This is a genomic window from Kitasatospora sp. NPDC057904, assembly GCF_042887925.1.
In the GTDB taxonomy this organism is placed as follows: Bacteria; Actinomycetota; Actinomycetes; order Streptomycetales; family Streptomycetaceae; genus Kitasatospora.
The window spans coordinates 1-57,671 of sequence record NZ_JBHVOL010000033.1 but is presented as its reverse complement, the minus strand read 5'-3'; the positions used below and the strand labels follow the sequence as shown (position 1 = coordinate 57,671).

47 protein-coding genes and 1 pseudogene (1 of these 48 running past the window's edge) are annotated in these 57,671 nt (G+C 73.5%); 31 read left to right on the top strand and 17 right to left on the bottom strand.

Going from position 1 to position 57,671, the window contains the following annotated elements; all coding sequences use genetic code 11:
- The 4 genes from ACFVSN_RS41360 to ACFVSN_RS41345 all read left to right on the top strand — a co-directional run.
- Positions 1-68: the final stretch of a nitroreductase family deazaflavin-dependent oxidoreductase gene (locus tag ACFVSN_RS41360; RefSeq protein ID WP_387958669.1), read on the top strand. 379 nt of this gene lie to the left of the window's left edge; only the last 68 of its 447 coding nucleotides appear in the window; the start codon falls outside the window, past its left edge; its stop codon occupies positions 66-68.
- Positions 69-318: 250 nt separating this feature from the next.
- On the top strand, positions 319-1,560 hold the full coding sequence (locus ACFVSN_RS41355; RefSeq protein ID WP_387958667.1) for a glycosyltransferase: 1,242 nt from the start codon (positions 319-321) through the stop codon (positions 1,558-1,560).
- A gap of 300 nt (positions 1,561-1,860) precedes the next feature.
- Complete coding sequence (locus ACFVSN_RS41350; protein WP_387958665.1) at positions 1,861-2,373, top strand: hypothetical protein; 513 nt, start codon at positions 1,861-1,863, stop codon at positions 2,371-2,373.
- A 37-nt stretch (positions 2,374-2,410) separates the two neighbouring features.
- Complete coding sequence (locus tag ACFVSN_RS41345) at positions 2,411-3,103, top strand: class I SAM-dependent methyltransferase (protein WP_387958663.1); 693 nt, start codon at positions 2,411-2,413, stop codon at positions 3,101-3,103.
- A gap of 97 nt (positions 3,104-3,200) precedes the next feature.
- Here ACFVSN_RS41345 and ACFVSN_RS41340 read toward each other — a convergent pair whose 3' ends face one another.
- Positions 3,201-4,220, bottom strand: coding sequence for an LD-carboxypeptidase (locus tag ACFVSN_RS41340; protein ID WP_387958707.1), 1,020 nt, complete (start codon positions 4,218-4,220; stop codon positions 3,201-3,203).
- Positions 4,221-4,333: 113 nt separating this feature from the next.
- On the opposite strand from ACFVSN_RS41340, the gene ACFVSN_RS41335 reads away from it, so the two are divergent.
- Together ACFVSN_RS41335 and ACFVSN_RS41330 are read left to right on the top strand one after the other, a co-directional pair.
- Complete coding sequence (locus ACFVSN_RS41335) at positions 4,334-4,903, top strand: hypothetical protein (RefSeq protein WP_387958661.1); 570 nt, start codon at positions 4,334-4,336, stop codon at positions 4,901-4,903.
- Between the two features lie 199 nt (positions 4,904-5,102).
- Positions 5,103-5,936 carry a hypothetical protein gene (locus ACFVSN_RS41330; RefSeq protein ID WP_387958659.1) on the top strand — a complete coding sequence of 278 codons (834 nt, stop codon included), beginning with the start codon at positions 5,103-5,105 and terminating at the stop codon, positions 5,934-5,936.
- Between the two features lie 70 nt (positions 5,937-6,006).
- Here the strand turns inward: ACFVSN_RS41330 and ACFVSN_RS41325 are convergent, their stop codons facing one another.
- A complete protein-coding gene (locus ACFVSN_RS41325; RefSeq protein WP_387958657.1) occupies positions 6,007-6,195 on the bottom strand; it encodes a DUF397 domain-containing protein in 189 nt (62 codons plus the stop codon).
- Positions 6,192-7,061, bottom strand: a complete 870-nt coding sequence (locus ACFVSN_RS41320) for a Scr1 family TA system antitoxin-like transcriptional regulator (RefSeq protein WP_387958705.1) — start codon at positions 7,059-7,061, stop codon at positions 6,192-6,194. The genes ACFVSN_RS41325 and ACFVSN_RS41320 overlap by 4 nt, the downstream gene beginning before the upstream one ends.
- A gap of 127 nt (positions 7,062-7,188) precedes the next feature.
- Between ACFVSN_RS41320 and ACFVSN_RS41315 the strand changes: the two genes are divergently transcribed.
- The 8 genes from ACFVSN_RS41315 (at position 7,189) to gntA (ending at position 20,213) form a co-directional block, all read left to right on the top strand.
- A complete protein-coding gene (locus tag ACFVSN_RS41315; protein ID WP_387958655.1) occupies positions 7,189-7,656 on the top strand; it encodes an ATP-binding protein in 468 nt (155 codons plus the stop codon).
- Positions 7,657-7,953: 297 nt separating this feature from the next.
- Positions 7,954-9,276, top strand: coding sequence for an ATP-grasp domain-containing protein (locus ACFVSN_RS41310; RefSeq protein WP_387958653.1), 1,323 nt, complete (start codon positions 7,954-7,956; stop codon positions 9,274-9,276).
- 185 nt (positions 9,277-9,461) lie between these two features.
- Positions 9,462-10,616, top strand: a complete 1,155-nt coding sequence (locus ACFVSN_RS41305) for a condensation domain-containing protein (RefSeq protein WP_387958651.1) — start codon at positions 9,462-9,464, stop codon at positions 10,614-10,616.
- Complete coding sequence (locus ACFVSN_RS41300; protein WP_387958649.1) at positions 10,616-15,565, top strand: amino acid adenylation domain-containing protein; 4,950 nt, start codon at positions 10,616-10,618, stop codon at positions 15,563-15,565. Before ACFVSN_RS41305 ends, ACFVSN_RS41300 begins: the two co-directional genes overlap by 1 nt.
- A gap of 14 nt (positions 15,566-15,579) precedes the next feature.
- Positions 15,580-16,473, top strand: a complete 894-nt coding sequence (locus ACFVSN_RS41295; RefSeq protein WP_387958647.1) for an alpha/beta fold hydrolase — start codon at positions 15,580-15,582, stop codon at positions 16,471-16,473.
- On the top strand, positions 16,470-17,717 hold the full coding sequence (locus ACFVSN_RS41290) for an MFS transporter (protein ID WP_387958645.1): 1,248 nt from the start codon (positions 16,470-16,472) through the stop codon (positions 17,715-17,717). Before ACFVSN_RS41295 ends, ACFVSN_RS41290 begins: the two co-directional genes overlap by 4 nt.
- Complete coding sequence (locus ACFVSN_RS41285; RefSeq protein WP_387958643.1) at positions 17,714-19,495, top strand: non-ribosomal peptide synthetase; 1,782 nt, start codon at positions 17,714-17,716, stop codon at positions 19,493-19,495. The genes ACFVSN_RS41290 and ACFVSN_RS41285 overlap by 4 nt, the downstream gene beginning before the upstream one ends.
- A gap of 43 nt (positions 19,496-19,538) precedes the next feature.
- Positions 19,539-20,213 (top strand): guanitoxin biosynthesis heme-dependent pre-guanitoxin N-hydroxylase GntA, encoded by a 675-nt coding sequence (gene gntA, locus ACFVSN_RS41280; RefSeq protein ID WP_387588767.1) that lies wholly within the window; start codon positions 19,539-19,541, stop codon positions 20,211-20,213.
- Between the two features lie 205 nt (positions 20,214-20,418).
- Here the strand turns inward: gntA and ACFVSN_RS41275 are convergent, their stop codons facing one another.
- A complete protein-coding gene (locus ACFVSN_RS41275) occupies positions 20,419-21,168 on the bottom strand; it encodes a hypothetical protein (protein WP_387958641.1) in 750 nt (249 codons plus the stop codon).
- Positions 21,169-21,555: 387 nt separating this feature from the next.
- On the opposite strand from ACFVSN_RS41275, the gene ACFVSN_RS41270 reads away from it, so the two are divergent.
- Both ACFVSN_RS41270 and ACFVSN_RS41265 read left to right on the top strand, forming a co-directional pair.
- The gene (locus ACFVSN_RS41270; RefSeq protein ID WP_387958640.1) at positions 21,556-22,092 is read left to right on the top strand and encodes a DUF2716 domain-containing protein; all 537 of its coding nucleotides are present in this window, start codon (positions 21,556-21,558) and stop codon (positions 22,090-22,092) included.
- A gap of 45 nt (positions 22,093-22,137) precedes the next feature.
- Positions 22,138-23,403, top strand: a complete 1,266-nt coding sequence (locus ACFVSN_RS41265) for an APC family permease (protein ID WP_387958638.1) — start codon at positions 22,138-22,140, stop codon at positions 23,401-23,403.
- Here ACFVSN_RS41265 and ACFVSN_RS41260 read toward each other — a convergent pair.
- Entirely contained in the window at positions 23,384-23,890 is a 507-nt protein-coding gene (locus ACFVSN_RS41260) for an FBP domain-containing protein (protein WP_380445822.1), read from the bottom strand. The two genes, ACFVSN_RS41265 and ACFVSN_RS41260, sit on opposite strands and share 20 nt — an antisense overlap.
- Before the next feature lie 187 nt (positions 23,891-24,077).
- Here ACFVSN_RS41260 and ACFVSN_RS41255 point away from each other — a divergent pair, with 187 nt between their 5' ends.
- The 3 genes from ACFVSN_RS41255 (at position 24,078) to ACFVSN_RS41245 (ending at position 28,007) form a co-directional block, all read left to right on the top strand.
- Complete coding sequence (locus ACFVSN_RS41255; RefSeq protein WP_387958703.1) at positions 24,078-25,289, top strand: glycosyltransferase; 1,212 nt, start codon at positions 24,078-24,080, stop codon at positions 25,287-25,289.
- 182 nt (positions 25,290-25,471) lie between these two features.
- Positions 25,472-25,969: a hypothetical protein gene (locus ACFVSN_RS41250; RefSeq protein WP_387958636.1), complete on the top strand. Its 498-nt coding sequence runs from the start codon at positions 25,472-25,474 to the stop codon at positions 25,967-25,969.
- A 97-nt stretch (positions 25,970-26,066) separates the two neighbouring features.
- Positions 26,067-28,007 (top strand): PIG-L family deacetylase, encoded by a 1,941-nt coding sequence (locus ACFVSN_RS41245; RefSeq protein ID WP_387958634.1) that lies wholly within the window; start codon positions 26,067-26,069, stop codon positions 28,005-28,007.
- Positions 28,008-28,072: 65 nt separating this feature from the next.
- Here the strand turns inward: ACFVSN_RS41245 and ACFVSN_RS41240 are convergent, their stop codons facing one another.
- Together ACFVSN_RS41240 and ACFVSN_RS41235 are read right to left on the bottom strand one after the other, a co-directional pair.
- Positions 28,073-28,609, bottom strand: a complete 537-nt coding sequence (locus ACFVSN_RS41240) for a kinase (RefSeq protein WP_387958632.1) — start codon at positions 28,607-28,609, stop codon at positions 28,073-28,075.
- Positions 28,610-28,649: 40 nt separating this feature from the next.
- Positions 28,650-29,588 (bottom strand): LysR family transcriptional regulator, encoded by a 939-nt coding sequence (locus ACFVSN_RS41235; protein WP_387958630.1) that lies wholly within the window; start codon positions 29,586-29,588, stop codon positions 28,650-28,652.
- A gap of 80 nt (positions 29,589-29,668) precedes the next feature.
- Here ACFVSN_RS41235 and ACFVSN_RS41230 point away from each other — a divergent pair, with 80 nt between their 5' ends.
- From ACFVSN_RS41230 to ACFVSN_RS41190, 9 genes are all read left to right on the top strand, one after another.
- Positions 29,669-30,307: a maleylpyruvate isomerase family mycothiol-dependent enzyme gene (locus ACFVSN_RS41230; RefSeq protein ID WP_387958628.1), complete on the top strand. Its 639-nt coding sequence runs from the start codon at positions 29,669-29,671 to the stop codon at positions 30,305-30,307.
- Positions 30,308-30,452: 145 nt separating this feature from the next.
- On the top strand, positions 30,453-31,973 hold the full coding sequence (locus ACFVSN_RS41225) for an AMP-binding protein (protein ID WP_387958626.1): 1,521 nt from the start codon (positions 30,453-30,455) through the stop codon (positions 31,971-31,973).
- Positions 31,974-32,313: 340 nt separating this feature from the next.
- A complete protein-coding gene (locus tag ACFVSN_RS41220; RefSeq protein ID WP_387958624.1) occupies positions 32,314-33,630 on the top strand; it encodes an MFS transporter in 1,317 nt (438 codons plus the stop codon).
- 41 nt (positions 33,631-33,671) lie between these two features.
- Complete coding sequence (locus ACFVSN_RS41215; RefSeq protein ID WP_387958622.1) at positions 33,672-35,015, top strand: non-ribosomal peptide synthetase; 1,344 nt, start codon at positions 33,672-33,674, stop codon at positions 35,013-35,015.
- 198 nt (positions 35,016-35,213) lie between these two features.
- Positions 35,214-38,297, top strand: coding sequence for an amino acid adenylation domain-containing protein (locus tag ACFVSN_RS41210; protein ID WP_387958620.1), 3,084 nt, complete (start codon positions 35,214-35,216; stop codon positions 38,295-38,297).
- Positions 38,294-39,466, top strand: coding sequence for an acyl-CoA dehydrogenase family protein (locus ACFVSN_RS41205; RefSeq protein ID WP_380445809.1), 1,173 nt, complete (start codon positions 38,294-38,296; stop codon positions 39,464-39,466). The genes ACFVSN_RS41210 and ACFVSN_RS41205 overlap by 4 nt, the downstream gene beginning before the upstream one ends.
- A gap of 6 nt (positions 39,467-39,472) precedes the next feature.
- A complete protein-coding gene (locus ACFVSN_RS41200; protein ID WP_387958618.1) occupies positions 39,473-41,320 on the top strand; it encodes an amino acid adenylation domain-containing protein in 1,848 nt (615 codons plus the stop codon).
- Positions 41,321-41,389: 69 nt separating this feature from the next.
- The gene (locus tag ACFVSN_RS41195) at positions 41,390-43,243 is read left to right on the top strand and encodes a non-ribosomal peptide synthetase (protein WP_387958616.1); all 1,854 of its coding nucleotides are present in this window, start codon (positions 41,390-41,392) and stop codon (positions 43,241-43,243) included.
- Entirely contained in the window at positions 43,240-46,038 is a 2,799-nt protein-coding gene (locus tag ACFVSN_RS41190; protein ID WP_387958614.1) for a condensation domain-containing protein, read from the top strand. The genes ACFVSN_RS41195 and ACFVSN_RS41190 overlap by 4 nt, the downstream gene beginning before the upstream one ends.
- Positions 46,039-46,106: 68 nt before the next feature.
- Here the strand turns inward: ACFVSN_RS41190 and ACFVSN_RS41185 are convergent, their stop codons facing one another.
- Positions 46,107-46,880 (bottom strand): hypothetical protein, encoded by a 774-nt coding sequence (locus tag ACFVSN_RS41185; protein WP_387958612.1) that lies wholly within the window; start codon positions 46,878-46,880, stop codon positions 46,107-46,109.
- A 301-nt stretch (positions 46,881-47,181) separates the two neighbouring features.
- On the opposite strand from ACFVSN_RS41185, the gene ACFVSN_RS41180 reads away from it, so the two are divergent.
- Positions 47,182-47,832 (top strand): hemerythrin domain-containing protein, encoded by a 651-nt coding sequence (locus ACFVSN_RS41180; RefSeq protein ID WP_387958610.1) that lies wholly within the window; start codon positions 47,182-47,184, stop codon positions 47,830-47,832.
- A 37-nt stretch (positions 47,833-47,869) separates the two neighbouring features.
- Positions 47,870-48,445: a DUF1772 domain-containing protein gene (locus ACFVSN_RS41175; RefSeq protein WP_387958608.1), complete on the top strand. Its 576-nt coding sequence runs from the start codon at positions 47,870-47,872 to the stop codon at positions 48,443-48,445.
- A gap of 58 nt (positions 48,446-48,503) precedes the next feature.
- On the opposite strand, the pseudogene ACFVSN_RS41170 reads toward ACFVSN_RS41175, so the two are convergent.
- Positions 48,504-50,276: pseudogene (locus ACFVSN_RS41170) on the bottom strand (oleate hydratase).
- A 186-nt stretch (positions 50,277-50,462) separates the two neighbouring features.
- On the opposite strand from ACFVSN_RS41170, the gene ACFVSN_RS41165 reads away from it, so the two are divergent.
- Positions 50,463-51,128, top strand: coding sequence for a LuxR C-terminal-related transcriptional regulator (locus ACFVSN_RS41165; RefSeq protein WP_387958606.1), 666 nt, complete (start codon positions 50,463-50,465; stop codon positions 51,126-51,128).
- Here ACFVSN_RS41165 and ACFVSN_RS41160 read toward each other — a convergent pair.
- The 8 genes from ACFVSN_RS41160 to ACFVSN_RS41125 all read right to left on the bottom strand — a co-directional run bounded on the left by ACFVSN_RS41160 (position 51,100) and on the right by ACFVSN_RS41125 (position 57,458).
- Positions 51,100-51,492, bottom strand: a complete 393-nt coding sequence (locus tag ACFVSN_RS41160; RefSeq protein ID WP_387958604.1) for a S26 family signal peptidase — start codon at positions 51,490-51,492, stop codon at positions 51,100-51,102. The genes ACFVSN_RS41165 and ACFVSN_RS41160 overlap by 29 nt on opposite strands.
- Before the next feature lie 127 nt (positions 51,493-51,619).
- Positions 51,620-52,879, bottom strand: a complete 1,260-nt coding sequence (locus ACFVSN_RS41155; RefSeq protein WP_387958602.1) for a sensor histidine kinase — start codon at positions 52,877-52,879, stop codon at positions 51,620-51,622.
- Complete coding sequence (locus ACFVSN_RS41150) at positions 52,872-54,242, bottom strand: FtsX-like permease family protein (RefSeq protein WP_387958600.1); 1,371 nt, start codon at positions 54,240-54,242, stop codon at positions 52,872-52,874. The genes ACFVSN_RS41155 and ACFVSN_RS41150 overlap by 8 nt, the downstream gene beginning before the upstream one ends.
- Positions 54,243-54,247: 5 nt before the next feature.
- Positions 54,248-55,003 (bottom strand): ABC transporter ATP-binding protein, encoded by a 756-nt coding sequence (locus tag ACFVSN_RS41145; protein WP_387958598.1) that lies wholly within the window; start codon positions 55,001-55,003, stop codon positions 54,248-54,250.
- Between the two features lie 184 nt (positions 55,004-55,187).
- Positions 55,188-55,874, bottom strand: a complete 687-nt coding sequence (locus ACFVSN_RS41140) for a DUF1963 domain-containing protein (RefSeq protein ID WP_387958595.1) — start codon at positions 55,872-55,874, stop codon at positions 55,188-55,190.
- Positions 55,875-55,882: 8 nt separating this feature from the next.
- Positions 55,883-56,290 carry a hypothetical protein gene (locus ACFVSN_RS41135; RefSeq protein WP_387958593.1) on the bottom strand — a complete coding sequence of 136 codons (408 nt, stop codon included), beginning with the start codon at positions 56,288-56,290 and terminating at the stop codon, positions 55,883-55,885.
- A gap of 20 nt (positions 56,291-56,310) precedes the next feature.
- Positions 56,311-56,955 carry a 4'-phosphopantetheinyl transferase gene (locus ACFVSN_RS41130; RefSeq protein WP_387958591.1) on the bottom strand — a complete coding sequence of 215 codons (645 nt, stop codon included), beginning with the start codon at positions 56,953-56,955 and terminating at the stop codon, positions 56,311-56,313.
- The gene (locus ACFVSN_RS41125) at positions 56,952-57,458 is read right to left on the bottom strand and encodes an SRPBCC domain-containing protein (RefSeq protein WP_387588727.1); all 507 of its coding nucleotides are present in this window, start codon (positions 57,456-57,458) and stop codon (positions 56,952-56,954) included. Before ACFVSN_RS41125 ends, ACFVSN_RS41130 begins: the two co-directional genes overlap by 4 nt.
- Positions 57,459-57,671 lie beyond the last annotated feature (213 nt).

The window sequence follows — 57,671 nt, the reverse complement described above, 5'->3', positions numbered from 1 at the left end:
ACGCCGAATACCAGGAGAAGACCGACCGCGTGATCCCCGTCTTCGTGCTGGAGCCCCCGCGCGGGTAGGACCGGAGGCTAGCCGTACAGCCCCGCACCGATCCCGATCAGCTTCCGTCGCTCCACGGCGATCCCCCCTCGCGCCCGCCCCCTGCGGGAAACCCTATCCGGAGGTCCAGTGGGCACGGAAAAGGCGAGAAGAAATATTCTCCTCGCCACTATCAAGATATAACGCACCGGGGGGCTTGCCGCAAGGCCCCCGGTGTGCCGCACAATCGTCGGTCTCAAGGCCATGACCTGCGGAAACGGGAGCCGGGAAATGCGCGTTTTGTTGACGAGCTGGGGATCACGCGGAGACGTCGAACCGCTGGCGGCGCTGGCGGTGGAATTGCAGCGGCTCGGGGCGGAGGCGGCGGTCTGCGCGCCCGCGGACGACGATTTCGTCGCCCTGCTGGCACGGGTCGGCGTGCCGCTCGTGCCGCTCGGGCCGACGGTGAAGTCGATCGTCGCCAACCCGAAGCCGCCGACGGGCGAGGACGCCTTCCGGCTGGCGCCGGCGCTGGTGGAGGCGCGGTTCGAGACGCTCGCCGCGGCGGCGAAGGACGGGTGCGATGCGATCCTCGCGACCGGGCTGATGCCGGCGGGCGCGCGGGACGTGGCGGAGAAGCTCGGCGTCCCGTACGTGTTCGCGTGCTTCCACATCGCCGGGATCCCGTCGCCGCACTTCCGGCCCGGCCGGCGCCCGGGGCCGCCGCTGTCGGAGGGTGAGACCGACCTCCGGGTGCTGTGGCGGGAGGACGGCGAGCGCGTGAACGGCCTGTACGGCGAGGCGCTCAACCGTGGGCGGGCCGGGATTGGGCTGCCGCCGGTGGACAACGTCCGCGATCACGTCTTCGGGGACCGGCCCTGGCTGGCGGCGGACGCGGTGCTCTGCCCGTCGGAGGGGATGACGGACCTGGAGCTGTTGCAGACCGGGGCGTGGATCCTGCCGGACGAGCGTCCGCTGCCGGACGAGCTGGAGGCGTTCCTGGCCGCGGGGGAGCCGCCGGTGTACGTGGGCTTCGGGAGCATGGCGTCGTACGCGCCGAAGGACGTGGCGGGAGCGGTCATCGAGGCGAGCCGCGCGTACGGGCGTCGGGTCGTCGTCGGGAGCGGGTGGGCCGGGCTGGGGGCGGTCGACGACGGCGACGACTGCTTCGTGGTCGGGGAGGTCAACCAGCAGGCGCTGTTCCGGCGGGTGGCGGCGGTCGTGCACCACGGCGGCGCGGGCACGACGACGACGGCCTCGCGGGCGGGAGCGCCGCAGGTGATCGTGCCGCTGATCGCGGACCAGCCGTACTGGGCGGCGCGGGTGGCCGAGTTGGGGATCGGCGCGGCACACCAGGGGCCGGCGCCGACGGTTGAGTCGCTGACGGCGGCGTTGGGGGTGGTGCTGACGCCCGAGGTCGCCGAGCGGGCGAAGGCCGTGGCGGGCACGATCCGGGCGGACGGGGCGACGGTGGCGGCGAAGCTGCTGCTGGAGGCGGCCGGCCGGCCCGTACAAGGCCCGGCTGTCGGGTGATTGTCGGGCGCCTGCGAGGTCGTGGGTGCCGGATCGGCTCGCGCAATGGTGGCACCGCCCGAGGAGTTCCAACCCCTCGGGCGGTGCCACCGGCGTGCTCACGGTCGGCTCGATGTCGCGAGACGCTGGAGAAGCCGTTCCATACGGAGATCGTATTCAGTGGCGTCGGCTCTGCGCGTCGCCCCGGGGATGTACGCCGGATACGCTCCCGGGCCGACGGCCTGGGAAGAGGTGACATCCGCCGGCCGACGCGGTGGATCGTGGTCCGTTCCTAGGTTCATGGTCATGAGGAATGCACCGATGATCGATCTTCGCGGCACGACAAAGAAGTACAGCGTCATCGAGCGATCAACGGCGAAGGTGCTGCCCGATTCGACCCGCGACCGCGCCGCCGCGGGCAAGCAGCCCGCGCAGCATCGGCGCCGTAGCCCTTGCCGGTGGCCTGAGTCGGCACTCATCGCCTGTGGAGTCGCCGTTCTCGCCTGGGCGTTCGTGCTCTGCACCACCCTGCCGTCAACAGCGACTGCTGTGCACTGGTCGGCCGCCTGGGCCGGGTTGGATGCCATGGAGGCACTCGGCTTCATCGCCACCGGGGTCCTGGCCGCTCGTGGCGATCCCCGCCGGGCCCTGCCTGCTGCGGCCACGTCGATGCTGTTGCTGGTCGACTCCTGGTTCGACCCGATGACAGCGGGGCCCGGCAGCGATTTCGCCGTCGCGCTGGCCATGGCGTGCTTCGCCGAACTACCGCTTGCGGTGGTCTGTGCCCTCGTCGCCTGGCGGGCGCTCCGCGTTCCGACACCACAGCCTGCCTGACCAGCCGTCACTTACTCAAGACAGAGGACTCTTGATCATGAACCTTCGCACTGCACTCGGTCGCCCCGGAGCGCGATGGGGGTTGACCGCGGCGGCGGCCGGCGCCGCGGCCCTGTCCTGGTGGGCGTTCGACTCCGCCCCCTACCCGTACGCGCAGCGCCGGCTCCTCGACCTGCCCTTGCCGCTGCTCAGCCAGGAGCGGCTCGATTCGATGCTGGAGTTGCGTCAGGGCGAGCGGGTCCTGGAGGTCGGACCGGGCACAGGCCTGCAGGCTCTGCAGACCGCCCCGCAGCTGGGCACTGACGGTCGACTCGACATCGTCGACGTCCAGCAGGAGATGCTCGACCACGTGATGAGCCGGGCCGCACAGCGCGGTCTCACCAACATCGCGCCGACCCGGGCGGACGCCCACCACCTGCCGTTCGAGGACTCCGTGTTCGACGCCGCCTACCTGGTGACGGCCTTGGGTGAGATCCCGCAGCCGGAGGTGACGCTGACGGAGCTGAGCCGGGTGGTGAAGCCGAACGGACGGATCGTGGTGGGCGAGTTCTTCGACCGGCACCAGGTGCGGCGCGCCACCCTGGCTCGCCATGCCAATGCTGCGGGACTCCACGTGACCCGGCTGATCGGCCCGCCGTTCTCCTACTACGCCCGGCTGGCGCCATGCCGACCGGACGGGTCACGGGCGCCGCTGACAGCCGCCGGCACCCGTCACCGCACCGCGGCATAGGGAACGAGCAGCGGCAAGCGCCATCTTCGGGTGTGAGTGGACGTCACGTGCGAAACCGGGTGGACGCTCAACGCGTCGGCTTGGTGATCCGTGGCGCTCAGCTGGCCGGTCCCGTCGTCGCGGGCGGCCCTACCGCCGGTTCGAGTAGCGACAGCGTCCGCTGCTGCGCGTCGAGGCCGACGCGGATGCCGACCGGCATCGGCAGGTTCGGGCCGGCGTGCCCGAAGTCGACGTTGCCCAGGACCGGGATGTCGCGGTCGCCGAGGACGTCGAGGACGATCTCGGGCAGGGTCGGGGACGCGTCGGGCTCCAGTCCGACGATCTCGCGCGGAACGCCCACGACCATGCCCGAGATCCGGTCGAGGATGCCGGAGTGCCGCATCACCTGCAGGTAGCTCCACACGTGGGAGGCCAGGCCGCCCATCTCCTCCCAGAACAGCACCGCACCGTCGAACCGTTCGAGCGGGAGGGAGAATCGCGTCGCCTGCGCCAGCACGATGCGATTGATCACCCCGCCGATCAGCCGGCCCTCGGTACGACCGGGACGCCAGCACTCCCACGACGGGCTCGCCGGCAGCGCGCCGATCGCTTCGGTACCGGTCAGCAGCCTGGAATAGAGACTCTCAAGTTCCGCTCGGCGCGCCACGGGTGCGGACTGCCAGTGCCCGCCGAAGCCGGGAACGGTCATGTCGGCGTGGAACCCGACCAGACCCGTGCGCGCGTAGAGCACCAGGTGCAGCAGCGAGATGTCGCTGTAGCCGAGGATCGGCTTGGGGTCGGCCCGGATCGCCTCGACGTCGATCAGGTCGAGGTAGCCGAGCACGGCCTGACCGCCGTCACTCGCGACGATCGCGCGCACCTCGGGATCACGTAGGAGGCCGTTGAGCTCACGGGCGATCTCCGCCGGCGTGGCCGCGCTCCACCAATGGCTGCGTCCGGCTTCGAGCAGCGGAGCCCGGCGCACGCGGAAGCCCATCCGCTGGAGCACGACCACCGTCTGCTCGACGTTGGGCTCGTAAGCGGCGGGCAGGGGACCGGAGAGTGAGGCGATGACAACCAGGTCTCCGGGCCTCAGGGCACGCGGTCGGAGCAGTCGAGGCGGTGCGGAACCAGTCATGGCGTCAGTGTCTCCGGTGCCGTCGGTGGGGTCACGCGACTTTCGCCGGCCCGCCGCCCCGGGATCCTGCCTGGCCATGGTGCCGGCCCGGTCGGCGGGTCTACCTTGGCGCGGTGAATGCTTCGACCGACGCCGCTCGACGGCGGCGCCTGTTCTTCGCCGTCGGGTGGTCCGTAGTGGTGCTGGGAATCGCCGTGCCGCCGCTGGTGGTCGGGCCGGCCTTCGTGCGCTCGGGGGCGATGCTGGTGCCCGGGCTGATGGCCGTGTTCGGGCCCGCGACCCTGCTGGAGGCGGTCATCGCGCGGCCGAAGAGCGTGCGGGTGGCCGGTGGGACAGCCCGGGCCCGCAGCTGGACGGGCGAGCGGCAGGTGAACCTGCACGACCTCGCCACCGTGCGTGCCTGGGAGGGGATGGCGAGGGGGGCCCAACCGGTCTTCGTGTCCCTGGTGGACCGCTCGGCCGGGCGGATGATCCTGCGGGTCGACGACCAGGTCCGGCACCTGATCGCCGACGCGGTGCGCCGCCACGGCGCGGGGTACGTCTCACTGTGGGCCACGGAGCTCCTGGGCCTCAAGCCGACCCGCTGGTACGTCGCGGGCGCGCGGATCCTGGCTCTCTCGCTGGCCGTCCTCGCGCTGTTGGCCGGTGGGATGCTGGTGGCCGCGGCCCTCGCCCAACGCTGACGACCCTGACCGGCGCTGGGCGGCAGCCCGGTCACACCAAGCTCGCCCCGTTCGACGGTGACGGGCGGTCGGGCGAGGCGCCGGAGTGATCTGTTCGAATCATCCGAGTGAGGGACCACGGCCCGACGACCGGAGACAGGAGCAGAGGGGATACGGGAGAGCACTCCTGCCCGTCCCGTCCCCGTCCCCGGAGGAAGCGTTGAAAAGAACGCGGGCCCTGACCGTACTGATCGCATTGATCCTCTCCCTCGCCGCGCCGCCCGCGGTCGCCCGGGAGCCCGGCCCTCCGCCGGCGAGCCCGTCCGCCGCGCCGGCGGAGGCGCTCACGCAGGTGATCGGCGATCCCGTGGCCGTGCCCAAGAGCAACGTCCACGTCTTCTACGAAGCGACCGTGACCTGTCCGGCCGGCCAGACGCCGACCGGTGGCGGACCGAAGGTCTCTCCCTACGACAACCCCCTGCAGTTGATCAGCTCCTACCCGCGTGGCAACGGCTGGGTCGTCACGGTGGACGGCGAATCGGACGTCGACGCGACCCTGTGGGCGACGGTGATCTGTTCCACGGAGCCGCACACCCAGATCTCCAACGGCCCCGTCACGGTTGCACCTCGGAACGAGGGCGGTCTCTCGGCGACCTGTCCGGCCGGCCAGTACGCCACCGGCGGCGGCGGGCTCGTCGACCTCGGGGTCATCGATGTCGAAGGGTCCTTCGCCGATGGGAACGAGGCGAACAACACCTGGAATTACAACATCAACAACCCGTCCGGGAGGCCCCTGGAGTTGCGGCCCTTCGTGATCTGCTCGACCTCGCCCCATCACCACTACTGGGGCGACGGCACCAAACTCCCGTTCAGCCACGGGACCGCCCACGACCTGAAGTACTGCCCCACCGGCATGGTCACCGGCGGAGGCGCCATCGCCGTCGGGACGGCGATCTACGAGTCCAGCTTCTGGGGCAACGGCTGGCTGGCCCAGTCCGTGAACTATTCGGGGGACCACCCGGAAGTGCGCGCGAACGTGGTCTGCAAGGACTGAGCCGAAGGGATCGATACGGAGTGGGAAGTCGGCGGATCCGACTTCCCACGTACCGGCTCGGATTACGCTCTCAGGCCTCGGCGGTCGCGGCGAAGTCGACGAACGCCTTCCATGCGGCCGGCTCGAAGGCCAGCTGCGGGCCGCTCTTGTCCTTGGAGTCGCGCACGTGGACGACGCCGGGGGTCTCGGCGACCTCGATGCACTCGCCGCCCTCATTGCCGCTGTAGCTGCTCTTGAACCATGCCAGGTCGGTGCTCATCGTTCTCCCAGGATCTTCTCGATCAAGGCCATGGACGCCTCAGGGCCAAGGGCCTGCGCCCTGAGGGTGCTGTATCGCGCGTTCATGATCCGGACCTCGTCCGGGTCGGTGATCAGCCTACTGCTCGTCTGCACCTCGATGTAGGCGTGCTGAGGACGCCCTTTGGGGGTGATCAGGATGAACGGGCCACCCATGCCCGCGTGTTCTGTCCTGTCCAGCGGCAGCACCTGGATCACCATGCCTCGGGTCCGTCCGACCTCAAGGATGCGATGTAGCTGGGCTGTGTGTACATCCCAGCCGCCCAGGGGCCTGCGCAGCACGCCCTCGTCGATCACCCAGCTGAACATCCCCCGTGGCCATCGGGTGAGCACAGCCTGGCGCTCCATTCGTGCAGCCACCCGCATCTCGATCACCTCCTCGGACAGAAGCGGCTGCCTCATTGCGTAGACAGCACGGGCATGTTCCTCGGTCTGGAGCAGGCCAGGTACGTCGAGCGTGGCGTAGTTGTGATTCTCGACCGAGTCCACCTCCAAGGCCGCGTAGCCCCGGAACCAGTGCGGGTGCCGCATCCGTGCCTTGGCCCGCGCCTTGACCACGTCCTCCGCCGCGACGGCCAACAGGCCACCGGCGTTGAGGAGTTTGTCGAGCGCGACCAGCAACTCGGGCTGCGGGGTGCGCTTTCCGCGCTCCACGGCGCCGATCAGGTGCTCGCCGTAGCCGACCTTCTCGCCGAGTTCCTTCTGGGTCAAGCCGGCCCGCTCGCGCAGCAGCTTGATCTGCTTCCCGATGGCGCGGAAGAAGTCGGAGACCTCGCCCTCCTCCTCCGGCATCGTCGTCGTCGAGTCCTCGTCCCGGACTCCACCCATGGTGACCACCCCTATGATCCGATCACGCCCGCCAGAGGTGACAGGCGACAATCCGCTGCCGTACAAGCACTCTCCGTGCCTGCTCCGGCCATGGTCAGCGTACGTCTCTGCCGTCACGCTTTTGCTCATGAAGTCCGAAACCCCCCTCGACAATCCCCGCTCCCACACCTCCGTCCTCACCGCCACCCCCAAGGGCGCGGCGATCGGACGCCGGATCGCCCGCCGTCAACTCGCCGCCTGGCGCCTCAACTTGACGGCCACCGAGGCGTACTACGCCGCCCTCCTCGTCGTCGGCGAGCTCGCGGCCAACGCGATCACGCACGGCCGCGTTCCGGGGCGCGGGTTCGAGCTCCACCTCTGCCTCACCACCACCGTGCGCCGGGGCACCACCCTCCGTATCGAGGTGTCCGACTGCCGAGGGGACCGCCTCCTCCCCGTCCTCCCGGTCAGACTCACGCCCAACTCCCAGTCCGGGCGCGGCCTCGCGCTCGTCGACGCGCTCGCCGACCGCTGGGGTACGATCCCGCGCCACCCCAACGGCAAGACCGTCTGGGTCGAACTCGACCTCCCCGCCGGCGGCGCCGATGCGGCCTGACGTCACCCCCGCCACCGCGACCGCCTGCACGGTCCTGCCGATCGCCCTCGTCCTCGCTCTCCTCATCTGGCTCTCCCCTCTCGCCCGTCACCACCCGCACCATTCGCCCCAGCGGAATCCGACTGCGACCCTTACTCCCGTTCGGTGATCAATTCGGTCCGGTTCCCCGAGCCGGACCATTGACCAGCGGAAATGATGAAGTACCAGCCGGTAAGTACGGTGACGAGTAAAGAAACGTCAATCGCCAAGTCCGTCCCTACCAGCCCCCGTTGCCCCTGTGCTAGTGTCGCCAGCGGCATGAGTGAGCGCGGTCAGACCGGGGGAAAGCTCGTGGCAAAGCCTCGTGTCCTCATCATCGGGGACAGCATTCGAATTGTTCCGAAGGCCACGTCGGCCGATGTCGACGTCGTTTACCTCCAGAAGCCTTCGCAATTCGACCAGGCGGTTATTCCGTTCTGTCGTCAGCTCGTTCTGGTGGACTATCAGCACGTGCCCTCCGCCGTCGCCATGACGCGGGCCCTGCACGAGCTCGGCCCGATCGACCGGATCGTCACCCAGACCGAGGCGGCCCAGCTCGTCGCGGGTCACCTGACCTCGCTGCTTGGCATCGCCGGCACCACGGAACGCACCGCCCGGCTGCTGCACGACAAGTCGGCCATGCGTGCGCTCCTCAACGAGCGCGGCATCGGCCCGGTGCCCTTCGAGCTGAACCCCACCCACGCGCAGCTGCGCGCGTTCGTCGCGGCGCACGGTGCCGCGATCGTCAAGCCGACGATGGGGTCCGGCAGTCTCGGGGTGCGGCGGATCGCATCGCTCGACGAGGTCGACGACGTGTGGGCCTGGTGCCAGGAGTTCGGGCTCGGTGAATTCCAGGTCGAGCAGCTCCTGGTCGGCCCGGAACTGAGTGTCGAGGCCTTTTCCGAGGCCGGGCGGCACACCGTCGTCGCGGTCACCGCGAAGGACACCGACGGCGGGACCGTCGAAGTCGGGCACGTCATTCCCGCGCCCATTTCCGACATCGAACTCTCGGAGATCAGTGATGTGACGATTCGCCTGCTCGACGCGGTCGGATTGCAGGACGGTCCCTCGCACACAGAGGTGATCGTGACCGCCGACGGACCGCGCATCATCGAATCGCACACCCGGCGCGGCGGCGACCGCATCAACGATCTCGTGAAATTGGTGTACGGGATCGACATGGAGGAAGCCGCTTTCCGGCTGGCCGGCCGGGGCTCTCCGCTCGACGGCCTCCACCCGGCGCGCGGTGCGGCGGCGGTCCGCTTCCTCACTGCCGACCCGGGTGTCGTCACGTCCGTGACCGGTGTCGACGCGGCGAAGGCCGTCGAAGGCGTCGTGGACGTGGTTGTGAGCGTCCGGCCGGGTGGGGTGGTGTCGGAGCTGCGCTGGTCGGACGACCGCTGCGGGCTCGTCGTCGTCCACGCCGAGGACGTCGACACGGCCGTGGCCCTGGCCCGCAAGGCGGCCGCCCACGTGGTGATCACCACCGAGCCCGTCGCCGAAGGCCCGGACGCGGCGGCGACGCCCGAGACGCTGGACGCCATCCTCCGCCCCTACGACGAGGTGTTCGACCCGTTCCACGGGTCCGTCGACGCCTCGTAGGCAGCGGCGGGACCCGTCCGAACGTCGACCTGGTGCGGCGTGGGAGTGGCCTGCCCCGGTTCCGGCCGGTGGCGGCAACTCCGCTGCGGCACGCCGTGATTGTGCACAACAGCAAATTCACGCCTACGGGCTGAAGCCCTGCCCCGACTTTGGAGTGCGGTATGGCCGCGATCCCTCAATCTGGCATGCGCATGCTCTCCCACACCCAGGAAAGCCTCTGGCTCTTCCACGAGCTCGCCGGTTTCGACGAACCGGCCTACAACGAATCGGTGGCCTTCGACATACGCGGCCCGCTCGATCCGGAGGCGTTACGCGGGGCCGTCCACGCGACGGTCCTCCGGCACGACGCCCTCCGCACCACGTTCCTCGAAACCCCGGACGGCCCGCGGGCCAGGGTGCACGAATCCGCTCCGGACCGCATGACCTTCGCCGACCTCCGCACAACCGCCCCAGCCGAGGCCCGCGTTCAGGCGGACGAGCTGCTCGCCGAGCACCACCGGCACCCGTTCGACCTCGCTGTGGCCCCGCTGCTGCGCACCCTCCTCGTGGCGCTGCCGGGTGACCTCTGGCTCCTCGCCCTGACGGCTCACCACATCGTCATCGACGACTGGAGCATCCATCTCGTCCTGGACGAGATCGGGGAGAACTACCGCGCGCTCACGGCGAACGGCCGGATCCCGGAACGGCCCGCCGTCGGCGCCGCGTTCCGTGAGTTCGTGGCGGCGAGCCGCACGGCCGATGCCACCGCCGACCAGGCCGAGAAGGTCGAGCGCTGGCGCCGATCCCTGGCCCACTGCCCTGAGTTGCTGGGCATGCCGCTCGACCGCCCGCGACCCGCCGTGCAGACCTTCCGCGGCGACAGCCTGACGGTGACCGTCCCGCGCGCGGACGTCGAGCCGCTGCTGAAGGAGTGCGCGCGCGAGTGCCGCAGTACCGCGTTCCCGGTGTTCCTCGCCGCGTACGCCGTGCTGCTGAACCGGTACACGCGGCAGGACGGGATCGCCGTCGGCACCACGGTGCTCAACCGGCCGGGCGCCGAGGACCTGGACGAGGTCGGCTGCTACGTCAACACGCTGCCCCTCTTCGTCCCCGTGGACCCGGACGACAGCTTCCGTACGGTGCTGGGCAGCGCGCAGGAGGCGGCCGAGCGGCTGCTGGACGACGGTGACACCCCGTATCCGAAGGTGGTCGAGGCGCTCGGGGTCGAGCGGCCGCGCGACCACAACCCGGTGTTCCAGACCATGCTCACGCTGCTCGGCGGCCGGCCCGCGCTCGACCTCGGGCCCGGCCGGTCGCCGAGTACCGCCCGGTCCGCCGCACGGCCGCCAAATTCGACCTGATGCTGTACGTCGAGGCGGCCGACGACGCGTACGCGTTCGAGCTGGAGTTCAACACCGACCTTTTTGCGCGCGAGACCGCCGGGCGGATCCTGCGGAATTACGCGCAGCTCCTGGCCTCGCTGGCCGCCGCCGGCGTCGACGCCCCGGTGGGCGCGGCGTCGATGACGCGCGAGGCGGACCGGCGGCTGATCCTCGACGACTGGAACGACACGCGGGCCGAATACCCGGCCGGGACGGTCGTCGACGTCATCGAGGAGCAGGTCCGGCGGACCCCGGACGCGCTCGCCGTCGCGTTCGACGGTGAGCGCCTCACGTACGACGAGCTCAACCGGCGGGCGAACCGGCTGGCGCACCGGATCCGTCGGGAGCTCGCGGCGCGCGGGAAGGGCCCGTTCGTCGGCGTCTTCATGGAACGGTCCGTGGAGATGGTCGTCGCGCTGCTCGCGATCGTGAAGGCGGGCTGCGCGTACGTCCCGATCGACCCCGAGTATCCGGCCGCCCGGATCGCCTTCATGGTGCAGGACGCGGACCTGCCGCTGATCCTCACCCAGGAGCGGCAGCGCGAGGCGCTCGGTGAGGTGACGGCTGACGTCCTCGTCCTGTCGGGTCCGGAATCGTGGCACGAGGACGACGCCGACCCCGTACGGGAGTCGAGCCCCGCCGACCCCGTCTACATGATCTACACCTCCGGCTCCACCGGGCAGCCCAAGGGCGTCGTCAACCGGCACGACGCGCTCGCGAACCGGCTGCACTGGATGCAGTCCGCCTTTCCCCTCACAGGCGAGGATCGCGTCCTGCAGAAGACCCCGTACAGCTTCGACGTGTCGGTGTGGGAGTTCTTCTGGCCGCTGATGACCGGCGCGGCCATCGTCGTGGCCAAGCCCGGCGGGCACCGGGACCCGGACCACCTGAAGGAGCTTATCCGCTCCGCCGCCGTCACGACCGTGCACTTCGTGCCCTCCATGCTCAACGTGTTCCTGGAGGCGGACGGCCTCGCCGGCCACTGCGGCTCGCTCAAGCGCGTCGTCTGCAGCGGGGAGGCGCTGCCGCGCAAGACCATCGAGGTGTTCGACGCCGCGCTCCCGGGCTGCGAGTTGCACAACCTGTACGGCCCCACCGAGGCCGCGATCGACGTCTCGCACTGGCCCTGCACGACCGACTACCCGGGCGAGATCGTCCCCATCGGCACGCCGATCGCCAACGTGCGGCTGTATGTCCTTGACAAGGATCTGCGGCTCCAACCAGTGGGCGTGCCAGGCGAGTTGTGCATCGGTGGCGTGGCCGTCGCCACCGGCTACCACGGGCGCGACGAGCTCACCGCCCGGATGTTCGTCGCCGACCCGTACGGCACCGCACCCGGCGCCCGTCTCTACCGGACCGGTGACCTGGCGCGCTTCCTGCCGGACGGGCAGATCCAGTACCTGGGCCGCATCGACAACCAGGTCAAGCTGCGCGGACTGCGCGTGGAGCCCGACGAGATCGCCGCCGTGCTGCGGGACCTGCCCGGTGTCCAGGACGCGGCCGTCGTCGTGGACTCGTCGGGGCCCGCGCAGGCGCTGGCCGCGTACGTCGTCAGCCAGGCCTTCGACGCCGACGACTTGCGGGCCCGGCTGCGCAAGCTGCTGCCGGAGTTCCTCGTGCCGCAGTACCTCGTGGGGCTCGACGCCCTGCCCACGACGCCGAACGGCAAGCTCGACCGCCGGGCGCTGCCCGCGCCGACGGCGGGTGCCGCCGGGACCACGAGCCCCGGCCCCGCACCCGCCACGGACGCCGAGCGTGCTGTGGCCCGCGCCTGGCAGGAGGTGCTCGGCCTGGCCGAACCGGTCGGTCTGGACAGCAACTTCTTCGCGCTCGGCGGCGACTCGATCCTCGCCCTGCGCGTCTCCTCCCGCCTGCGCGCGGCCGGCTACCCGGCAGGCCTGCGCGATGTGTTCGCCCACGCGACGCTCGGGGAGCTCGCCGCCTCGCTCACCCGGGGCGGCGCCGCTGAGGCGGCCGTCACGCCCGCGTTCGCACTCGTGTCGGACGAGGACCGGGCCCTGCTCCCCGCCGACGTGGTCGACGCGTGGCCGCTCACGAAGCTCCAGTCCGGCATGATCTACCACTCGCTGCTGGACGAGGACTCGCCCGTCTACCACGACATCTTCGACTACGAGCTCGCGGGCGTGACCGACCCGCACCAACTGGCCCGTGCTGTCCGTGAGACCGTGGCCAGGCACGCCCAACTCCGCTCGTACTTCGACCTGGAGAACTACGAGGAGACGCTCCAGATCGTCCTCGCGGAGGCGTTGCCGGCCGTAGAGTTCGTGGATGTCTCCCAGCTGTCCTCCGGCGCACAGGACAAGGCCGTCGAGGACTGGATCGAGGCCGAGAAGCACCGCCCGCTCGATCTCGCCCGGCCGCCCATCCGCTTCTGCGTTCACGTGCGGGGCGCGGACCGCGTGAACCTGGCGGTCTCGTTCCACCACCTGATCCTGGACGGGTGGAGCGTCGCACTCGTCGTCGAGGAGATCCGGCGGCGGTGCGGCGAACTCCCCGGCGGGCGGGTGACGGCTCCGGCGCCGAGCTACGGCACGTACGTGGCGCTGGAACGCGAGAGCGCGCAGCGGCCCGAGGACCGGGCCGCCTGGCGGCGCCTGCTCGGCGGCCACGCCGCGACGCTCGTCGCGGGCCGTCCGTCGCCCGGCCAGGAGATCGAGACCGCGGCGGTCGAGCGGATCGTCCCGGCCGACCTCGAAGCCCGGCTGCGCCGGCGCGCCGCCGCCCTCGGACTGCCGCTCAAGTCGCTCTACCTGGCCGCGCACTGCGCCGCGCTCGCGGAGCTCAGCGGCGCCTCCCGGGTGATCGCCGGCCTGGTCGGCAACGGCCGTCCGGAGATCCCGGGCGGGAGCGAGATGGTCGGCCTGTTCCTCAACACCCTGCCGTTCCCCGTCGAGGTGGGCGAGGCGGACGACCCGGCGCTGCCGACCACGGTCTTCGCGCGCGAGCGCGAGCTGATCCCGCTCCAGCGGTACCCGCTCGCCGACATCGAGCGGCAGCACGGGGGAGCGCTCTTCGACGTCGTCTTCAACTACACCGACTTCCACGCGTACGCGGCGGGAGCGGGTGGAGTCGGGGTAGCGGGTGGAGCGGGTGGAGCGGGTGGAGCGGGCGGAGTAGGGGGAGTCGGCGAGGTCGCGGCGCAGGAGGGCCCGGTGACGATCGCGAGCGCCCGGTACTTCGAGCTCACCAGCTTCCCGGTGCTGGTCCACGTCCACCGGGACCACTTCGCGCACGCCACGGAGATCGCCGTGTGCCACGACCCGTCCCGGATCAAGACCGCCACGGCGGAGGCGTTCGTCGACGACTTCCTCGCGGCCCTCGGGCGCTACGCGGCCGACGGGGCGGCGGGCGGCGACGAGGACGAGACGGAGCTCGCCGTCGCCGGGATCATCGCGAAGGCGGTCGGCCGGGAGACGGTCGGGGCGAACGAGAACTACCTCGACGCAGGGGTCGACTCGATCACCTCGATCCGCATCCTCGTCAAGCTCCGCAAGGTGTTCCCCGGCGCGGCGATGCGCGACGTGATGGAGGCGCGGACGGTCCGGGCCCTCGTCCGTCGCCTGGCGGGGCAGACGCCCGTCACCGAGGCGGTGCAGGCGACGGAAAGTGTCGCCGCGGCCGGGCCACTGCCGGAGGGCGTCGTCGACGCGTACCCGCTCACGGCCACGCAGCTGCGGATGCTCGAAGCGACGCGGCGCGACCCGGCGCAGTCCGCGTACCACGACGTCTTCGCGTACACCGTCGCCCTGCCGCTGGACGAGCCGCTGCTCCGGGCCTCGCTGCGGCGGATGATCGAGGCGTGCGAGACCCTGCGGACCTCGTTCGACCTGGACGCGCGGCGGCAGCTGGTCCACGCCTCGGCCGAGCCCGACCTCACCGTGTACGACGACGGCCCGGCCGACGCCTGGTTCGAGCGCGAGCGCGGCTCCGGCTTCGCCTGGGACCGGCCGCCGCTGCGGTTCGCCGCCCACCGGCTCGCGGAGGATCGTTTCGTCCTCTCGCTCGGTTTCCACCACGCGATCGTCGACGGCTGGAGCCTGTCGCTGCTCGTCCGGGACCTCCTGCTCGCGTACACGGGCACGCCGGTGGAGTGGCCGCAGCCCGGTTCCTTCCGCGCCTACGTGGAGGCGGAGGCTTCGGCCCGCGCATCGGAGGAGTCGCAGGGGTTCTGGCGGGACGTCCTCGCCGGACATCCCGGGACGGCGCTGCCCGGCTATCCGTCCGACGGCCGCGGCGCTCGTTGGGCGGAGGCCACCGTCGTCGTCCCGGCTGAGCAGGAGGCCGAGCTGCGCGAGGTCGCTCGGAGCACCGGGCACCCGCTCAAGCACGTGCTGCTGGCGGCCCACCTGCGGGTCCTGGCGCTCGTCACCGGTGAGCAGGACGTCGTCAGCGGGGTGTTCACGCACGGCCGCCCCGAGACGGACGGCGCCGAGGCGCTGGTCGGGATGTTCCTCAACTTCCAGCCGCACCGGGTGCGCGTCGACGGGCAGACGTGGCCCGAGCTGATCGACGAGGTGTTCGCGTTCGAGATGCGGGCGCTCGCCCACCGGCGGTGCGCGGCGCCCGAACAGCCCCGCTACGCAGCGCTGTTCAACTACACGGACTTCCCGGCCTACTCCGACGTGGCCGCCGATCGCGCGTACCTCACCGACGTCCGGTGGTTCGAGCACACCGACGCCCCGCTCCTCGCCACCGTGGGCCGCGACCCGGCCCGCGCCGCGCTGGAGATCACCCTCGACGCCGACGGCCGGCGGCTCCCGCAGGCGGTGCTGGACGACCTGGCCCGCCTGTACTCCGCCGTCCTCGCCCAGATCGCCGCCCGCCCGACCGGCCGGGTCCACGACATCACCGACGAGATCCGCACCCGCACGGACGACCTCCGCGCGCGGCAGAACCCGTCCGCCTGAGAGAGGAAAAACTCGTGACAACGATCGACCAGAGCGCCCAGGAAGGCGTGCGCACCTTCGAGCAGCCGGACGGCTACCTCACCCACTACCGGGTGTGGGGCGCCGAGACCGCCCCCGACCTCGTCGTCATGCTGCACGGCGGCATGAGCCACTCCGGCTGGCAGGCGCCCCTCGGCACCCGGCTCGCCGAACTCGGCGCCGGCGTGGCCTTCCTCGCCGTCGACCTGCGCGGCTCCGGGCTCAACGCCGTGCGCGGACACATCCCCGCCGGGGACCTGGCTGTCGAGGACGTCGCCCGCCTCCTCGACAGCATCCGGGCGGCCCGCCCCGGGACCAGGATCCACCTGGCCGGCTGGTGCTTCGGCGCCCAGGTGGCGACCGTCGTCGCGGCCCGCCTCGCCGAGCGCACCGTTCTCGCGAGCCTGCTGATGGTCTGCCCCGGCTTCTTCTTCAACGAGCGGTACAACGACGTCCTCGACCGCTCCATCGACGCCGCCCTCGACGTCGTCGAGGTGCTCGACCTCGGCGTCGAACCGAGCCGCCCGTTCATCAAGATCCCGCTGCGCCCCGGCGACTTCACCGACGACGCGGACTGGCTCGCCGCCATCGACGCCGACCGGCTCAAGCTCGGGCACGTCACCGTCGGCACGGTCGACTCCTGGGAGGAGATCGCCGTCGCCTCCGAGAAGGACTACGCCCGGATCGGGCGGCTGCCGGTGCGGGCCGTCTTCGGCCGGCGCGACAAGCTCGTCGACAACGCCCGCGTGCGCGCCTTCCTCGAAGCGCACCCGGACCTGGAGGTGCACGAGCTCGACACCGGCCACGCCGTCCAGTTCGAGGAGCCGGACGCGCTCACCCGGCTGATCGCGGCGTTCGTCACCGGCGTCGCCGCCGGGCCGACGCCGTGACGCTCGGGATCGACCGCTACCGGAAGGCGCTGTCCACGCCCGGCGCGTGGGGGTTCTTCATCCCCGGGATGCTCGCCAGGTTCCCGATCGGGATGACCGGGATCAGCATCCTGCTCTTCGTCTCCGAGACGCGGCACGACTACGGCACCGCGGGCGCCCTGTCGGCCCTCGCCGCGATCGGGTACGCCGTCGCCGCACCGCAGCTGGCGCGCCTGGCCGACCGGGTGGGGCAGCGGAGGGTCCTGCTGTCCTGCGCGGCGGTGTGTGGCGTCAGCGGCAGTGCGTTCGTCGTGAGCGCGCTGCACACCGGCATGCCGCTGTGGACGCTGTTCGTGACGGCGGCCGTGATGGGCGCGGCCACGCCCGCGATCGGCTCGATGGTGCGGGCGCGGTGGAGCGGACTGCTGGAGAGCTCGCCGCTCAAGGGGACGGCGTTCGCGCTCGAATCGCTGGTCGACGAGGTCATCTTCATCGCCGGCCCGGTCGTCGCGACCTCCCTCGCCGTCGGTGTGAACCCGACCGCGGGCATCATCGGCTCCCTCGTCCTCGTGTGCGGCGGCAGCGTCCTGCTGTCGCTCAGCGGCCGGACCGAGCCCCGGCGGCGGCCCGGCAACCGTGTCACGGGCAGCGCCCTGTTCCTCGGGCCGGTCGCCGTCGTCGCGGGCGTGAACCTGTGCTTCGGCGGCATGTGGGGCTCGGTCGACATGGCCACCGTCGCCTTCTCCGGCGCCGAGGAACAGAACTTCATGGCGGGCGTGCTGCTCGGGATCTACGCGATCGGGAGCTCCGTGGCCGGCGTCGTGTACGGCGCGCGGGAATGGCCGGCGCCGCTGGCGCAGATCCTCCGCGTCTCGACCGTCATCATGGCCGTCGGCATCCTGCCGATGCTCCTCGTGCACAGCTTCCTCGCCGCCGGGATCGTGCTGCTGGTGGCCGGGGCGAGCTCCTGCCCGGCGATGATCGCCGCGATGATGCTGGTCGGGGAGGGCGTTCCCGCCTCCCGCCGGACCGAGGCGATGGCCTGGCAGTCCACGGCCCTCTGGCTCGGGGTGGCGGTCGGCTCCTCGGCCAGCGGCCACCTCGCCGACTCCTTCGGCGCGCACGCGGCGTACGCCTTCGCGGCGCTGTGCGGCGGCGTGGGCTTCGTGGTCGTCATGGCGGGGCGACGGCGCCTCGAACCGCAGCCCGCCCTGCCTGCCACACCCCCGTCGAACCTCCAGACTTCCGAGCCGGGTACCCGATGACTTCCTTTCCCTCCCCACCGTGGATCGCCGACCGGATCCGAGCGCGGGCCGAGTCCGCCGACCCCGCCGTCCGTTCCTGCGTTGCCCTCCGCACCACCCGCGCCGACACGACCTACGCCGAACTCTGGGAGCGCGCACAGAAGACGGGCGCCGAGCTGTCGGCCCTGGGCATCGGACCCGGCGACCTCGTCGGCATCCGGCTGCCCTCCGGCCCCGGCGTCGTCGTCGCCATGCTCGCGAGCTGGCTCGCCGGAGCGGCCTTCCTGCCGATGGCCGCGGCCGTGCCCGACGAGTACCGGGACCGGCTGCTGAGCAGATCCGGGGCCCGGGCCCTCGTCGACGCCGACGGCCCGCGCGCGCTCGCCGGAGCGGACGCGGGCACGGCGGCGCAGCTGAACGTCGGACGCCTCGCCGACCGGGCGGCGTACGCCATCTACACCTCCGGCTCGACCGGCACCCCGAAGGGCGTGCTCGTCGGGCAGGACGCGCTCGCCGCGCACGCGCAGGGCGTCGCGGACCTGCTCGGGCTCCAACCCGCCGACACCGTACTGCAGTTCGCGGGGCTCGGGTTCGACGTCGCGCAGGAGGAGATCTGGCCCACGCTCGCCGTCGGCGGGACCGTGGCGTTCCTGGACTCCGCTGATCGGGCGCTACCGTCCGTCGAACTGGCTTCCCGTGCTCGCGAGTTGGACGTCTCGATGCTGCAACTCCCCACGGCCTACTGGCGTCTGCTGTGCGCGGAGATGCAGGGCTCGGACGTGTCCTTCGCCGGTGTCCGTACCGTCGTCATCGGCGGGGAGAGCGCCGGCACCAGCGACGTCCACGCCCACCGCGCCGGACCGCTCGGCCACTGCACGCTCGTCAACGGCTACGGGCCGACCGAGACCGTCATCACCTGCACCGCCCTCGTCCTGCGCCCCAACGACCCGCTGCCGACCACCACCGGCCTGCCCATCGGCGGCCCCGTCGGCGACCGGCGGCTCCACATCCTCGACGCCGACCGGCGCCCGGCCGAGCCCGGCGCGCCCGGCGAACTCTGGATCGGCGGCACCCCGCTCGCCGACGGCTACCTCGACGACCCTTCGCGCACCGCCGAGAACTTCCGCCCCGACCCGTTCTCGGCCGTCGACGACGCCCGCATGTACCGCACCGGCGACCTCGTGCTGCGCCACCCGGACGGCGCCGTCGAGTTCCTCGGCCGCCTCGACAACCAGGTCAAGGTGCGCGGCCACCGCATCGAGCTCGACGAGGTGGACCGGCACCTGCTCGACACGCCCGGCGTCACGGCCGCCGCCGCCGTGGCGATCGACGACGGGACGGGGACGGGTGGACGGACGCTCGCCGCCGCCGTCTCGGTCGGTCCGGACGGCCCGACGGCCGACGGGATCCGCGACCACCTGCGGGCGCGCCTGCCCCGGCACATGGTGCCCGGCCTGATCCTCGTCCGGGACCGGCTGCCGCTCACCCCCTCGGGCAAGATCGACCGCCGGGCCGTCGCGGCCGCTGCGACAGCTACGACGGTCGCCGGTCCGGAGCCCGACGTCGTCGCACACACCGCCCAGGCCTCCGAACTCTCGCTCCTGCTGGACCTCGTCCGCACGCTACTCCGCGCGCCCGACTTCGGCCCCGACGACGACTTCCTCGCCCGCGGCGGCGACTCGCTGGTCGCCCTGCGCGTCAGCGGGGCGATGAAGCGGCACGGCTGGCGCCTGCGCGCCTCCGACCTGGTGGCGGCGGGCAGCGCGCGTGCGGTGGCGGCCCGGATGGAGCGGTTCTGAGCCCCGGCCCCCATGATCCATCATTCGTTATGAGGAGATACCGATGACCACCACATCCATCCACCGGCAACTGACCGCCTGGATCGAGAGCGAGGACTTCTCCTGCCTGGGGGCCAAGGCGGCGCTGCGCCGCGAGAGCCTGCGCCCCATCCAGGTGGGACCCATGGGCGAGGCCGCGACCACCGAGGCGCTGCACGACGCCCTGGTCGACTTCGTCACCCACGACCTGGGCCCCGACCAGAACTTCGCGTCGATCGTCGCCGTCTTCGACGGCCCGTCAGGCCTCCCCGAGCCCGAATTCCACGCCCTGCTGTGGCGCCAGCTCGCCGACCTCCACGCCCTCGACGCCGACAGCGGCTACCCCTGGGCGGAGGGAGCCAATCCGGACCCGGAATCCCCGTCGTTCGGCTTCAGCATCGCCGGCCACCCCTTCTTCATCGTCGGCCTGCACGAGAACGCGTCGCGGATCACCCGGCGGTTCGCCTTCCCCGCGCTGGCGTTCAACTCGCACCACCAGTTCAAGCGCCTCGTGGAGAACGGCGTCTACGGCGGCCTCCAGCGCCGCATCCGCGAGCGCGAACTGCGCCTCCAGGACTCGATCAACCCGAACCTCGCCGAGTTCGGCGAGTCCTCCGAGGCGCGCCAGTACTCCGGGATGGCGACGGACGGGGAGTGGCGCTGCCCGTTCCAGGCCCGCTCGGAGCAGCCCGGGGCATGATCCGGACGGGAGCTGCGCCGCCGACGTGAGGCCGGGCCCGGCCACTGGGCCCGGCTGTCGGCGCGGGCCGATAGGGCGTGGACGAACTGCACTCCTCCGACTCCGGTGGGACCGTGGAGTGGCAGGTGGGGGAAGGCAAAGGCGGTCCTCCAGACCCACGTCGACGGCTACGGCGACATCGAGCTCCACCTCCGGCTCCCGGCCGTCACCGACCAGGGCGGCGGGTGAGTCGGTCGGCCGGGCGCATCAGCCGCAGGTCCTCGCCCCACGCGTCGAGCGTCGGGCCGTGTCCGGCGGCCCGGGCCACCGCCTCCACGCGGGCGAAGAGGTGCTGCTGCGAGGGCACATCGCCGGTTCGCTGGATGCGCCCGATGGCGCTCAGGAGCTCGTCGGTGTCCCAGCCGGGCAGCGGGTGCCTCGCCAGCTCCCACGCGAGGTACTTGTTGTACGGGCGGGGGCGGCGGTCGAGCACGAAGAGCAGCTCCAGGAGGTGCCCGACGCTCTCGGCGGCGTCCAGGTGCGCGGCGAGGTCCAGGCCGTCGCGGGCGTTCTTGACCGAGCGGTAGAGCCAGTTGGCGTAGGCGTCCAGCCGGTCGGCGGCGGCCGCACGGGCCTCGCCGGCGTCGAGTCGGCCCATCGCGGCGATGATCGCGGTGATCGTGCGGCCGGCGGTCCGGTCGAGCAGGACGCGGGCCCGCGCGAGGGCGTAGCGCTCGAAGGGGTGCCGGTGGCGCAGGCCGTCGACCGTCGTGACGACGACGTCCAGGGCGGCGGAGCGGTGACCGTCGAGGTCGGCCAGGCCGGTGGTGGCGTCGTCGGCGAGGACGAGGTACACGTCGTGGTCGGAGCGTTCGGTGGCCGTGCTCTCATGGGCGTGGGAGCCCTTGAGGACGAGGCCGACGACGTCCGGATCGGCGGTGGCCCGGTCGACGAACGCTTCATATTCCAGCGACATGTGAGGACACTCCCGGTCAGTCGAGCACGTCGTGCGAATGGTCCGTGCCCTGGAGGAACGGCGGCAGGCGGTTGAGCGAGTGGTCGGGCGTCCGGGACCAGGTGGCCAACTACCCATTGATGGAACGATGTTGATGGTCGTGGGCTCAGCAGGCAGTATCCATGGCCGTCACCATGCCAGCCCGCAGGGCCCGTCGCGACCGGATTTGCCGTCAGGCGGGCCGCAGGGGAGCGGCCGTCGGCAGACCGCGGGCGCGGCCACCGTACCGTGAAGTGCCGCAGGCGTACACACGTTCGCTGACCAGGTTCTATGAGAGAAATCCGGGACGGGTTGCGGACACATGCAGGGGTGGCAACAGGGGGGTCGGTCCTTGATAAGTTCACCCCCATGACCACCGAGGCCCTGCGGCGACTCAACGACTCCGAGCACGGCGAGATCTGGAACCGATTCCAGGCCGCGTTCGACTTCCGACCCGACACGTCCGTCATTCCCGGCATCTCGGAGCCCGCGTCCTCGGTGACGTGGAGCCTCGACGCGCTGGACGACGACCCGGGGTACCGGAAGCTCGACCGGCTCGTCGGCGTGGTGCAGGACGGGCTCGCGCGATGTTGCCGGCCCGGCGAGGCGCTCTGGCTCCTCGACCAGCCGCACGCGTCCTACCGGCTGCGCCCGGACCTCGTGCCGGACGGCGCGGCCACGCCTCGCGTCGTCGAGGGGCAGCCGTGGCAGGGGTGGCCGCTGAGCCCGTACCCGGACGGGAACCACTCCGTCCAGCTCGCCGAGGACTTCCGCTTCGGCGTCTTCGGGCACCCGTCGGAGAAGTCCCTCTGCGTGTTCGGCACCGATCTGCTCGACGCGATCGCCGGCGAGGTCGACGGCCTGCTCCCGCAGGTCATCCGCCGGGACGGCAAGCCCGTCGGCTGACGCTCGCCCCCCGGAGCCGGAGCCGGGGGCGGACAGGGGAGCACCGTGGGACAACCGTCGACAGATCACGCCCCGGACGGGCTCGGGCGGCGGCTCGGCACGTTCGACGCCGTCGTGATCGGCCTCGGCTCGATGATCGGGGCGGGCATCTTCGCCGCCCTCGCCCCGGCTGCCGGTGCCGCGGGGTCCGGACTGCTTCCCGGGCTCGTGCTCGCGGCCGTGGTGGCGTACTGCAACGCGACGTCGTCCGCCCGGCTCGCGGCCCGATACCCGCAGTCCGGCGGGACGTACGTGTACGGGCGGGAGCGGCTGGGCGAGTTCTGGGGCTACCTGGCCGGGTGGGGGTTCGTCGTCGGCAAGACCGCGTCGTGCGCGGCGATGGCGCTGACGGTGGGCGGCTACGTCTGGCCGGGGCAGGAGCACGCCGTGGCGGTGGCGGCCGTCGTGGCGCTCACGGCGGTGAACTACGGCGGTGTGCAGAAGTCCGCGTGGTTCACCCGGGCGGTCGTCGCCGTGGTGCTCGCGGTGCTCGCGGCCGTTGTCGTGGCGGCCCTGACGTCCGGTGGCGCGGACGCGGCCCGGCTCGGCCTCGGTGCGGACGCGTCGTTCCACGGGGTGGTGCAGGCCGCGGGACTGTTGTTCTTCGCGTTCGCCGGCTACGCCCGGATCGCCACCCTCGGGGAGGAGGTCCGCGACCCGGCCCGCACGATCCCCCGGGCGATCCCGCTGGCCCTCGGCATCACGCTCGTCGTGTACGCGCTGGTCGCGGCCGCCGTCCTGGCGGTGCTCGGGCCCGAACGGCTGGCCGCCGCGGGTGCGCCGCTCTCGGAGGCGGTACGGGCGGCCGGTGCCGCGTGGCTGGCCCCGGTGGTGCGGGCGGGCGCGGCCGTGGCGGCGCTCGGCTCGCTGCTGGCGCTGATCCTCGGGGTCTCCCGGACGACGCTCGCGATGGCGCGCGACCGCCACCTGCCGCACGCGCTGGCGGCGGTCCACCCGCGCTTCCGGGTGCCGCACCGGGCGGAGCTCGCGGTGGGGGCCGTGGTGGCGGCCGTCGCGGCGACGGCGGACCTGCGCGGGGCGATCGGCTTCTCGTCCTTCGGCGTGCTCGCCTACTACGCGATCGCCAATGCCTCCGCCTGGACGCTGACCAGGGCCGAAGGCCGCCCGCCGCGGGCCGTCCCGGTGGTCGGCCTCGCGGGCTGCCTGGTGCTGGCGTTCGCGCTGCCGCCGTCATCGGTGGCCGCCGGCGCCGCCGTTCTCGCGGTCGGCGCCGGGGCCTACGCCGTGGGTACTACGCGACGGAGTCGGTGAGCACCTTCGCGAGGAAGGCGTCGAGATTGCCCACCGTGCGGACGATCTGCTCCTCCACCGGCAGCGACTCGTTGGGACGCGTCACCAGCGTCGACTTCTTGAGTCCGCGCACGTACAGCGAGCAGGCCAGGTCGGCGCAGATGTAGCTGCCGACGGAGTTGCCCTCGCGCCCGGCGGCGCCGGCCCGGCGGGCGGCCAGCAGCGCGACGCCGGAACCGGCGTGGGCGGTGACGCACAACGAGCACACGTTGCTCTTGGTGAGGCTGCGGCGCACCGACGGCACCCGCAGGGTGACGCCGACGAGCTCGCCGCCGTGGTGGGCCACCAGGTAGGCGCGGTCGGGCGCGCCCGGATCCCGCCAGCCGAGGAAGTCCAGCTGCTCCCACGGGAGTTCGGCCAGCCCCCGGGGGAGGTTGAGCCGGCGGGCCTCGCCCTTGGAGCAGTTGACGAAGGATTCGCGGATCTCGGTCTCGTTCAGGGGTTGCATGGGGCGGAAGCTAACACCCGTACGCGCACGATGTCGCGGGAATTTCCGGCGCGCAGGCGTGGGGTCGCCCGTTTCCCCTCCCGTTCCACGGTATACCGCACGGGGGATCTTGCCGCAAGGCCCCCATATCGGGCGAAGATGGACCTCCGCGTGACGGGACGCGGCGGACGGACGGGAAGTGACGAACATGCGGGTGCTGTTGTCCACGATCGGCTCGCGGGGCGAGGCGCAACCGGTGGTCGCACTGGCGCTGCGGTTGCTGGAGCTGGGTCAAGAGGCCGTGGTGTGCGCGCCGCCCGACTTCGAGGAGTGGGCGCGGTCGCTGGGGATCGAGTACGTACCGGTGGGCCCGCTGCTGCACGGGACGGCGAAGCGGCCGGCCGGGCAGGTGCCCACGCCCGAGCAGCGGCGGCGGATGATCGAGAGCACGGTGGCCGACCAGTTCAAGGCCGTGGGCACGGCGGCCGAGGGGTGCGACGTGATCGTGGGCGGCGGCGCGCTGGCCGTCGCGGCGCGCTCGGTCGCCGAACAGCGGGGCGCCGGCTACGTCTACGCCGCGTTCGCGCCCATCACGCTGCCGTCGCCGCACCACGCGCCGCCCGTCTTCGGGATGCTCGGCGAGAAGCCGGCGGACGGGAGCGTCGACAACCGGACGCTGTGGGACCGCGACGCCCACCGCTGGAACGTCATGTGGGGTGCGGCGCTCAACGTCCAGCGGGAGGCCGTCGGCCTCGGCCCGATCGGCGACGTCAGCCGGCACGTCTTCACCGGCACCCCGTGGCTCGCCGCCGATCCGACGCTGGCGCCGTGGCCCGGGCGGTCGGAGCTGGACGTCCGGCAGACCGGGGCGTGGACCCTGGCGGACGACCGCCCGCTCCCGGCCGAGCTGACGGCGTTCCTCGACGCCGGTGAACCTCCCGTCTACGTCGGCTTCGGCAGCGTCCGGGCGCCCGAGGACGCGGCCCGGACCATGCTCGCCGCCGCCCGCGTCCTCGGCCGTCGCGTGATCCTCGCCCGGGGCTGGGCCGACCTGGCCGCGGACCTGGCCGCGCCCGACTGCCTGGTGATCGGCGAGGTGAACCAGCAGGCGCTGTTCCGGCGGGTCGCCGCGGTCGTGCACCACGGCGGGGCGGGCACGACGACCGCGGCCGCCGGGGCCGGCGCGCCGCAGGTCGTCGTGCCGCAGATGTTCGATCAGTTCTACTTCGCCCAGCGCGTCGAGCAGCTCCACATCGGCGCCGCGCACCCGGGCGGCGAGCTGACGGCCGACTCCCTGACGGCGGAGCTGCGGCGGGCCCTGGCTCCGCGGACCATCGAGAAGGCCCGGGAACTGGCCGGCCGGGTCCGGACGGACGGGGCGCTGGTCGCGGCCCGGCGGCTGATCGAAAAGCAGTACTGATCCAGGCAGTAATGAAGGGAGGAGTGCCGAATCGCGGGGGCGTGACACGTCGACAGCAGTCCGCCTCCGCGTGCCCCTCTGCGCCCTGGGGAAGGGGGCGGACGGCGTTGACGGCGGGCGGCGCCGGGGCGGAGCGTGAACCGTGCACCACGCGCCCTCCGTCGATGAAGAGGAGCCCCACCATGCGCCGAAGAACCTCCGCCCTCGTTTCCTGCGCGGCCGCCCTCGCCGCCCTCCTCGGGTCCGCCACCGTTGCCGGAGCCGCCCCCGCCACCGTCGCGGCCCCGGCCGCCCGCGTCGTGAACCCGCCGTTCGGGACGCAGATGCGCATCCCCCAGTACAACCCGGTCCCGGCCGGCTGGGCGGTGGTCGGCATCAACACGGCCGTCCACGACAAGCTCATCGAGTACCTCGGCGGCGCCCCCTACCGAGCCCGGGTGGCCGTCCTCGCCAACACCACCGTCCCGGCCGGCTGGGTCCTCGTCGGGGCCTCGCTCGACGGCCAGACCGCCCAGGTCTCCTACCTCGGCGGCGCCGCGCACGGCGCCGGGGCCACCGCCTACGTCGTGTGCTGGATGCCCGGCGGGCGCGTCTACGGCTACCCCGTCCCTGCAGGGTGGACGATCACGGGCACCGTCACCCAGGGCGCCTGCACCTACCAGTACCTCCGCTACCCCTGAGGCAAAACCGCCTCGCCGTTGACGTCCCGTCAACCCTCTGTGCGCTAGCCTCCCCCCTGGCATGACCGCATGCCGATCTCGATCCTGGGGGGATCACATGGCAATCGGACGACGGCAACTCCTGTCCTCCATAGCACTCACCGCCCTGGCCGTGCCCGTGCTGGCCAAGGGCACCGCGACCCGCGCGGCCGCGGCGGCGGGCAGCACGGCCGCCCCGGCCGCCGGCTCCGGGCCGCTGTTCATGCAGGTCGTCGCGCACGAGGACGACGACATCCTGTTCATGAACCCGGACCTGTCCAACTCGCTCGCCAACGGCACGCCGTCGGTCACGGTGTTCGTCACCGCCGGCAACGGGACCGGCGACCCGTGCCCCACCGTCTGCTGGGACCCGGCCGGCGAGCCGCTGCGCACCTGGAACCGGCAGATGGGCGCGATCAACGCCTACTCGCGGATGACCGGCGTCGGCGACACCGACCCGTCGACCGACGAGGTGGGGCACTGGACGGCCGAGGCGTGGACGGTCGCGGGCAAGCAGGTCGAGCGGTACGTCCTCAAGGACCGGCCGGTGCACCTCGTCTTCATGAACCTGCACGACGCCCAGCTCGCCGGTGTCCTGGGCGGCGCCACGGACACCACGGTCGTCCCCGTCGGCAGCCCGATGACCGGTCCTTCCACCTTCACGGCCGCGGACGTGGTCGAGGTGCTGCGGCAGATCATGGTGACGTACCAGCCCACCGTGCTCCGGGCCCAGGACGACCTCCCGGACAACCGCTACTCCGCCGACCACGGGGACCACGTGGCCGCCGCGCGGTTCGCGGGGCTCGCGGCCGCCAAGTACGGCGGTCAGCTGATCCAGGTGAACTACCGGGACTACAACATCGGCGACGGCCCGGTGAACCTCGACCCGGCGACGGTCGGCGACAAGGGCGTGTTCGTCTCCGAGTACGCCAGCCACGACCACTCGGGGAACTACTCGCAGTCCTGGTACGCCCGGATGTACTACCGCTGGTCGCGGGGCACCTCCTGGGCGGGGCTCAACCAGGACGGCCGGCCGCAGGTGTTCGTCGTCCGCAGCGGCGCGCTCTACACGAACTGGCGCCAGGCGGACGGCACGTGGTCCGCCCCGCTGCGGATGGCCGACCCGGGCGGGTGGCTCGTCCCGGCCCTCGCGGTCGGCACCAACGCCGACGGCCGGCTGCAGGTGTTCGGCCGCCGGCTGACCGACCACCGCATCGTCTCCCTGGCCCAGCTCACGCCCAACGGGGCGTGGGCGTCCTCGTGGACCGACCACGGCAACCCGAACGCCGGGCTCGGCAACGAGGACCAGGTCGGCGTGCCCGCCGTCGCCAACGACCAGGACGGCCGGCTGGAGGTCTTCGTCAAGAACGGCGGGGGAGGTGTCAGCCGCACCGGTCAGACCGCCCCCGGCGGCGCGTGGTCGGGCACGTGGGCCGACCACGGCGGCAGCGACGTCCAGGACCCGGTCACCGCGATCCGCAACGGCACCGGGGCCATCGAGGTGTTCGCGAGCACCCGCACCGGGATCCTCGGCTGGTGGCAGAGCGCGCCGAACGGCACCTTCGCGGGCCCGGGCCAGATCCCGAACGCCCAGCCGGCCGGCCCGCCGAAGGCCGCGCTCGACCAGGACGGCCGCATCGAACTCGCCTACCGCGAGGCCGGCACCGGCGCCGTGCTGGTCAGTTACCAGACGCAGGTCGGCGGCGCGTGGAGCCAGTCCCCGGCCTCCCTCGGCGGCCACCTGGGCGTCGGCGAGCCCGCCGCGACCACGGCCGGTGGCCAGGTCGTCCTGTTCGAGCGCAACCGGGGCGGCGGCGTGAGCACCACCGCCCAGACCGCGCCGAACTCGGGCTACGGCGCCTGGCAGGACCTCGGCGGCACCGTCCTCGACTACCCGTCGGCCGTCGTCGACGGCGCCGGCGTGCTCCACGTCTTCGCGATCGGCACGGACGGCCGCGTGTACTTCCGCGCGGGCACGACACCGACGACCTTCGGCGACTGGCAGGCGCTGCCGGTCTGACCCGTTCGACCCGTTTGACCCGGCGAGAGGCGGCCGGCCGGGACCCCTCCCGGTCGGCCGCCGCCTCAGGGGAGGGGAGTCCAGCCGGGCGGGGTGAGCGCGGTGTCGGCGAGGATCCGCGCCACCGTGGCGTCCAGGGTGCTGTGTTGGGGGACGACCCGCTCGACGTCGCCCGGCAGGAGGTCCCGGGGCCGGTACCACTCGGCCATGTCGGCGGGGGAGAACTCGGCGGACTGCGGGCGGGTGGCGTGGCGGCGCACCGTCTCGTCGAACTCGACGTCCAGGTAGTAGAGACGGGTGCGGCCCCGGTGGTCGGCGGCGAGGCGGGCCAGCATCGGGCCGTAGCGGTCGGCGGCGAGGATGCCCTCCACGACGACGTGGTAGCCGTGGTCGAGCGCGTGCCGGGCGACGAGCTCGACGAGGCCGATGTTCGCCCCGCCGGGGACGTCGCGTTCGCGCAGGACCGTCCGGCGGAGGACGTCCTGGGCGACGACGGCGACACCCCGCCCGTAGGCGGCGCGCAGCCGCGCGGCGACGGTGGACTTGCCGGCGCCGCTCGGCCCGCGCACCACGATCAGCACGGTGTCCGTGGTTCCTGTCACGCGGGTACCGTACCCGCGCGCCTCCGCCCGGACACGGCTCTCACAGGCCCGGGTACGTCTTCCGGAGGTGGGCGAGGAGAGCCGCCGTCGGGGCCGTGCGCGGGCGGTCGGTGGGGTGGACCAGGGCGATCCGGGCGAGGGGGACCGGGGACGTCAGGGGGCGGACGCGCAGGCCGGGGGAGTGGGTCGGGGTCGGGAGGACCGCCACGCCCATGCCGTGGGCGGCCAGTTCGAGGAGGTGGGCCGGGGCGGCGGCCTCGACGGCGATGGCCGGAGTCGCGCCGGCCTCGGCGAAGGCGCGTTCCAGTGCGGTGCGCAGGCCGGTGCCGTGCGGGGTGCTGACGAGGGCGTGGCCGGCGAGTTCGGCGACCGGCAGCGGGCCGTCGGCGGCCAGCGGGTGGTCGTGGGGGAGCACCGCGGCGAGCGGGATCTCCAGGACCGGGTGCAGGGCGAGGCCCGCGAGGGTGTCCCAGCCGTCGTCGCCGGGACGGCCGCTCGCGGGGGCGGGGAGTCCGGCGACGGCCAGGTCGAGACGGCCGGCGCGGAGCTCGGCGAGCAGGTGGCGGGTGGTGTTCTCGGCGAGCGACAGGTCGATGCCGGGGTGTTCCTTGCGGAACGCGGCGAGCGTCGTGGCGAGGCCGGGCAGCGAGGGCAGGGCGCCGGAGCCGGGGAGCGCCGCGCCGGAGACCGTCCCGAGCCGGACGTGCCCGCGCTGGAGGCCGCCGAACTCCTGGGCCGCGCGCCGCGCTTCCCCGGCCGCGGCGAGGGCGGCCCTGGCGTGCGGGAGGACGGCCTCGCCGGCCGGGGTCAGGCCGACGCGGCGTCCGGAGCGGTCGAGGAGCCGCTGGCCGAGGTCCTTCTCCAGCTGCCTGATCTGCGCGCTGACGCCGGGTTGGCTCACGTGCAGCAGTTCGGCGGCCCGGGTGAAGCTGCCTTCCCGGGCGACGGTGACGAAGTAGGTGAGCTGCCGGAGTTCCATAACCTGCGATTATCCCGGGAAGAAGATCCAGCTCTTGGACGCGCGGACGCTCCCGCCCGCAGGCTGGGTGCATGCAAACCGTGTCACGAGCACAGGACCCAGCGTGGCTGCGCGAGCAGATCGCGGCTGAGCGCAGGGAACTCGCCGACGTGCTGGACTCCTTGACCGCCGACCAGTGGAACTCGCCGTCGCTGTGCGACGGTTGGACCGTCCGTGCGGTCGCCGCCCACATGAGCACCGGCTTCCGCCACTCCAGAGCCCGCACCCTGCTGGAGATCGTCCGGGCGGGCGGGTCGATCCACCGCATGGCGGACCGGGTGGCCCGCCGCGATGCCGCCGCCTTGAGCGAGCAGGAGATCGCCGCCGCGCTCCGCGGCAATGCCGCCCACCCGTGGCGCCCGCCGGTCGGCGGCCGGATCGCGGGCCTGGCGCACGACGCCGTCCACGGCCTCGACATCACCGTGGCGCTCGGCCTCCCGGCCCGCCTCCCACTCCCGCGCGCCACCGCCCTGCTCGACGCGATCACCCCGCGCGGCCTGCGCTTCTTCGGCGCGCGCCTCGACGGCGTCCGGCTGCGGGCCGTCGACGCGGACTGGCGGTACGGCGACGGCGCGGACCTCGTCGAGGGCCGGTCCCAGGAGCTGCTGCTCCTCGCCTACGGCCGGCGCGTGCCCGCAGGCCTCCTCGCCGGCTCCGGCGCGGCGCGGTTCACCCGGTGACCCGTGCCCCCGACGCGGCCGGCGCCGGTGCGCGAACTCCGGGAAACCGGCAGGGACATGGCGTTATGGTGCGATTGCACAGCGTCAGTGGACCCGAGAAGAGCCCGAGGAACGACCCGCAGAAGAACGTGAGGTAGGAGCAGTCATGCACCAGCAGGACTTCGTCAGCGCCCCCGCACTGATCCTGAGCGCCCTCGCCGCCGACCCCGCCCGCCGGGCGGTCACCACCGCCGACGGCGCGGACGTCACGGCGGGCGACTTCGCCGCCGCCACCTACCGCCTCGCCCGCGAGCTCGCCGACCGCGGCGCGGTGCGCGGCGTCACCGTCACCCTGCTGACCGGCAACACCGCCGAGGCGATGAGCGCCCGCTACGCCGCGAGCCTCGCGGGCGCGCGGCTGGTCAGCCTGTACGAGGGCATGGGCGCCCCGACGATGGCCGAGATCGTGGCGAGCACCGACACCGCGGTGCTGCTCGTCGACGCCGAACGCTTCCCGGTGGCCGAGGAGTTGCTGCCCCTGGTCGACGTCCCGACGGTCCTCTCGCTGGGGCCGGGCGGGCCCGGCGAGGACGTCGTCGCCGCCTCCGCCGCACAGCAGGCCGAGCCGCCGTCGGTCCGCATCGGCCCGGACGACGACTGGGGCATCCGCCACACCGGCGGCACCACCGGCATCCCCAAGGGCATCCGCAGCCTGCACGGCCCCTACCGGCGCATCTTCGACGCGTCGCCGTACGGGGCCGGCGAGGCGCCCCGCTTCCTCGCGGCCACCTCGATCGCCCACCTCGCCGGGGTGTTCGTCGACCTTGCGCTCTACCACGGCGGTTCGGTCGTCCTCCAGCGCGCGTTCGACCCGGGCGACGTGCTGGCGGCCGTCGAGCGCGAGCGCATCACGGACCTGTGGGTCCTGCCACCGCTGCTCTACCGGCTGCTCGACCACCCGGCGATCGGCCGCACCGACCTGTCCAGCGTGGCCCGGGTCCTCTACGGCGGCTGCGCGGCCTCGCCGACGCGGATCCGGGAGGCGATCAAGGTGTTCGGCCCGGTGCTGGCGAGCGGCTACGGGCAGTCCGAGGCGCAGAACATCGCCGTCCTCGGCCCGCACGAGCACGACCGCGTCGGGCGCGGCGGCCAGATCTCGGTGGGCCGCCCGCTCCCGGGCGTCGAGGTGGCCATCCGCGCGGCCGACGGCACCGACCTGCCGGTGGGGGAGCAGGGCGGGATCCACGTGCGCTCGGCCTCCGTCATGGCCGGCTACTGGAAGCGGCCCGACCTCACCGCCGCGGTGCTGCGCGACGGCTGGCTCGACACCGGGGACGTCGGCTACGTCGACGAGGACGGCTACCTCTACCTCGCCGACCGGCTCAAGGACGTGATCATCGTGGTCGGCGGCCACGTCTACCCGTCCGACGTCGAGGACCTGCTGGTCACCCACCCGGCGATCGCCCAGTGCGCGGTGTTCGGCGTGCGCGACCGCGACGAGGCCGAACACGTCCACGTCGCCGTCGTGCCGGCGCCCGGGCGGCGGCCGGAGCTCGACGACGTACGGGAGTTCGTGACGGCGCGCAAGGGGCGGATGTACGCGCCCGAGGCCCTGCACGTGGTGGACGAGATCCCGCTGACGGCGGTCGGCAAGCCCGACAAGAAGCGGCTGCGCGCCGCGCTCTGACGCGGTGGCGATCGGACGGGTCCGTATCACGCGGACACCACGCCGAGGTGACCAAACGTCAATACCTCACAGGATCCAGCCAAGTTGAGCGTATTCGTCCGATGGCTGGAAAGGGTGTGTCCGCATTTCGGACGGAGGTCTGGACGGCGCACGCCGGGGGAGACCGGCCGACCGGAGGGCCGGTTTCCCCTGGGTAGCGCTCTGCGGGCGGGTTCGCGGGGCGGATAAGCGGCGCGTGAAGGCCGGTCGGGGCGGTGGCGGGATCGGACCGGCCATCGCTTCGTCCGGAAACGGACCCGTCGGTTGCCGCGTGTCGAATCGGTGACCGAGAGTCGTACTGATGAACGAGAAGAGCGATACGCCGTCCCCTCCCCGCCCTCGCCTCCTCGGTCACCGAGACTTCCGGCTCCTGCTTTCGGGCGCCGCCGCGGCCCAGACGGGCAGTCAGGTGACCCTGGTCGCCCTCCCGTTGGTCGCCGTGCTGGTGCTGGACGCCGACCCCTTCCAGGTCGGCCTGCTCACCGCCGCCGAGACCGCCGCCTTCCTGCTGGTCGGCCTGCCCGCCGGGGCCTGGCTCGACCGGATGCGCAAATTGCCCGTGCTGATCCGCGCCGACGTCGTGCGCTGCGTGGCCGTCGGCTCCATCCCGCCGGCCGCCGCGCTCGGCGCGCTGACGATGGCCCAGCTCTACGCCGTCGCGCTGGTCACCGGCGTGGCGACGGTGTTCTTCGACGTCGCCCACCAGTCCTTCCTGCCCACCGTCCTGCCGCGCGAGCACCTCGTCGGCGGCAACGGCGCGCTGGAGACGGTCCGCTCCTCGGCGCAGATCGCCGGGCCCGGACTCGGCGGCGGACTCGTCCAACTCCTCGGCGCGCCGCTCGCGATCGTCGCCGACGCCTGCGGCTACCTGGCCTCCGCGCTGCTGCTCACCCGGATCCGCGCCGAGGAACCGCAGCCGGAGCCCGTGGCCGGGAAGTCGCTGCGCGCCGAGGTGGGGGAGGGCGTGCGGTTCGTGCTCGGGCACCCGCTGCTGCGGGTCATCGCCGCCGCCACCGCCGTCTCCAACCTGTTCGCCGCCGTGCTGATGGCCGTCCAGACCGTGTTCTGGGTGCGCGTGCTCGACCTCCCGCCCGGCGCCATCGGGGTGCTGCTGTCGGCCTCCGCCGTCGGCGGCCTCGCCGGGGCGCTGTGCGCCGGGCCGCTCGCGCGGGGCGTCGGGCAGGCCCGCCTGATCTGGCTCGCCCCGGTCGTCACCGGACCGTTCGCCGTGCTGTGGCCGCTGGCCGACGGCGGCCTCGGCGTCGTCCTCTTCGGCGTCGGTTCGGCCGTGGTGCTGTTCGGCGCGGTCGCCTACAACGTCGCCCAGGTGAGCTTCCGCCAGTCCGTCTGCCCGCCCGACCTACTCGGCCGGATGAACGCCACCATGCGCTTCCTCGTCTGGGGCACACTGCCGCTCGGCGCGCTCGCCGGGGGCGCCGTCGCCGACACGGCCGGGCCGCGCACCGCGCTGTGGCTGTGCGCGGCGGGCTTCCTGCTCGTGCCCGTGCCGCTGCTGCTCTCGCCGCTGCTCCGGATGCGCGACCTGCCGACGGCCGACGCGCCCGCTCCGGAGACGGCGGCGCAGACGCCCGACACGGCCGTGAGCCCCACGCCCTGAACCCGTACCGAGACCGAGACCCGGAGACCGGAGACCGTTCCGTGCACGCCACCAGCACCGCCACCGGTGCCCCCAGCATCACCGCCGCCTACCTCGCCCGCTACCGCGCCATCGCCGCCGACACCCCGCAGACCCTCCTCCCGCTGACCGGCGCCCAGCGGCGCTTCCTGATCACCCGCCGGCTCACCCCCGGCGGCCGCCCGGAGATCGTCCCGGTCTTCTTCGCCTACCCGCGCGGCACCGTCGACCTGCCCCGGCTCCAGCGCGCCGCCACCACCGTGGCCGCCCGGCACCCCGCGCTGTGCGGCGCCTTCGCGAACGTGCGCGCCACACCCGTGCTGCGCGTCGGCGGACCGTCGGCCGAGGCCGCCCGGGTGGCCGTGGCCCCCAGCGGCTCCGCCCGCGAGGCGCTGCGCGAGGCCCTCCTCGACTGGCCGGCCGACGGACCGGCGCTGCGCCTGCTGGTGGCCGAAGAGCCGGACGGCGACGAGGAGTTGCTGGCCGTCGCGCTCGACCACGCGGCCTGCGACGAGCAGTCGCTCGGCGTCGTCACGGCCGAACTGGAGGACGCCTACGCGGCGGACGCCCAGCCCGGCCGCGGCCCCGACGAGGCAGCCGTCGCCGACTACCGCGAGGCCGTCGAGCGCCAGCTCGCCGCCGAGGGCGCCGCCTCCACCCCCGCCGCCCACGCCCACTGGGGCGAGCGGCTCGGCGGCCTCGCCACCACGGAGGCGGGCCCGGCGCACTCCACCGGCATGCTCACCGAACGCGTGCCCGGCGCCGTCCGCGGCTCGGTCTTCCCCGTCCTGCTGGACGCCGTCGCCGTGGCCGCCCACCGCCTGCACGGCACCGGCGGCCCGCTCGGGACGGGCCCCGACCGGAGCCGCCTGCTCGGGACCGGTCCCGACCGGAGCCGCCCCCTCGCCCTCGGCTACCCGTGGGGCGGCCGCCCGCCCGGAGCGCCCGCCGCGCTCGGCTGCTTCATCAACACCCTCGTCCACCCGGCGCTCCCGGGCCCGACCGGGGACCTCGACGCGCTCGCCGACGGCTGGTGGGACGACCTCGACCACGCCGATACCCCCTTCGACGAGGTCGTCCGCGCCGCCCGCGCGGCCGGCGCCGGCTGGAACGGCGCCCTGGACGGCCTCCTCACCCTCGAAGACCTCCACCGCCGCCCGCCGCTCGCCCTCGCCGGCGTCCCCGGCCGCGAGACCCACCTCGCCGGGCGCCCCCTGCCGGTGCCGCTCGCCGTCTCCGCCTCGCACGGCGACGACCTGCTGGTCCGCCTCGCCTGGGACCGTGAGCGCTTCCCGGACGCCACCGCCGAAGCGGCCTTCGAGCGCCTGCTCGGCGCGCTGCGCCACCACCTCCGGCCGGCCGCCTGACCAGAGCGCCGCCGATCCGCCGACGGCCCCGGGCCGTTCGACGCGAGCTTCCGCAAGGAACCACGAACTCCCCCACGCAGCAGTGCCGCACGCGCCACCACCCCGGCGCGCCCGGCCGGCCGGGACGGGACCCCACAACTCGCCCGCCCCGCCGCCCGCAGGACGAACACGCCCGCCACCACTAGGGAGTAGCCGCCCATGTTCGCACTCTCCTCCTCGCAGGAGATCGTCTGGCTGCACGAGCAGATGCTGCCCGGCAGTCGCGCCTACAACTTCACCGCCGTCCTCGACCTCTGGGGAACCGTCGACCAGGACGCCCTGTGCGCCGGCCTCACCGCCGTCGTCGCCCACCACCCCGGCCTGCGCCTGGAGCTGGTCGCCCGCCAAGAAGGCGTTCCCGGCCAGCGGGTCGCCGAGGACTGCGAGCCCCGGCTGCGCACCAGCGACTTCTCGGCCGAGGCCGACCCCGAGGCCGCCTTCCGCACCCTGCTCGCCGCCGAGGCCGCCGAGCCGCTCGACACCACCCGGGCCCCGCTGCTGCGATGGCACCTGGTCCGCGTCGCCGACGACCACCACCGGCTGATCCACGTCGAGCACCACCTGATCCACGACGGCCACTCCTTCGCGATCCTGCTCCGCGACCTGTTCACCGTCTACCGCGCCCACGTCCTGGACGAGCCCTACGAGCTGGCCCAGGCCCCCTCCTACGAACAGCACGCCCGCACCGCCACCGGCCCGAGCGACGACGCCCTCGCCTTCTGGCTCCGCGAACTGGCCGACGCCCCGCGCGAGGTCACCCTCCCCGGCCTCGCCCGGCCCGGCGCCGTCCGCCGCCACCGCGGCGGCCAGCTGCGCCAGGCCGTCGGCGCCGACCTCGCCGAGCGGCTGCGCGAGCGCAGCAAGTCCGACGGGCACACCCCGTTCAGCACGCTGCTCACCCTGTTCACCGAGCTGCTGCGCCGCCACAGCGGCCACGACGAGATCGTCGTCGGCACCGCCGTCGGCAACCGCCCGGTCGGCTTCGAGGGCACCCTCGGCATGTTCGTCAACACCGTCCCGCTGCGCCTGCGGCCGGACGCGGAGACCTCGGGCACCGACGCCATCGACGAGGTGACGGACGTCCTGCTGCGCGCCCTGCCGTACCAGGACCTGCCCGTCCAGGAGCTGACCCGCCGCCTCGGGCTGCACACCACCGGCGCGGACAACCCGCTGTTCAACGTGATGTTCAGCGCTCACGACGCCCCGCTCCCGGACGTGCGCGTGCCCGGCCTGGAGGTCCTCCTCTACGAGGGCTTCAACACCGGCACCACCCGCTTCGACCTCGACCTCGTGCTGATGCCCGACGACCGCCGCGTCGTCGGCGAGAAGCACGGCGCCGCCGGCATGACCCTGGTGTGGGACTACGACGCCGACCTGTTCGACGAGTCCGAGGCCGTACTGCTGTCCGAGCGCCTCCTGGACCTCCTGCGCGCCTACCTCGACCGGCCGGAGGAGCCCCTGGCAGCCCTGGCCGCCCCGATCACGGAGAGCGTCGAGACGGCCGTCGAGCCGGCGGACCTCGACCCGGCCGCCGCCCACGACCCCACCTCCCTCGCCCTCGTCGCCGGCACCGAGCGGATCACCTACGGCGAGCTCGACCGCCGCGTCTCCGAGCTCGCCGAGCGGCTGCGCGCCGCCGGGGTCGAGCCCGGCCAGCCGGTCGCCGCCGTCCTGCCGCGCGGCGTCGACAGCGTCGTCGCCCTGCTCGCCTGCCTGCGCCACGGCGCCGTGTACGCCCCGCTCTCCTCGGAGGACCCGGCCGCCCGCCTCGGCCTGCTGCTGGAGCGGCTCGCCCCGGCGCTCGTGCTGGCCACCCGCCAGAGCGCGCTCGCCCTGCCCGCCGAGGGCGTCACCCCCGCGTTCCTGGACGGACCGGCCTTCCCCAAGGCCGAACCCGCCGCCGTGCTCGACGGCATCGCGTACGTCATCCACACCTCCGGCTCCACCGGCGTCCCCAAGCCCGTCCTGGTCGGCCGCGAGGCGCTGGCCGGCTACGTCGGCGCGATCGCCGCCCGCTACGAGCTCACCGCCGCCGACCGGGTGCTGCTCTTCGCCCGCCCGTCCTTCGACGTGGCCCTGGAGGAGGTGCTCCCCGCGCTCGCCGCCGGCGCCGCCCTCGTCGTGCCGCAGCGCGAAGTGCCCACCGGCCCCGAACTGGTGGCCGTCCTCGCCGCCCGCGGCGTCACCGTCGCCAACCTGCCCACCAGCTACCTCCTCGCCGTCCGCGAGGACCTGCACGAGGCGCTGCGCGACGGCCGCTGGACGCCCCGCCTGCTCGTCCTCGGCGGCGAGCGGCTGCCCGCCCGCGCCCTCGCGGGCCTCACCGAGGCGACCACGGTCCTCAACGCCTACGGCGTCACCGAGGCCACCGTCACCTCCACCGTCCACCAGGTCGGGCCCGCCGACCTCGACGGCGACGGAGAGGTGCCGCTCGGCACCGAACTGCCCGGCGTGCGGATGCACGTCCTGGACGCCGCGCTGCGCCCGCTGGCGCCCGGCTGCGTCGGCGAACTCGCCGTCGGCGGGGTGATGCTGGCCGAGGGCTACCTCAACCTGCCCGAGCCCACCGCCGAGCGCTTCCGCGACCTGCCCGGCCTCGGCCGGGTCTACCGCACCGGCGACCGCGGCTACCGCGACCTGACCGGCCGGCTGCGCTTCCTCGGCCGCACCGACAACCAGGTCAAGCTGCGCGGCCACCGCATCGAGCTGGAGGAGATCGAGGCCGCCGCCTCCGCCGAACTCGGCGGCCGCTCCTGCGCGGTGGTCCTGCACACCGACCCCGAGGCCGGCCCGCGCCTGGTCGGCTTCCTGGAGGGCGCCGAACGCCCCGACCAGACCGCCCTGCACGCCGCCCTCGCACAGCGCCTGCCCGGCGGGCTCGTCCCGGCCACCTGGACCGCCCTGCCCGCCATGCCGACCCTGCCCGGCGGCAAGCCCGACCGCGCCGCCCTCACCCGGCTCGCCGCCGAGGCCACCGCCCCCGAGGAGGCCCCCGCCGCCACCGGCGCGGCCTTCGACGGCCCGGGGCAGGAGCTCGTCGCCGCCGCCTGGCGCGAGGTCCTCGGCCACGACCGGTTCACCGCCGAGTCGCACTTCTTCGAGGTCGGCGGCCACTCGCTGCTCGCCGCCCAGGTCGCCGCCTGGCTGGAACCGCACCTCGGCACCCGGCCCCCGCTGCGCATCCTCTTCCGCCACCCCGTCCTGGCCGACCAGGCCCGCGCGCTGACCGGAGACGCCAAGTGACTTCGAGCCCCTCGTCCGTCCTGGAGGACGGTCACCGCGAACTCGTCGACGCGTTCGAGAGCTTCATCCGCCGCGAACTCGTGCCGCTCGCCGCCGAATTGCCCGAGACAGCCGACCAGCCCCCGGCCGACCTGCGCGCCTACGTCCGCAAGCGCTCCGCCGCCCTCGGCTTCTACGCGGGCGACTACCCCGAGGAACTCGGCGGCTCCGACATGCCGTTCACCGCCGTCGTCCTGCTCCACCACGCCGCCGGACGCAGCGGCTGCTCCCTCGCGCCGTACGCCCTCGCCGGCTCCGACGGCCCGAGCCCCCTGCTGCGCAACGGCACGCCCGAGCAGATCGAGCGCCACCTCGTGCCGCTGGTGCGCGGCGAGCAGACCCGCTGCCTCGCCCTCACCGAGCCGCACGCCGGCTCCGACGCATTCCGGCTCACCACGACCGCCGTCCGCACCGGCGACACGTGGGTGCTCAACGGCCGCAAGACCTTCGTGAGCAACGCCGACCGGGCCGGCATCGTCCTCGTCGTCGCCGCCACCGACCTCGGCGACGGCAGCACCGTGGGCGCCACCGCCTTCGTCCTGCCGATGGACCAGCCCGGCCTGCGGATCGGCCAGCGCTACGAGGGCATGTCCGGCGAGCCGCTGTTCGAGCTCCTCCTCGACGGCGTCACCGTCGGGCCCGAGGCCGTCATCGGCGGCGAGGAGGGCATCGGCGCGGCCACCGCGCTCGCCATCGACAGCCTCTCGCGGGGCCGGCTCGTCGTCGCCGCCATGTGCAACGGCGTCGCCGAGTACGCGCTGCGCGCCGGCGTCGAGTACGCCCGCGAGCGGGAGGCCTTCGGCCGGCCGATCGGCGACTACCAGCACGTCCAGGAGCACCTCGTCACCACCCGCGCCGAGGTGGAGGCCTCCAAGCTGCTCACCCTCGCGTGCGCCCGCCTCGTCGACGACGGCACCGAGGCGCCCGAGAACGCGGCCCTCGCCAAGCTCACCGCCTCCGAGACCGCCGTCCGCGCCGTCGACCGCTCGCTCCAGGTCCACGGCGCCACCGGCTGGGTGCGCGGCCACCCGCTGGAGTTCCTCTACCGCTACGTGCGGATGATGACGATCATCGAGGGCACCTCCGAGGTGCAGAAGGTCATCATCGCCCGCTCCATGGGCCTGAACTGACGCGCCGTGACCTTGAACCGGGAGACGATGATGGAACCCCTCAGCATCGAGTACGGCCGTCCCCACCAGGACGGCGCGGTCCTCGACCTCTTCACCACCTGGGCGCACCGCACACCGGACGCGCCCGCCCTGATCGACGGCGACCACGCCTGGAGCTACGCCGAACTCGACCGCCTCGCCGACACCGTCGCCGATGCGCTGCGCGTGCGCGTGCGCCCCGGCGACCTGGTCGGCGTCTGCCTCGACCACTCCGCCGCGCTGGTCGCCGTCACCCTCGCCACCGCCAAGCTCGGCGCCGTCCACCTGCCGCTCGGCCCGCGCCCCGGCGAACGCCGCCTCCAGGCCGTCGCCGAACAGCTGCGGCCCGCCTGCCTGATCGGCGACCCCGCCCTGCTCCCGACCGGCCACCAGGCCGGCGACCAGCTCAAGCTCGCCCTGCCGACGGAGGGCGCCAACGCGGCCGCCACCGTCATCGCCGCCTTCGCGGACGGCTCCGGCGGCAGCGCGGTCGAGATCCCCAAGGGCACCCACTACGCCGTCCTCACCTCCGGCTCCACCGGCACCCCCAAGGCCGTCGCTGTCGGCGAACCCGCCCTCGGCGCACTCCTGCACTGGTACCGGGACCTCACCGGCCTCGGCCCCGGCGAGCGGCACAGCCTGCTCATCGGGGTGGCCTTCGACCCGCACCTCCAGGAGCTGTGGGCCACCCTCACCTCCGGCGCCGCCCTCAGTGTCGCCCCCGACGCCGTCCGCTGGGACGCCGGCGCCCTCACCGACTGGTGGCGCGAGGCCGGCATCACCGTCACCGTGCTGCCCACCCCGCTCGCCGAGCCCGTCCTCGACCGTCCCTGGCCCGCCGGGCTCGCCATGCGGCACCTGACCATCGGCGGCGACCGGCTGCGCCGCGCCCCCGGCCCGGACGTCACCGCCACCGTCCACAACGCCTACGGCCCGGCCGAGGCCACCGTCGCCACCACCGTCCACACCATGGCGCCCGGCGGCGACCACGGCACCGCCGCGCCGCCGATCGGCCTGCCGATCCCCGGCGCCGTCGTCCTCGTCACCGACGAGGACGGGCGGCCGGTGCCGCGCGGACAGGCCGGGGAGCTGCGCATCGGCGGCCGGGGCCTGGCCGCCGGCTACCTCGACCCCGAACTCACCGCCCGCCGCTTCGTCGGCGCGCCCGAGGCCGTCGAGGGCAGCGACCGGGTCTACCGCACCGGCGACCGCGTCCTGATGCGCGCCGACGGCGTGCTGGAGTTCCTCGGCCGGCTCGACGACCAGGTCAAGGTCAGCGGCGTGCGGATCGAACCCGCCGAGGTCGAGGCCGCGTTCGAGCGCGACGAGCGGGTGCGCCGCGCCGTCGTCGCCGCCGCACCGGCCGCGGCGGGCGGCTACCGGCTGCTCGCCTTCGTCCAGGCCGCCTCCACCGAACTGCCCGAGGCCGCGGGCCTGATCGAGGCCGTCCGCCCGTGGCTGCCCGAACAGGCCGTGCCCTCGGTCGTCCGGCTCGTCGACGCCTTCCCCCTGGACGCCAACGGCAAGGTCGACCGCGCCGCGCTGCTGGCCGCCGAGTCCCTTGAGAACGGTGTGAGGGCCGAGGAAGGCGCCACCGACACCGAACGCACCGTCCTGCGGCTCTCCCGCGACCTCCTCGGCCGCGCCGACCTCGGACCGCACGACAACTTCCTGGAGGCCGGCGGCAACTCCCTCGCCGCCGCCCGCCTGCTGGCCGCGCTGGAGGACGCGTACGACGTGCGGCTGCGCGCCGCCGCACTGCTGCGCCAGCCCGACCTGCGCGCCGTCGCCCGGCTCGTGGACGAACGGCGCACCGGCGCCGGCGCCACCGCCTGACCGCGTCCTCGAAGCCTTGACCCAGGGTGCCCCGGCCCGTCGCCGGGGCGCCCGGAAGGGAACCACGTCATGCCTGCTGCGGACACCGTCCCGGCCCTCATCGCCCGGCACGCCGCCGAGCGCCCGCACGCGCTCGCCGTGACCGACGGCACCACCGTCCTGACCTACCGCGAACTCGCCGACGCCGCCCGGAAGCTGGCCACCGTGCTGGCCGCCCGGGGGATCGGCCCCGGCCGCGCCGTCGGCCTGCTCTGCGCCCGCTCCACCCGCCTCGTCGTCGCCCAGCTCGCCGTCTGGCAGGCCGGCGGCCACGTCGTGCCGCTCGACCCCGCCTACCCGCGCCCGCGCATCGCCGACATGATCGCCGACGCCGGCGTCGAGCTCACCCTCGGCGACAAGGCCCTGCTCGCCGAGGCCGGCCTGTCCGACGACCGCACCCTCGTCCTCGGCGAGCGCGGCACCGACGAGGAGCCCGCCACCCGGGCCCTGCCCACCGCGGGCCCGGCCGCCACCGCCCTCGTGCTCTTCACCTCCGGCTCCACCGGCCGCCCCAAGGGCGTCCGGATCCCGCACGGCGGCATCGCCGACCTCGTCACCGCGCCCGACGGGATCCGGGTCGGGCCGCGCGACCGCGTCCTGTTCCACTCGGCCGTCACCTTCGACGCCTCCACCTTCGAGCTGTGGGCGGCGCTCGCGAACGGCGCCGCCGTCGCCGTCTCGCCCGCCGACCGGCCCACCTCCGAGGAACTCGCCGCCGACGTCGAGCGGTTCGGCGTCACCGTGCTCGTCCTCACCACCGCGCTCTTCCACCACCTCGCGGCCCGCCAGTCCCGGATCTTCGGCGTCGTGCGCACCCTCGCCGTCGGCGGCGAGGCGCTCTCGCCCGACCACTCCGCCGCCGTGCTGCGCGCGTTCCCGTGGCTGGAGCTCGTCAACGGCTACGGGCCCACCGAGGGCACCACCTTCACCACCCTGCACCGCGTCGACCCGGCCGACTGCGCGGGCCCGGTGCCCATCGGCCGCGCCACCGGCGGCGCCCGCGTGCTCGTCCTCGACGAGGACCTCGCCCCCGCGCCGGACGGCACCGTCGGCGAGCTGTGGATCGCCGGCGCCCGCGTCGCCGACGGCTACCTCGACCGGCCCGAGCTCACCGCCGAGCGCTTCCGCGAGCTGCCCGGCGTCGGGCGCGCCTACCGCAGCGGCGACCTCGCGGCCCGCCGCCCGGACGGCGTCCTGGAGTTCCACGGCCGCGTCGACCACCAGGTCAAGGTGCGCGGCTTCCGGATCGAGCCGGAGGAGGTCGAGCACGCGCTGCTGCAGTTCCCCGAGGTCGCCGAGGTCGCCGTGGTCGTGCGCGCGGTCGGCCGGCCGGAGGCGGCGCTCACCGCGTGCGTCGTGCCCGCCGAGGGCACGCGGCCGCAGGCCGAGACGCTGCGCGCGCGGCTCGCCGAGCGGCTGCCGTCCCACCTGGTGCCCACCGCGTGGGCCGTCCTGGACGCCCTCCCGCTGACCGGCACCGGCAAGGTCGACCGCCGGGCGCTCGCCGAGTCCGCGCCCGCCGACGGTGGGACGGCGTCGGCCCCGGGGGACGCTGTTACGGGGGAGGCCGTCGAGCTGACGCCGATCCAGCAGGTCGTCGCCGAGGCCTGGGAGCGCGCCCTCGGCCGCCGGGTGACCTCGCCGACCGCCGACTTCCTCGCCGAGGGCGGCCACTCGCTGCTCGCCATGTGGGTCGTCGACGACCTCAGCGGGGACATCGGCGTCGAGCTCTCGCTCGCCGCCTTCCTGGCCGACCCCACCGTCGCAGGCCAGGCCGAACTCCTCGAACGGGCCCTGCGCGACGCGGAAGCCGTAGCCGCGGCCGAAGCGGCCGCCGACGCCGAAGCGGTCGCCGGCGCCGAAGCGCAGGGGGTCGACCGATGAACGCCGTCGACCAGGCCGACCTGCTGCGGCGCGCCCGCAGCCGCACCCGTCCCGCCGCCGCCGAGCCCGTCCCGGCGGCGGACCCCACCGGCCCCGCCCCGCTCTCGCACGCGCAGCAGCGGATGTGGCTGATGGACCACCTCGGCCAGGGCGGCGCCCTCTACAACGTCCCGCTCGCCACCCGCCTGCGCGGCCCGCTCGACCCCGCCGCGCTCGCCGCCGCTCTCACCGCGCTCACCGAACGGCACGCCGTCCTGCGCACGCACTACGGCAGCCGCGGCGACGAGCCCTACCAGGAGGCCCTCCCGGCCGCCCCGGTGCCGCTCCCGGTCGTCGACGCCACCGACGCGGACGCCCCCGGACTGCTCGCCGCCGAGGCCGCCCGCCCGTTCGACCTCACCATCGGGCCGGTCCTGCGCGCCCTGCTGCTCCGGCACGCGCCCGAGGACCACACCTTCCTCCTCACCATCCACCACATCGCCGTCGACGGCGGCTCCCTGCCGATCGTCGGCGCCGAACTCGCCGCCCTCTACCAGGCCGCGCGCGATCAGCGTCCGGCCCAGCTCCCGCCGCCCGGACCGGCGTACGCCGACCACGCCCGCCGCGAACGCGCCCGCGACACCGAGCTCACCGCCGCCGCGGACACCCGCGCCGCCCACCTGGCCGGCGCCCGTCCGCTGCCGCTCCTGCGGCCCGTCCCGCCCGGCGCCCGCGAACGCCGCGCCGCCCTGCACAGCGCCCCGCTCACCCCCGGCACCGTCGACGCGCTGCGCCGCCTCGGCGCCCGGCACGGCGCCACCCTGTTCGGCGTCGTCCTCGCGGCGGCCTTCGCCACGCTGCGCAACGCCTCCGGAGAGAGCGACCTCGTCCTCGGCTGCGCCAGCGGCCACCGCGCCGACCTGCGCACCACCGTCGGCCTGAGCGTCAACACCCTGGTGCTGCGGGCCGACATCGCGGGGGACGCGGCTTTCACGGCGGTCCTCGGGCAGGTCAGGAGCGCGCTGCTCGACGCGCAGGAGCACCACGAGGTGCCGTTCGACCTGGTCCTCGAACGCCTCGGCGCCTCGGCCCGCGGCGCGGACGGCATCCCGCTGCTCTCCGTCAGCTGTGACGTCGTCCGCCCCTCCGAGCCGCTCGCGCTGCCCGGACTCGCCGCCGAGAGCGTGGAACTCGACCTCGGGCTGGCCAAGTTCGGCCTCGCGCTGCTCGTCGAGGACGGCCCGCAGCCGCGCTGCCTGGTCCAGCACGACCGCGACGCCCTCGACGAGGAGACGGCCGGGCGCCTGCTGGCCGCGTTCGCCGAGCTGCTGGCGGCCGTCGCCGCGGACGGGGAGCGCCGCGTCGGCGAACTCCCCGGCTCGCGCCTCACCGCGTCCGAACACCCGGGGCTCACCGCACTGTTGGCCGATCCGCGGGTCGCCGAAGCGACGCTCGCCCGGTCGGCGGACGGGCCGCTGCTCGGCTACGCCGTCGTGCGCGGACCGGTCGCGCCCAGCGGTGCCGAGCTCAAATCGCTCCTGCGTCGGGCCGTGCGGGCGGACGAACTCCCGGCCGCCGTCGTCCTGTTGGACCGACTGCCCCGCCTGCCCGACGGCACGCCGGACCACGCCCGCCTGCCCGGCGCGGCCCGTCCCCCCGCACCTGGGGCCGACGAGTCCGGGCTGCTGGCCGCCGTCCGTACGGCCTTCGGTGAACAGCTGGGCACCGTCCCGTCCGCCGACGGCGACTTCTTCGCCCTCGGCGGCCACTCCCTCGTCGCCGTCCAGCTCGCCGAGCGCCTGCGTAACCGGACCGGCCTGCCGCTCACCGGCCTCGACATCCTGGAGCAGCGCACCCCGCGGGCCCTCGCCGGGCTCCTCGCCACCCGTGGCGACGAGCGCCGCGCCGCCCTCGCCCGCACCGGCGCCCCCGTCACACGGGCCCGCGCGGGCACGGTCCTGGTCACCGGCGCCACCGGCGGGGTCGGAGCGGCCGTGCTCCAGGAACTGATGGCCCAGGGCCGCCCGGTGCGGGCGCTGGTCCGGCCCGAGTCGGCGCACCTCCCGGTCCTCAACGGCGTCGAGGTGGCCGAGGGCGACCTCGCCGACCCCGACAGCCTCCGGCGGGCCGTCGAGGGCGCCGACGCCGTCATCCACGCCGCGTGCACCTTCACCGACCACGCGACCGACGTCGCCGCGATGCGCGCCCTCGTGGACGGCTGGCGCGGCGGACCGTTCGTCTTCGTCAGCAGCATCGACGCATACGGCCGGCCCGCGGCCGTCGACGTCCCCGAGGGCGCCGAGCCCGGCCCCGGGCTCACCCCGTACGGGCAGGCCAAGCTCGACTGCGAGCGGATCCTCCTCGAATCCGGCCGGGGCCCGGCGAGCATCGTGCGCGCCCCGATCGTCTGGGGCCCGCACCAGCGGCTGCGCGACCAGCTCCGCTGGGGCTCCACCGGCGCCCTCTACCAGGCCGCCCTGGCGGGCGAACCGATCACCCTGCCCGACGGCCCCGAGTGGGCCGGCGCCTGCTGGGTCCACTCGGCCGCCCTCGCCCGGGCGCTCGGCGCGTGCGCGGTGGAGCAGCCGCCCGCGGCCGGACGGATCGTCAACGCCGTCACGGGGCACCTCTCCTGGACGGACTTCACGGCCGAGCTCGTCCGCCTGCTGGGGTCCGCGAGCACGGTCGCCCCGGGGCCGGACGCCGACCGGGAGCTCCGACGCCCCTGGCACTACGGCGCTGAGACCCTCGCCGCCGTCCTGCGCCCCGGGCCGGGCGAGGACTGGCGCACCGTGCTGGCCGCCATGACCGGCTGAGGCACGGCGCGCTCCACCGAGCACGAGGCCCCCGGGAGCACCGTCCCCGGGGGCCTCGCCCTTTCCCGCTACTGCTCGACGTACTTCTTCAACACCTGCTGGTAGTCCGCGAATTCTGGCGAGGTGTGGAGCTTGTCGACGTTCTTGCCGAGGTAGACCATGCTCGGACAGGCGGCCTTCGCACTGCCCAGCAGCCGTTCGTTGCCGAGCTTCCGGCCCGTCCGGGCCTCGTAGACGGTGACGTTGTAGACGCCCCGGTAGAGCTTCAGCGAGTCCGTCGTGAACTTGCAGGTGGTCAGGAGGTCGCCCTCGTCCGGCTCGTCCAGGCACGCGAGCAGCTGCACGCGGTGCGGGTCGAGCTTGTTCGCGCTCCAGTAGTCCGGCGCCTCCAGGGACGGGTAGGCGGGGTGGGACGAGCCGGACTCGCTGATGTCGAACATCGCCACCGGATGCGGGCCCGGGCCGGTGTGCTCGGCGGCCTGCGGGAAGTACTTGCGCGCCAACGAGCCCCCGCAGCCGGACTCGAAGTCCGACAGGCTCCGCAGCGCCTTGTCGCTCGCGTGCGGTTCGAAGACCACCCAGTAGCCGCCGTACCCGATCGCCCCCACCATCGCCAGCGCGACCACCCGCAGCGCCCACGTGCGGCGCTGCCGCTGCGCCGGGGTGACGGCCTTCCCGTCCAGGGGTCCGCGCCTTCTGCGGACGACCGCGTACACGAGGTAGCCGAACGGGGCGACCGCCACGGCGGCGAACAGCACGCCGACGAAGGGGTTGCCGCCCTGGAACCCGAACACGGAGAACAGCACCGCGAGCGCGATGAGCAGAACTATCAACCTGGCCATGGACATGCCTTCCAATCGAGAGCAGGCCGAGACTACCGGGCGCGGACGGCGGCGGGCGCGGCCGTGTCGCGGAACCGGGACACGGCTGATGCGCGGCTGTTTCACGGAAATTCCCGGTCCTGATTCTCCGAGCGCCTCTTCTGTACGCATTCGGTGGCCATTTCCGACGGTTGCTCGAAAGCGGCTTGAGGAGGGGTGGAAATGCGTGGTTCGCCGTCGAGCCGGTGTGTTCCCATCGAGGTCGGGGACGGGCACCGGATAGGTCAACAGGTAGGTGTGATCGCGGAGGTGATGGAGCGTCATGTCTGGAAACGAGAGCGTGGTGTGGTCGAGCGAGCAGGGCCTGGGCGGCCTCCCGGAGCACGTCCGGGGATTCGGCCTGATGCACGTGGCGATGCGGCGTGACGCGGCCCGCCTGTGCGCGGCGGCGCGGAGCGTACGGCCCGGCGGCGCACGGGCGTTGGGGGAGTGGTTCGGCCGGCTGCGCGCGGTGATCGACTGGCACCACCACAGCGAGGACGAGATCCTCTGGCCCTACCTGCGCGGGCACGTGCCCGGCTTCGACGGGAGCGGCGCGCTGGAGCAGGACCACGGAGCGCTGGACCGCTCGATGAGCCGGGTGGCGGGCGTCCTGACCACCGGGCGGATCGAAGAACTCCCGGAGGCTGCCCAGGAGTTCGCCGACCTCGTCTGCGACCACCTGCGGCACGAGGAGCGCGTCGTCTTCCCGGTGCTCGCCGCCCTGGGCGTCGCGGAGTACGGCCGGGTCGAGCGGCGGATCATCGGGAGCGCCCCCGCCCAGGTGATGACCTACCTGCAGCCGTGGATGTTCGACGGCGCGGACGCGGCCTCGGTGGCCGCCGTCGCGGCGACCATCCCGGCGCCGGTGCGGCTGCTGGGCCGCACCGTCCTGGAACGCCGCTACCGGCGCACCCTGGCCCCGGTCCTGTGACCGGTCACCGCACCATCCGCGTCCCGAAGGAGTACCGATGAGCACCAACCGAACCGCACCACCCTCCACCTTCCAGGCCGGCTACGGCACCCCCGCCGCCCCCGTCGCCGCCCAGGGCAAGGCCGCCGGGCCCGTGCTGGTGGCGGCGACCATCGCGATGGGCCTGATGGCGGGCCTGTTCTTCGCCTTCGACGTCTCGGTGATGCCGGGCCTCGCGAAGGGCGACGACCGCACCTACGTGACGGCGATGCAGAACATCAACAAGGCGATCGAGAACGGGCTGTTCGGCCTGGTCTTCGTCGGGGCCTTCGTGGCGACGGGCGTCGCCGCCTACCTCCAGTACAAGGCCGGCCGGCGCACCGCGGCGTTCTGGGCGGCGGCTGCGACCGTCCTGTACGTGGCCGCGCTGATGGTCACGATGGGTGTCAACATCCCGCTCAACAACCAGCTGGCGGCCGCCGGCGACCCGGCGCACATCACGGACTTCCACGGTGTGCGGGAGAAGTTCGAGGGCACCTGGGTGGCCACGAACATGCTCCGCACCCTGCTGTGCACGGCGGGCCTGGCCGCCCTGACCCGTGCGCTGTTCCTCCACGGGCGCGGCTCGCGCTGAGCGGACCCGCCCGACACGCGTGCCCGCCCGGACGGCTCCGGGCGGGCACGACGCTCCCTCAGCGCTCCGGCAACAGGCCAGATCCCGCCAGCAGTTGCCCGATCTCGGTCGCGTCGAGCCGCTTCAGCAGCCGCCGCCGCAGCGCCTCCGGTCCCGGCAGGTGCAGCGCGTCGCCGTCCCGCAGCCGGCTCACCGCGGCGAGCAGCGCGCGGACGTCGTACGTCGAGCCGAACACCTCCGGCACGGCCCGCTCGACGCCCAGGAGCCGGTAGGCGGCCTCCATGCCGGTGCGCACCGAGTACTCGGTGGTGAAGATGCAGTCGCGTGTGGTCTCCGCGAACTGCCCGATGAACGCGAAGTTGACCGAGCCCTCCGGTACGACGTCCGGGCGGTCGCCGGCCTTGCGCGGCATGAAGAACGACGTGACGTAGGGCATCATCACCGGCACGCACCGGGCGGCGTTCGCGGCGAGCTCGGGGATCTCGTGCTCCGGGACGCCGAGGTGGTGGAGCCACTCCCGGGTGATCTCCTCGCCCGTGCACTCCTGCATCGGCTTCGCGACGAAGTCGCCGGGCCGGTCGACGAACAGCGAGTACACCCACACCACGACCTGGTCCGGCGGCTGCTGCTTGAAGTGCGGCTGGCGGTTGACCGTCCAGCTCAGCAGCCAGCTCGAATCCTTGACGGTGACGATGCCGCCGGTGACGACACGGCCGCTGAACGGGTCGCGCCCGCAGACCTTCCGGATGTACTCCGGGATCCGGTCGTCGAGCGTCGTGACCGTGGCCGACTCCCACTTGGTCTGCGGGATGTGCGCGCCGAAGACGTCCGGGTGCCCGAACGCCGGGTCCTTGGCGGCGATCCGGCGCCACAGGTCCCAGGCCGGGGCCGGGCCGGTGTTCAGCTTCGCGGCGGTGTGGTGGTCGCCTTCGTCGGAGTTCTCGACCAGCGAGCCGATCGTCATGAAGAGCAGGTCGTCCGGCCCGAGGTCGACGCCGCCCGGGGCGCCCCCGGACGTCCAGTGGACGCGGGTGGCCTGCTTGCGGCCGCCTTCGAGCGCGAGGTCGAAGTCGACATCGGTGACCTCGGTGTCGAAGCGGAACTCCACACCCTGGTCGAGGAGCCACCGGTAGAGGGGCAGCACCAGCGACTCGTACTGGTTGTACCTGGTGAACTTGAGGGCGGAGAAGTCGGGCAGGCCGCCGATGTGGTGGATGAAGCGGTGCAGGTACAGCTTCATCTCCAGGGCGCTGTGCCACTCCTCGAACGCGAACATCGTGCGCCAGTACAGCCAGAAGTTGCTCGCGAGGAACTCCGCGGAGAACACCTCGTCGATGCGCTTGTCCGCCATCTCCTCGCGCGTGGCGAGGAACACCCGGGCGATGTCCTTCTGCGCGCGGTCGGTGAGCGTGAACAGGCCGTCGGTGCGGGCGTCCTGGCCGCGGTCGACGGTGGCGCGCCGGAGCGAGACGTTCGGGTCGTCCTTGTCGAGCCAGTAGAACTCGTCGAGCACGCTCGCGTCCTCGACCTCGATCGAGGGGATCGAGCGTTAGAGGTCCCACAGGCACTCGAAGTGGTTCTCCATCTCGCGCCCGCCGCGGATCACGAACCCCTTCTTCGGCTCCTTGATCCCGTCCAGCGCCCCGCCCGGCAGGCGCAGCCGCTCCAGAACGGTGATCCGGTGGCCCGGCATCCGCCCGTCCCGGATCAGGAACGCCGCCCCCGCCATCGACGCGAGCCCCGCTCCGACGAACCAGGCCGTCTTGTCGTCGACCCCCGCGGGCTTGCGCGGCCGGGCGAATGCCTCGTAGTTGCCGCTCGCGTAGTACATCTGCCGGCCACCTCGCTCGTACTCGTCCCGTCCGTCTACGGGCGCGTGCGTCCACGCCCGTGGTCCATCCGAACACCGTCGGTGCGCGCCTGCCCAGGGGCCGATGGTCACTTGCGCCGAACGGGGGAACGGGTTCCGCATTCGGGAGAGGGCACGACGGCCTCCGGCCGACCGGATAATGGTCGGGTGATCAACAAGCACCTGCGCGTGGTCCTGGCCGAGGACTCCGTCGTCCTGCGCGACGGCATGGTCGAACTGCTCGGCGCCCGCGGCTGCGACGTCGTCGCCACTGCCGGGACGGCACCCGAGCTGCTGGCCGTCGTCGCCGAGCACCGGCCGGACGTGGCCGTCGTCGACGTCCGGATGCCGCCCACCCACACCGACGAGGGCATTCGCGCCGCCGTCGAGATCCGCGCGACGGCGCCGGGGGTCGGCATCCTGGTCTTCTCCCAGCACGTCGAAGCGGCCTGGGCAGCCCGCCTGCTGGCGGACGGCTCGGCGGGCGTCGGGTACCTCCTGAAGGAACGCGTGGCCCGTACTTCGGAGTTCGTGGACGCGCTGCACCGGGTCGCCGAGGGCGGCACGGCGCTCGACCCGGAGGTCGTCACCCAGCTCCTTCGCGGCGGTCAGCGCAGCCGGGTGGACACCCTGACCCCGCGCGAGCGCGAGGTGCTGGAGCTGATGGCCCAGGGCCACTCGAACCGCTCCATCGCCGGACTCCTGACGGTGTCGGAGCGCGCGGTGGAGAAGCACGTCGCCGCGGTGTTCGCCAAGTTCGGCCTGCACGCGACGGAGGCCGACAACCGGCGGGTGAAGGCGGTCCTCACCTATCTGGCAGAGAACGGGAGTTGACGGACTTGACCGCCTTGACCGCCTTGACGGCCTTGTCGGCCGCACCGGCCCGGGGGACCCCGTCGACCGCGACGCAGATGCCGAACACGCGGTCGTGACCGGTCCAACCGTTGACGCGGCCCCGGTTGTTGCTGATCTGCACGCGCCGCTTCGCCGGATCGAGGGACGACACCAGATGCAGGTACACCGTCCCGGCGACGCGGGCGAGGACGATGTCCCCGGGCTCCAGCCTCGACGGGTCGACCGGGGTGACGGTCACCAGCTGGCGGCTGCGGATCAGCGGGACCATCGACGAGCCGCTCGGCCGGAATTCCACGGTGGCCCCGCCGGCGACCCTGGCCGCCACCGCATCCAATGCACCCATCCGGTGATCGTGGCAGATCCGGCCGGGTCGGCCTACCGATTTTTGCCGTCGGACCTGCCGGTGGGGCGACGCTGGTTCCCGCAGGTTCGTTGGGAGGTTCGTAGGGTGGGTGAACTCGTAGGGGCGTTCAGAGGTGCGTCGGCAGCTCCGCGGTGACGACCGTCGGTCCGCCGGGTGGACTGTCGATGCGCAGGACGCCGTCCACCGCCGCGAGCCGCTCGGCCAGACCGGTCAGGCCGGTGCCACCGCCGGGTCCGGTGCCGAGTGCGGGTCCGGTGCCGAGTGCTGCGCCGCCCCGGCCGTCGTCACGGACGATGAGGCGGATCCGGCCGTCCGCGGCGTGCGCGGTGAGCTCGGCCGCCTGCGCGCCGCTGTGCTTGGCGACGTTGGTGAGCAGCTCGGCGGCGCAGAAGTAGACGGCCCGCTCGACGGCCGGGTCCGGGCGCTCCCGCAGGTCGAGACTGACGTCGACCGGCACGGGCGAGGTGGCGGTGAGCCCCGGCAGCGCCTCCCCGAGGCCGCCGTCCAGGGCCACCGGGTGGATGCCCCGGGTGAGGCGGCGCAGCTCGGTGATGGTCTCGTCGGTCTGGCCGCGGGCGCGGTCGACGAGGGTGCGCAGCCGTTCGGCGTCCGGCGGCGCTCCGGTGAGGGTGTCGTCGGCCAGGGAGAGCGTGATGGCGAGGGCGACCAGCCGGGCCTGGGTGCCGTCGTGCAGGTCGCGCTCCAGGCGGCGGAGCTGGTCGGTGTTCTCCGCGAGCAGGACGGCTCGGGCGCTCTCCAGCTCCCGGACGCGCTGCTGGGCGCGGGCCGGGCCCAGCAGCAGCCGGGCGAGCCACCGGTTCAGCTCGCCCGTCGCCCGGACGGCGGCTGGCACGGTGGTGACGAGGGCCAGGCCGGCCAGCGGCGCCGTGTCGAGCCAGTCGACCGGCCGCGGTCCGTCCAGGAGACGGGCCCAGAGCGGGAAGCCGATCAGCCAGCCGCACGCGAGGGGAAGTCCCACGGCGGCGGCGAACCCGAGGGCGCCGACCGGGAGCCGCAGGACGAGGTAGAGCAGCGTCCGCCAGGCGACGGGATCGGTCAGCACGACCCGGCCGCGGGCGAACACGCCCTTGGCCCGCGGCAGCGGGGCCGGCCGCTCGACGTACGCGCCCAGCAGCCGGCCGACCAGCCACCGGTGCAGTGTGCCGATCCCGCGCGCGCCGAGCAGCGCGGCGACGACGAACGGCAGGCCGAGCACTGTGAGCGACAGCAGCGCCCCCGCGTAGAGGACGGCGACCGCGTACAGGCTGCCGAGCAGCGCGAGCGGCAGGCCGAGGACGGCGAATGCCCACTCGCCCTTGCGCGCGGAGAGGTACGGCCGCCGCTCCCTCGATGCAGTCTCAGTCACGCCCGCCGCCGGCCAGCTCCGTCGCCGGACCCGCGATCGCCCGCAGGCCCGTCACCAGGATCCCCGGTACGGTGAGCGCCACCGCGCCCGCCACGATCCACCCGCACGCGCCCACCGGGACGGACGGCACCGCCGAACCCGTCACCGCCCGGCTGAACGCCGCCGACGCCGCCCCCGCGACCGCCGCACCCAGCAGTACGCCCAGCGCCGCCGTCAGCACCGCCTCCGCACCGAGCATGCGCATCAGCAGCCCACGCGTCGCGCCGACCAGTCGCAGCAGCGCGAACTCGCGGCGCCGCTCGGTGGTCACGGCGACCAGGGTGTTGAGGGTGGAGACGGTCGCGAAGCAGATCAGCAGCCCCAACTCGGCCTGGCGCAGCCAGACGTCCGTAGCGGAGGTGACGCTGCCCGCGCTCGCCCGTGCGGCGTGCCCGGCGGTACTTGTCATGATCGACATGGTGCCCGAAAGCCCGACCAGCAGGGCGACCGGCACCACGGCGGACGACAACCGCCGCGCGTACCCCCGCATGTTCGCGTCGGCGAGCCACCCCGCACCGGGGACGAGCACCCGTATCGGTGCGCCCAGGACGGCCACCAGCACGCGTGTGATGAGCGGCCCCAACAGCGCCGCGGCGACCAGCAGCACGAGCGAACCGAGCAGCGCCGCCTGAGCGGCCTTGTCCAGGTCCTCCGCGGACCTGGTCGCGGCCAGCCGCAGCAGGAGCCCGCCACCCACCAGCGCACCGGCCCCCGCGAGCAGCCGCAGCACACCCGTCCGCCCCTGCTCGGTCGAGCTCGCGGTGAGCGCGGCCGCCGGCGCGATCCGCGAGATCCGCCGAGCGGCCACCGCCGACGCCACCAGGCCGACGACCAGTGCGGCGGCGACCGCGACCAGTATCGGCACCGGACTGCCCGGCACCCGCACACCCGGCGCCGCCATCCCGCGCCGCTGCAACGCGGCCAGGAACCAGCGGGCCGACACCGCCCCCAAGGCCCAGGCCGGCACCGCCACCAGCAGCGTCGTCGCGAGCACCTGGCCGCGCACCAGCCGCCGCGCCTGCCGGGGCGTGGCCGCTATCGTCCGCAGCAGCGCCAGCTCGCGGTGCTGCTGCCGGAGGGCGAAGCCCAGCGCGTTCACCACGACGAAGAACGACACCAGCACGGCGATCTCACCGAACGCACCGGCGATCACCATCACCCCCGGCCCGGCGACGGCCTTCCGGGCAGCCGCCGGAGCGGCGGCCTGGGCGGCGATCAGCGAACCGAAGAGCGTCACGGCGGCGATGGCGAGGAGCAGCGCGACCGCCAGGCCGACGAAGGCGGCCGGCTGCCGGCGCAGCTGCCCGAGCGCGATCGAGACCACGGCCCTCACCCGCCCAGCCGGCTCAGCCGCTCGCCGACCTGAGCGGCCGTGGGCCGCTCCAGCTCGTCGACCACCACACCGTCGGCCAGCAGCACCACCCGGTCCGCGTACCCGGCCGCGACCGGATCGTGCGTCACCATCACGCACGTCTGTCCGTCCTCGTCCACCCCCGCCCGGAGCAGGGCCAGGACCTCGTGCCCCGTGGCCCGGTCCAGCGCCCCCGTCGGCTCGTCCGCGAACAGCACCTCCGGCCGGCTCACGAGCGCCCGGGCGATCGCCACCCGCTGCTGCTGTCCACCCGACAGCTGCCCCGGCCGGTGCCGCTCCCGCCCGGCCAGCCCGACCCGCGCTATCGCCTCCAACACCAGACCCCGGTCCGGCCGTCCACCACCCAGCCGAGCCGGCAGCTCGACGTTCTGCGCGACCGTCATCGCCGGCATCAGGTTGAACGCCTGGAACACGAACCCCACCCGGCTGCGCCGCACCTGCGCCAACCGCCGCTCCGGCAGCCGCGACACCTCCGTCCCGCCCCACCAGACCGACCCCCGGGAGGGCCGGTCCATGCCCGCCAGACAGTGCAACAAAGTGGTCTTCCCGGACCCGGACGGCCCCATCACCGCCGTGAACGTCCCGGGCGCGAAGCCCACCGACACCCCGCGCAACGCCCGCACGGCACCCGAGCCGCGACCGTACTCCCGGTACAGCCCCTCGGCCCTCGCGGCGAGGACCGCCGTCCCCGGATCCATCGTCATCTCAGCCATGCCTCAATCCTGGGCGGGCGGAGCGCCGAAAACGATCGTGCTGGCACCCGAATCCGGGGTTCGGAAAACCGAACCCCCAGGTGGGGAGGTAGGTACCGGTCGCAGGTCTTCCACCGGGAGGGGCCCTGACGGCTGAGGCGTCCTGCCAACTCGGGAGTCCTGCGAACTCAGGAGTCCTGACGGCTCAGGAATCCTGGACGAGCATCCTGCCCCGGGCACCGTCCTCGGACACGAAGGCGAACAACCTCGGCGACGCGCCGAGGTTGAGCCGGAACGGCACCCAGTTCGAGTCCAGCTGCAACAGCAGCCGCCAGGGGCCGCCGTCCGGCCACCCGTCCCCCTGGAAGAACAACGGTGTCCCGCCGATCTTGTCGCCGTCGATCCGCTCGACGTAGCGGTCGCGGTCGGCGGCCGGCAGGGCTTCGAGTTCCTCATCCGTCATGGGAGCGGGCTCGGAGACGGGCCGCAGATCGACGGTGAACTCCACGGCCGACCCGTCGGCGTCGTACAGGCCGGGGCCGGTGTCCAGCGGCAGGGTCGTCAACGGAAGCACCGGGCCGGCAAGGTCGCCAGCCGGCTGCACGATCACCGCGTTCTCACCGCCGTCGGGGTCGATGACGTCGGGATCGAAGAAGTCCTCCTCGTGATCGGCGTGGGTCACGAAGAGGTAGGCCACCTTCCCGTCCCCGGCTGCTCCGACCACCGGGCCCAACTCGACCTGGCCGACGAACCGCATCGGCCGGTCCCATGCCGTGCTGACCGGCCACTGCGGGCCGGTCAACCACACCGGCTGGCCGCCGAACTTGGTCGTCGGCGTGGAGACCGGACGGTCGGCCGCGGAATAGCCCTCGATGCGCAGCGATGTTCCCATGACCGGCATCATGCCAGGCGAGGGTTCCACTCCTGGAGCAGGAGCCCGGCCTCCGTACGTGCCGCCTCGTCGGGTTCCGCGTCCGAGGCGAGTTCCGCCGCGAGGCCTTCGAAGTACTCCTGGTCCTCGTCCGACCGCAGGCAGACGTTGAGGATCGCGTCGCCGAGGTGGTCGGTGGTGTCGACGTCGGCCCCGGCGAAGGCCGCGAGGACGAGTCGCAGGCCCAGGAGATCGCGCCGTCTGAGCAGCGCCTCCGCCGTCCCCTGCGTGACGGCCGTGTCGTGGCCGTCCTGCAGGAGGCGGCGGAGGACTGCCGCGACTTCGGGTACGTCCGCGTGGGCGGCGAGCTGCCGGCCGGCGTTCGCCCGGTCCGACCAGGACGGCGAGGTGGAGGCGCGCAGCGCCGCGTTCAGCATGGAGCCATCCTGGCACGGGCTCACGGGAGGGCGATCGTGGTGATCAGGATGCCGCCGGTGTGGTGCCAGTGGCCGGTGAGGGTTTGTCCATCCCGGTGGGTGCTGAAGGTCCCGTCAGGGCACACCGTCACGGGCATCTCGACGAGCGGGGCCCACTGCCGGGTCAGCGGGTACCAGGCCTTGTAGACGGCCTCCTTGGCACTGAACAGCAGCCGGTCCCAGGGGACGAGGCCCGGAGGCAACTGCGCCAGACCGGCTCGCTCGGCGGCGGAGGCGGTGAGGCCCAGGATGCCTACCGGCAGCGGCCGAGCCGGCTCGGCGTCGATGCCGAGCGAGGCGAGCCGCCCGGCCGGCGCGACGGCACACGCGGTGTACCCGTCGCAGTGCGTGATGCTGCCGACCACGCCGTCCGGCCACACCGGTGCACCCCCGGCCCCGGGCAGCAACGGAGCTGGTGCGTAACCGAGTTGCCCGAGCGCCCGCCGCGCGAGTGTACGGGCGACGGTGAACTGCCGCGTGCGCCGCTCCGGCCGCCCCGCGACGTGCGCGGCCTCGGCCGGGAGGAGCGGCGCCTGCGGCCCGTCCCCGAACGCCTCCGCCCACCGGACAGGGCCGCGCGCGGCGCCGCGCATCGGCAGGGCGGGCGGCGCCGGGGCGGTGATCACGCGCTCGTGCCCTTGGCGTCGTCCCGGTGGGTGTCGAGGTGGGTGTCGAGGTGGGCGCGGAGCTGGGTGAGGGCGCGCTGGGTCTGCTGGGAGTGCTTGAAGCCGAGGTGGGCGACCTTGTCGAGGAGGGCGGGCCAGCCGTGGGGGGTGCTGGTGAAGGTGATGGTCAGCCGGGTGCGGGCGCCGTCGTCGACGGGGGTGAGGGTGTAGGAGAAGTCGCCGGTGAAGTGGCCGGAGAGAGTGGTGGTGAGCTGGCGCTCGGCGTCGACGTGGGTGGTAGTGGCGGTGAAGCGCAACTTCGGCCCGGGCTTGCCGACACCGTTGGGGTGGACGGTGATCCGGGAGGTGCCGCCCTTGTGCTGGGGGGCGGTGGGGCCGGGCTGGAAGGTGTTGTGGGGGGTCCACCAGTTGGCGGCGCCGTTGAGCTCGGCGACGAGGGCGTGCCAGACGCGGTCGGTGGGGTGGTTGAGGATGGTCTCGTCGATGACGTCGATGGTGTGCACGGCAGTTGACCTCGCCTTCGGTTTTTGTGTGTGTTGGTTAGTTGTGGGTGTTGTGGGTGGTGTTTTGGGTGGTGGTGGTTTGGTAGTTGGTGTGGTCGAAGTGGTTGGTTTGGTGTTTGTAGGTGTGGGTGTAGGTGGGCCAGATGGTGGGGTTGTTGCCGTGGGTGTCGTGGTACCAGCTGTGGCAGTTGCCGGTGTTCCAGACGGTGTTTT

What these genes read in the sequence shown, in the direction of transcription:
- ACFVSN_RS41140 (WP_387958595.1), bottom strand. Translation starts at nt 55,874, where the DNA reads ATGGGAACATCGCTGCGCATCGAGGGCTATTCCGCGGCCGACCGTCCG.
- ACFVSN_RS41195 (WP_387958616.1), top strand. Translation starts at nt 41,390, where the DNA reads ATGCCTGCTGCGGACACCGTCCCGGCCCTCATCGCCCGGCACGCCGCC.
- ACFVSN_RS41185 (WP_387958612.1), bottom strand. Translation starts at nt 46,880, where the DNA reads ATGGCCAGGTTGATAGTTCTGCTCATCGCGCTCGCGGTGCTGTTCTCC.
- ACFVSN_RS41160 (WP_387958604.1), bottom strand. Translation starts at nt 51,492, where the DNA reads ATGGGTGCATTGGATGCGGTGGCGGCCAGGGTCGCCGGCGGGGCCACC.
- ACFVSN_RS41145 (WP_387958598.1), bottom strand. Translation starts at nt 55,003, where the DNA reads ATGGCTGAGATGACGATGGATCCGGGGACGGCGGTCCTCGCCGCGAGG.
- ACFVSN_RS41135 (WP_387958593.1), bottom strand. Translation starts at nt 56,290, where the DNA reads ATGCTGAACGCGGCGCTGCGCGCCTCCACCTCGCCGTCCTGGTCGGAC.
- ACFVSN_RS41235 (WP_387958630.1), bottom strand. Translation starts at nt 29,588, where the DNA reads ATGGAACTCCGGCAGCTCACCTACTTCGTCACCGTCGCCCGGGAAGGC.
- ACFVSN_RS41250 (WP_387958636.1), top strand. Translation starts at nt 25,472, where the DNA reads ATGCGCCGAAGAACCTCCGCCCTCGTTTCCTGCGCGGCCGCCCTCGCC.
- ACFVSN_RS41225 (WP_387958626.1), top strand. Translation starts at nt 30,453, where the DNA reads ATGCACCAGCAGGACTTCGTCAGCGCCCCCGCACTGATCCTGAGCGCC.
- ACFVSN_RS41305 (WP_387958651.1), top strand. Translation starts at nt 9,462, where the DNA reads ATGCGCATGCTCTCCCACACCCAGGAAAGCCTCTGGCTCTTCCACGAG.
- ACFVSN_RS41275 (WP_387958641.1), bottom strand. Translation starts at nt 21,168, where the DNA reads ATGTCGCTGGAATATGAAGCGTTCGTCGACCGGGCCACCGCCGATCCG.
- ACFVSN_RS41220 (WP_387958624.1), top strand. Translation starts at nt 32,314, where the DNA reads ATGAACGAGAAGAGCGATACGCCGTCCCCTCCCCGCCCTCGCCTCCTC.
- ACFVSN_RS41350 (WP_387958665.1), top strand. Translation starts at nt 1,861, where the DNA reads ATGATCGATCTTCGCGGCACGACAAAGAAGTACAGCGTCATCGAGCGA.
- ACFVSN_RS41175 (WP_387958608.1), top strand. Translation starts at nt 47,870, where the DNA reads ATGAGCACCAACCGAACCGCACCACCCTCCACCTTCCAGGCCGGCTAC.
- gntA (WP_387588767.1), top strand. Translation starts at nt 19,539, where the DNA reads ATGACCACCACATCCATCCACCGGCAACTGACCGCCTGGATCGAGAGC.
- ACFVSN_RS41245 (WP_387958634.1), top strand. Translation starts at nt 26,067, where the DNA reads ATGGCAATCGGACGACGGCAACTCCTGTCCTCCATAGCACTCACCGCC.
- ACFVSN_RS41325 (WP_387958657.1), bottom strand. Translation starts at nt 6,195, where the DNA reads ATGAGCACCGACCTGGCATGGTTCAAGAGCAGCTACAGCGGCAATGAG.
- ACFVSN_RS41315 (WP_387958655.1), top strand. Translation starts at nt 7,189, where the DNA reads ATGAAGTCCGAAACCCCCCTCGACAATCCCCGCTCCCACACCTCCGTC.
- ACFVSN_RS41355 (WP_387958667.1), top strand. Translation starts at nt 319, where the DNA reads ATGCGCGTTTTGTTGACGAGCTGGGGATCACGCGGAGACGTCGAACCG.
- ACFVSN_RS41340 (WP_387958707.1), bottom strand. Translation starts at nt 4,220, where the DNA reads ATGACTGGTTCCGCACCGCCTCGACTGCTCCGACCGCGTGCCCTGAGG.
- ACFVSN_RS41345 (WP_387958663.1), top strand. Translation starts at nt 2,411, where the DNA reads ATGAACCTTCGCACTGCACTCGGTCGCCCCGGAGCGCGATGGGGGTTG.
- ACFVSN_RS41285 (WP_387958643.1), top strand. Translation starts at nt 17,714, where the DNA reads ATGACTTCCTTTCCCTCCCCACCGTGGATCGCCGACCGGATCCGAGCG.
- ACFVSN_RS41270 (WP_387958640.1), top strand. Translation starts at nt 21,556, where the DNA reads ATGACCACCGAGGCCCTGCGGCGACTCAACGACTCCGAGCACGGCGAG.
- ACFVSN_RS41255 (WP_387958703.1), top strand. Translation starts at nt 24,078, where the DNA reads ATGCGGGTGCTGTTGTCCACGATCGGCTCGCGGGGCGAGGCGCAACCG.
- ACFVSN_RS41320 (WP_387958705.1), bottom strand. Translation starts at nt 7,061, where the DNA reads ATGGGTGGAGTCCGGGACGAGGACTCGACGACGACGATGCCGGAGGAG.
- ACFVSN_RS41260 (WP_380445822.1), bottom strand. Translation starts at nt 23,890, where the DNA reads ATGCAACCCCTGAACGAGACCGAGATCCGCGAATCCTTCGTCAACTGC.
- ACFVSN_RS41300 (WP_387958649.1), top strand. Translation starts at nt 10,616, where the DNA reads ATGCTGTACGTCGAGGCGGCCGACGACGCGTACGCGTTCGAGCTGGAG.
- ACFVSN_RS41190 (WP_387958614.1), top strand. Translation starts at nt 43,240, where the DNA reads ATGAACGCCGTCGACCAGGCCGACCTGCTGCGGCGCGCCCGCAGCCGC.
- ACFVSN_RS41210 (WP_387958620.1), top strand. Translation starts at nt 35,214, where the DNA reads ATGTTCGCACTCTCCTCCTCGCAGGAGATCGTCTGGCTGCACGAGCAG.
- ACFVSN_RS41310 (WP_387958653.1), top strand. Translation starts at nt 7,954, where the DNA reads ATGAGTGAGCGCGGTCAGACCGGGGGAAAGCTCGTGGCAAAGCCTCGT.
- ACFVSN_RS41180 (WP_387958610.1), top strand. Translation starts at nt 47,182, where the DNA reads ATGTCTGGAAACGAGAGCGTGGTGTGGTCGAGCGAGCAGGGCCTGGGC.